The organism is Achromobacter sp. 2789STDY5608615 (genome assembly GCF_001298995.1).
Taxonomy (GTDB): domain Bacteria; phylum Pseudomonadota; class Gammaproteobacteria; order Burkholderiales; family Burkholderiaceae_B; genus Achromobacter; species Achromobacter insuavis.
In genome coordinates, this window is sequence record NZ_CYTY01000014.1 from 109320 (window position 1) to 162909 (window position 53590).

Here is a 53590-nt window from a genome sequence, read left to right on the forward strand (position 1 = left end):
GTGAAGCGGTCCAGGTCCCTGAAGACCATCGGGTGCAGCGGCTGCATCACGAACAGCGCGTTGACGCCGTGGTTGCGCAGCAGCCGCATCAGCGCTTCCAGCTCGCGCAGTTCGTCCTTGCCGGTCAGCGGTTGCGGCTGGAAGGCGGTCTTGCCGCCGGCCGCGACCGTCTGCAGGTACTTGTCGAAGAAATCGTCGCGCACCGCGTAGCGGTTGCGCGTCATCTGCGCCTGTTCGGCTTCCTGGGCCTCGCGCGCCAGGGCGTCCCAGTCCACCACCCGGGCCGCCGCCGTCGGACCGGCGGCTTCCTGCTCGGGCGCGGGGGCGGCGTGCGCGGGCGTCCACAGTCCGATCAGCCGCTGGCGGAAGACATAGGCCTGCTCGGCCGCCATCGACCATGCCACCCGGGCGTCGCCCTTGTCGCGCAGCCAGCGCGCCACCTGTTCGCGGCCCTCGGGCTGGCGCAGCAGGCGCGGCAGCAGGGGATTGGCATGCTCGCGGAATTCATCCGGGCCCAGCCCGCCGTCGCCGTCGAACCACCCCGGCGACACCATGATGACGACGCGCGAGGCGGACGAGAGGTCGTCGGCCAGCGCCGCCAGCACCAGCTGCATGCCCAGCGACTGGAAGCCCGAATGGCCGTAGGCCATGACCGGCATGCGCAGCTCGTCGGCCAGGAAGCGGTAGGGCACGAAGCGCAGGTCGGTGCTGGTCAGCTCGGACGAGCCCAGCACCACCAGCCGGTCGCCGGTGCGCAGCGCCTGGCTCAGCCGCGACAGGTTGCGGGTCTGGTCTTCGAGGGTGTTGCCGAGGTTGTGGATATAGACGCCCGTCGCCGCTTCGGCGCAGGGCCCGGTGCGCAGGGCCAGCCAGTGCCAGGCGCCCCAGCCCGCGGCCAGCGCGACGGACAAGGCCAGCGCCGCCGCCAGCGCATGCTGCCCAAGGGTGCGTGTGAACATGAGGAACCAGGAAGGCGCGGCGCGCGGATCGGGGTGAAAGAGAAGATTGTGAGCGGATGTTATCCAGCCCCCATGACCGAGACAAGCGCGCAAACCCGCGGGTGCCCGCGGATTCCCCTTTTTGCCACAGGGGGACCGGCACCCCCGGCCGGCTGCCCGGCGGAGAATGCGATAGCATCCTTGTCTGGCGGGGTCCTGGATTTCCAGGATTGACCGCGCCCCGGTCCGCCGGCGGCGTCCGTGCCCCGCGCCTTCCGCCCACTCCACGCCCGAGCGCCCATGACCGCCCCTACCCGTATCGCCCGCCGCCATCCCGACGAACTGATCATCGGCCTGGTGTCGATTTCCGACCGCGCGTCGGCCGGCGCCTACCAGGACGAGGGCCTGCCGTCCCTGCGCGCCTGGCTGGGCGGCGCGCTGGCCTCGCCGTGGCAGGCGGTGGACCGGCTGATCCCCGACGAAACCGCCCGCATCTCCGAGACGCTGATCGAGCTGGTCGACACCTGTGGCTGCGACCTGGTCCTGACCACCGGCGGCACCGGCCCGGCGCGCCGCGACGTCACGCCCGAGGCCACGCTGGCGGTCGGCACCAAGGAAATGCCGGGCTTCGGCGAGCAGATGCGCCAGATCAGCCTGCGCTTCGTGCCCACCGCTATCCTGTCGCGGCAGGTCGCCGTGATCCGCGAACGGCCCGCGCACGCTGCCCTGATCGTGAACCTGCCGGGCCAGCCCAAGGCGATCCGCGAGACCCTCGAAGGCCTGAAGGCCGATGACGGATCGACGCTGGTGCCGGGCATCTTCGCCGCCATTCCCTATTGCATCGACCTGATTGGCGGGCCCTATGCCGAGACCCGTCCCGAGGTCATCGCCGCGTTCCGCCCCAAATCGGCGCGCCGCCCGCAACCGTCGCCGGACGCTGCGGTATAGTTGGCCGCCTCTTCCCATTCATTGCCAGAGAGTCCTGATATGAAGGTCCGTACCGCCTTGTCCCTTACCGCCGTCGTGCTCGCCGTGTCGGCCTGCGCCAACGTCAAAGACGTCCGCGACCGCGATCCGGTGTTCTACGGCTCGACCCAGCGCACGGCCGACGAATACACCAACTGTGTCGCCGCGGCCTGGAAGGACCAGGGCGTGCGCTTCGAGCGCAAGGCAGTGCGCAACGGCTTCGAGCTGATCCAGTCGGACAGCCTGGGCGTCGAGGCGGTGCTGACCACCACCACCTGGAAGGGCAAGACCGAGGCCCGCCTGTCGACCCGCATCGCGCGTCGCGACCAGACCCTGATCGAACCGGCCAACCTGTGCCTGCAGCAGTGATGCCGCAACGCCGAGACATGCTGCGGCTGGGCCTGGCCGCGGCCGCGGTGTGCCTGGCCCTGCCGGTGCGCGCCAGGCAGGCGCCGGCCGCAGAGCAGGGCGGTTTCATCAGCCGCAAGCTCAATGCGCCGGTGCCTGGCGGCGTCGCCGTGCTGGCGCTGGGCGACGCGGCGACGGCGCCCGAGGTCACTTATCGCGATCGCCGCGTGCTGGTGGTGCGCGAAGACGGCAAGCAGTGGATCGCCGTCGTGGGCATCCCGCTGGCGGTCAAGCCGGGCCCGCAGGAAATTTCCGTGCGCGACGGCGCCGGCGCGCGCCAGCTGCCGTTCACCGTGCGCGCCAAGGAATACGTGGCGCAGCACATCACGCTGAAGAATCCGCGCCAGGTCAATCCCGATCCCGACGACATGAAGCGCATCGAGCGCGAGATGGCCGAGCAGAGCGCCGCCAACCGCGCCTACCGCGCCGGCGTCACGCCCAGCAACCTGCTGCTTGACCGCCCGGTCAGCGGCGGCCGCCTGTCCAGCCCGTTCGGCCTGCGTCGCTTCTTCAACGGCGAAGAGCGCAATCCGCATTCCGGCCTGGATTTCGCCGTGCCCGCCGGCACGCCGATCAAGGCGCCGGCCGCGGGCGTGGTGTCGCTGGTGGGGGATTATTTCTTCAACGGCAAGACCGTCTTCCTGGACCATGGCCAGGGCTTCGTGAGCATGTTCTGCCACATGTCGGCGATCGACGTGAAGGTGGGCGACGCCGTGGCGCGGGGCGGGGTGGTGGGCAAGGTCGGCGCGACCGGCCGGGCGACCGGCCCGCACCTGCACTGGAACGTCAGCCTGAACGATGCGCGGGTCGATCCCGCGATCTTCATCGGCGCCTTCAAGCCCTGACGCAGCGAGGCCCGCAGGCGCGGCAAGGCCGCGCCGGGCGTCGGCGCCGCTGTGAAACTCGATGGCTGGGGAAAAGGCCGGGCCGCCTTCAGGCGGTGGCCGCTTGCGGCGCGGGCGCGTCCTGCGGCTGCTGCAGGGAGATGCGATGCAGGACGTACTGGTGCATGCGCTCGGCGTACATCATCTGGTCCAGCATGCCGTGCAGCTGCACTTCCTGCTCGTCCAGGCAGTTGTCGTACTTGGTCTTGGCCTCGGCGTAGGTCAGGCCGGTATTGCGCAGGCTGTTGATGAACGCTTCACGCGATTGATGCAGCAGGCGCAGGCCTTCTTCCCCCTTGGCGAATCGTCTTCGCGTCAGGGAGAGCTGGTCGGCCGCTTCTTTCAATTCCTGTGTCAGATCCATCTTGCTGCTTCATGCGTGTTCCGCCGGGCCTGGCGCCGGGGGAGCGCCATTCTTTCACGAACCGGGGTCTTGCGCATTACTACGGCAGGGCGCGCGCGAGTTTAAGGCCATGGGGCAACCCGCGGCAGGGCGCCCGCCGTGGCGACGGCAGGCCGGCGAGGACGCCGGCCCCGCGGCTCAGCGGCGGTACTGCTGGGGACGGCTGGTCGGGGCGGGGCCGCGCTCGTCCTTGTGGCGGAAGTTGATGCGGCCCTTGGTCAGGTCGTACGGCGACATTTCCAGCGTGACGCGGTCACCGGCCAGGATGCGGATGCGGTGCTTGCGGATGCGGCCCGAGGCGTAGGCGCCGACTTCGATGCCGTTGTCCAGCGTGACGCGGTAGCGGCTATCGGGCAGCACTTCGTCAACGATGCCGTCCAGTTCGATGAGTTCTTCTTTAGCCATTCTCTACTCCTTGATCAATACGCGCCGCCATGCCGTCGGCATGGCGCGCCACCCGGGGATGGCGAGCGCGTCGGACTCTGTTAGCCAGGTCCAGCGGTTGAACGTAAAACGTCCGGGCAAGCGCGGGTATGGGCCACGGCATCCCAAGTGGATGTCTGAAATGACGGATACTCGCGCCGCGAGGGCAGTGTGCGCGTGATGCGCAGCTTGGTCGCGGGTCGGCGTTTGTGGCGCGTCGCCGGAAGAAGCGGGTTGGAGTGTCTGCTGCGATACCGGGCGACGCGGGTTGCGCCACGGGGCGAGGGCAGGTTTCACCCAAGAAAACCGGTTGCAGCGTCGCGGGAATGCCGGGCGAAAGTCCGTCCTGACCCGCCACTGCGGGTAGGTACTCAGACTGCCACCGTGGGTTGGCACTCAATGTTGTGAACGAAGCCCGGTTTTTGCGGAAAAATCACGGACTTATGTTACTGCAAAGCGCAATGATTAGCCAGTTTTTATCCGCCCTGAAGGCGTGATAGTTGCTATTGAACGACTGTGCGGCGGCGGATCCGGCCGCGGGAATAACGGGGAAGGAACGGTGGTCCCGCCCCGACAGGCGCGGGGCGGGAATGGCGTCCCTTATTGCGCCGGAATGCGCGCCTGGTAGTCCGTTTCCCAGCGCAGCAGCGCAGACCAGAACGGGCCCGGCTCGCGGCCCGCCAGGCGCGCGGACAGCACGCCCAGGTGCGCGTGCCAGCCGCCGGCCACGTCGATCATGTCGGCGCGCGAGGCCAGCTTGCGGTGGGTCAGCACCAGGCGGGTGCCATCGCCTTGCGGCGACAGCTCGAACGTCACTTCCGATGGCTGGCCCTGCGAGCCGCCCCAGGTGAACGCCAGCAGCCGCGGCGGCTCGCACCGGGTGATGACGCCGTGCGTGGTGACGCCGTTTTCATAGGGCTTGTAGGGCTCGGGCGTGGGCTCGGCCACGGAAGACAGGTCGGCGTGCACGAAGCGCAGCGTGACGCCGCCGCCTTCGCGCAGCTCCATGTCGCCGCTCGCCAGCCACAGTCCGCGCTTGTCGGATTCGGTCAGGAAGGCCCAGACCCGTTCCACGCTGGCGGGCAGGATACGGGTAAAGCAAAGGGACGCGGGGCTGGTGACGACACCGTAATCACTCATGTTGGCTCTCCGAGGGAGGCGGTCGGGGGGGCGCATGGGCGGCCAGCGCGGCTTCGAGCGCGTCCAGCCGACCCGACCAGAAATGTTCATAGAAGCGCAGCCATTGCATGGCTTCGGCCATCGGGGCCGGATTCAGGCTGCATACGTGGCTGCGGCCGTTGACGGTCCGCCGCAGCAGGCCGGCCCGTTCCAGCGCCTGCACGTGCTTGGAGGCGCCGGCGAAACTCATGCGCAGGGGCGCGGCCAGTTCACCGATGGTCCGGTCTCCGCCGGCCAGGCGCTGCAGCATGTCGCGGCGCGTGGGATCGGCCAGCGCGCGAAAGACGGCATCGAGGGACGGAGGAGGCAGTGATTCAACCATAGGGTTGAATATAGCCGTCCTCCCGATCAAAATTCAACTTCTTGGTTGAATTTTTATGTAACGGCGTGGGGCAGCGCCGTTTCCGCGTCCTCGTAGGCTTCGGGGTACTGCGGCAGGGTGTCGATGATGTCGAACCAGGGCGCCTTGCTGGCCACGTGACAGTGCGCGCCCGGCTTGATACCGGGGTCGTCGTCCAGCGCGCCCAGCGGCAGGCCGTAGATGTCGGGCGTCTGGTCGAAGCGGCTGAGCAGCGGCGTGCCGCAGGCTTCACAGAAGCCGCGGTAGTTGCCCGGCGACGAGCAATACCAGGTGACGTGGTTTTCCCCCTTGGTCCAGGCGAAATCCTTGGCCTGGACGGTGGCTCGGCTGCGGAAGGCGGCGCCGTGCGACTTGCGGCACATGGCGCAATGGCAGTTGAGGGCGTCGGTGAGCGGACCGGTGATCTGGTAGGCAACGCGGCCGCAGAGGCAGGAACCGTTGAGCATGATGACCGCCTGTCGGAAGGGGGATTCCTTGAATATACCCGCCGGCCGCGACAGTGGCGCGGCCATATATGACGGATGTCTTTCAGTCGGTTGCCATGACCCCTATTTTCAGCCAAATGATTCGATCGTCAGGTCATCGCGCTGTCATGCCGCGAAAACAGAATGCGCGAATGAACCAATCCAAGGGGTTTCAACGATGACATACGCCATCGAAGTACAGGGGCTCAGCAAGTCCTTCCATCCCGGCGCGCGGGCGCTGGACAACGTCGACCTGCGCGTGGCCGACGGCGAGATGGTGGCGCTGCTGGGCGCCTCGGGCTCGGGCAAGTCGACGCTGCTGCGCCATCTGGCGGGCTTCGTGGTCGGCGACGCCGGGCAGGGCAGCGTCACGGTCAATGGCCAGCTGATCCAGCGCCATGGCCGCCTGTCGCGCAAGGTGCGCGGCGCGCGCGCCAGCATCGGTTTCGTGTTCCAGCAGTTCAACCTGGTGGGCCGCCTGCCGGTGATCACCAACGTGCTGACCGGCCTGCTGCCGCGGGTGCCGATGTGGCGCAGCCTGACGCGCGTGTTCCTGCGCGATGAAGTCCGCCAGGGCCTCGACGCTCTTGCCCAGGTTGGTATAGACGACTATGCATTTCAGCGTGCCTCGACGCTGTCCGGCGGCCAGCAGCAGCGCGCCGCCATCGCCCGCACGCTGGTGCAGAACGCCCGCGTGATCCTGGCCGATGAGCCGATCGCCTCGCTCGATCCCGAGTCCTCGCGCCGCGTGATGGACACGCTGGCGCACATCAACCGCAGCCGCAAGGTGGCCGTGGTGGTCTCGCTGCACCAGGTCGACGTGGCCCTGCGCTACTGCCCGCGGGTGGTGGCGCTGCGCCACGGCAAGGTGGTCTACGACGGCCCCTCGGCCGACCTGACGCCGGCCATGCTGCGCGACCTGTACGGCTCGGAACTGAGCGAGCTGCTTCCCGAATATGCGCCGCAAGCTCAGCCCCTGCCGGGCCTGGCGCCGCTTTCCCAACAGGCCTACGCGGCCTGACCTTACCCGTTCCCTACCCGGAGCTTTCCATGCTACGCAGAACCTTTGTTGCCCTGATCGCCGCTGCCGCCTTGTCCACGCAAGTCCATGCGCAAGACGCCAAGACGCTGAACTTCGGCATCATCTCGACGGAATCGTCGACCAACCTGAAGTCGGTCTGGCAGCCCGTCATCGACGACCTGAGCCGCGCCATCGGCGTGCCGGTCAAGCCGTTCTTCGCTTCCGACTACGCCGGCATCATCGAAGGCATGCGCTTCAACAAGGTGCAGATGGCCTGGTACGGCAACAAGGCCGCCATCGAAGCGGTCGACCGCGCCAGCGGCGAAGTGTTCGCCTCGGTGATCGACAAGGACGGCAACCCGGGCTACTGGTCGCTGCTGATCGTCAACAAGGACAGCGACATCAAGACCCTGGACGATCTGCTCAAGCGCCGCGGCCAGCTGACCTACGGCGCCGGCGACCCCAACTCGACCTCGGGCACCGCCGTGCCGGGCTACTACCTGTGGGGCGCCAACAAGATCGAGCCGAAGACCTTCTTCAAGGCCGTGCGCGTCAGCAACCACGAAACCAATCTGCTGTCGGTCATCAACAAGCAGGTGGACGTGGCCGTCAACAACACCGAGGCGCTGGAGCGCTATCGCCTGAACACCGGCAAGGACGCCAACGACAGCGTGCGCATCCTGTGGAAGTCGCCGCTGATCCCGGCCGATCCGCTGGTCATGCGCACCGACCTGCCGGCCGACATGAAAGCCAAGATCCGAGACTTCTTCGTCAACTACGGCAAGGGCAAGGACGCCGCGCGCGAAATGGCCAACCTGAAGGCGCTGACCTACCAGGGCTTCCGCGCCTCGGACAACCAGCAGCTGGTGCCGATCCGCCAGATCGAACTGGCGCGCGAGAAGGCCAAGATCGAAGCCGACGCCACCATCGGCCAGGCCGAGAAGCAGAAGCAGCTGGCCGACCTGGACGCCAAGCTGGCCAGCCTGGGCCAGCCGACCGCCAAGCAGTAACGATGCCGCGCCGCGCCGGCGCCTGCCCCGCAAGCGCCGGCGCGCGTCCATCCGATTTTTCACCTCCGGAATCCTCATGACCCTGGCCGTGCCTTCTTCCCGTTCCCCCGCCGCCCCGCGCTCGTCGCTGCCGGTCCTGCTCGTATGGGCCTTCGTGCTGGCGCTGCTGGTGATGTCCTGGCGCGGCGCCGACATGCGGCCGCTGGACCTGTTGCGGGACTCGGGCAACATGGCCCAGTTCGCCGCCGACTTCTTCCCGCCCAATTTCCGCGACTGGCGCATGTACCTGGACGAGATGGTGGTGACGGTGCAGATCGCGGTGTGGGGCACGTTCCTGGCGATCGTGGTGGCGGTGCCGCTGGGGCTGCTGTGCTCGTCGAACATGGTGCCGGCCTGGGTCTACCAGCCGATGCGGCGCCTGATGGACGCCTGCCGCGCCATCAATGAAATGGTGTTCGCGATGCTGTTCATCGTGGCGGTGGGCCTGGGGCCCTTCGCCGGCGTGCTGGCGCTGTGGGTGCATACCACCGGCGTGCTGGCCAAGCTGTTCTCCGAGGCGGTCGAGGCCATCGACCCGCGCCCGGTGGAGGGCGTGCGCGCCACCGGCGCCAATGCGCTCGAAGAGATCGTCTATGGCGTGATCCCGCAGGTGCTGCCGCTGTGGATCTCGTATTCGCTGTACCGCTTCGAGTCGAACGTGCGCTCGGCCTCGGTGGTGGGCATCGTCGGCGCCGGCGGCATCGGCACCGTGCTGTGGGAGATCATCCGCAGCTTCCGCTACGCCGAGACCTGCGCGGTGATGATCATCATCGTCGGCTTCGTGGTCGTGATCGACATGGCCTCGGCCCGCATCCGCCGCGCGCTGATCTGAGCCAGGGGGCGCGTCGTGGCGCCCCCTTTGTTCAACCGGCCGGTGTCAGCGCCAGGAAGGCCGGCAGGGCCAGCAGGCCCGCCAGCCGGGCGGCGGCGAGGTCGGCCGGCGTCAGCGCCGCGCGCGGCATCAGGAAGTTGACGGTGCCCAGGCAGGCGCCGTCGAACACCACCGGCACGTTGATCACCGACCGCAGGCCGAGCGCCTGGATGGCGTCGTGGTCGTCGAAGAACTCGCGGATCGCGTCGACCCCCTCGCCGATGAAGACCTTGCGTTCGAGCAGGACGTGGCGGCCCCAGGCGGTGCCGCGCTTGTCCTTGCTGCCGCCGGGGGGATAGGCCGCGGGATTGGAGCTGTACAGCCGCACCACCCGCATTTGTTCGGCGTCGTGGCGGTTGATGGTGCACAGCGTGTGCCCCAGCGTGCCATGGGCATGGGCGTCGAGCGCGGCGAAGGCGGCCGGGGCCGAGGCCTCGGCATAGGCCTGCGCCAGGCGCTCTACGGCGGGAGTGTCGGACGTGAGGCTCATTCGGCGGTGATTCCCAGTTCCTTGATCAGCTTGCCGTATTTGTCGGCGTCGCGCGCCAGCACCTGGCCGAACTGCTCCGGCGTGGTGTCCAGCAGCAGCACGCCCATGTCGCCCATCTTCTTGATGACGTCGGGGCGCTTGAGGATCTTGTTGATTTCCTGGTTCAGGCGCGTCGTCAGCGCCGGCGGCATGCCGGCCGGGCCGAAGGCGCCGTACCAGACCGACAGTTCGTAGCCGGGCAGGGTCTCGGCCACGGTCGGCACGTCGGGCAGCAGCGGCGAGCGTTGTTCTTCGGTGACGGCCAGCAGCTTGAGCTTGCCGGTCTGCACGTGCGGCAGGGTCTGCGTGCCGGCGCTGAACAGCACCTGGGTGCGGCCGGCCACGGTGTCCAGCACCGCGGGCGCGCCGCCGCGGTAGGGGATGTGCATCATCTTCACGCCGGCGGCCTTCTCGAACAGCGCGGCGCTCAGGTGGTTGGTCGAGCCCTGGCCGGCCGAGGCGTAGGCCACCTTGTCGGGATTGGCCTTGACGTAGTCGATGAATTCCTTGACGTTGCTGGCCGGCACCGAGGGGTGCACCACCATCGTGTTGGTGACCAGCGCCAGTTCGGCGATGGGCGTGAAGTCCTTGGCGCCGTCGAACGGCATGCTGCTGTACAGCGCCTGGTTCATGGTGTGGGTGCTCATCGAGCCGACCAGCAGCGTGTAGCCGTCGGGCTTGGCGCGCGCGACGAAGGTGCTGCCGATGTTGCCCGAGGCGCCCGAGCGGTTCTCGACGATGACGGGTTGGCCGAGCGATTGCGTCAGTCCTTCGGACAGCACGCGCGCCAGGATGTCGGTGGAGCCGCCGGCGGCCCACGGCACGATCAGCGTGATCGGCTTTTCGGGCCAGGCGGCGTGCGCCAGCGCGGGCGCGGCGCAAGCCAGGGTCAGGGCGCAGGCGCGCAACAGTCGTCGGATGGTCTTCATGGTGTTTACCCCTTGCGATAAGGCCGGTCTCGTCGCCGGCTGGATGGAAAATCGGTTCATCGGCCGACCGCGTAGCCCTGCATGCCGCGCGGGTTGGCGGCGGCGCGCAGCAACAGGCCGCCGCCGGCCGCCGGTTCGCGGGTGCAGGCGCTGATGTGGCCTTCGGACCAGTCGGGGCCGACGCGCACGTCGTGGCCGGCCTCGCGCAGCGCCTGCCGCGTGGCCTCGGGCAGGCGGCCTTCGACGGTCAGGCGGTTCAGCGTCAGCGAACGCGGCCAGAACGAGCCCGGGAAATGGTCGATGTGCCAGGACGGCGCGTCGATCGCCTGCTGCAGGTTCAGGCCCATGGCGTGGCGCAGGAAGAAGGACACGGTCCACTGGTCCTGCTGGTCGCCGCCGGGCGTGCCGAAGGCCATGTAGGGCTGGCCGTCGCGCAGCGCCAGGCCGGGCGACAGCGTGGTGCCGGGCCGCTTGCCGGGTTGCAGCTGGCCGGGCACGCCGTCGTCCAGCCAGGTCATCTGCAGCCGCGTGGTCAGCGGAAAGCCCAGCGCCGGCACCACCGGGCTGGACGACAGCCAGCCGCCGGACGGCGTGGCCGCGACCATGTTGCCGTCGCGGTCGATGACGTCGATCTGGCAGGTGTCGCCGACGAAGATCTCGCGCGCGGCCCATTCGGCCACCGGCGGCAGCGCCGCGAAGGTCGGCTCGCCCACGCCGAAGCGGGTGTCGGACGCGGCCAGGGTGCGGGCGGCGACCTCCAGGTCGGGCAGGCGCGGCGCGCGGCCCGCGGGGGAGCCGGGTTGCAGCGTGGTGGCGGCGCGCGGGCCGATGGCGGCGGCGCGCGCGGGCGTAGTCGTCGCTCAGCAGCGCGGCCAGCGGCACGTCGACGAAATCGGGATCGCCGTACCAGGCGGCGCGGTCGGCGAAGGCCAGCTTGGCGGCCTCGGCGATGCGGTGCACGAATTGCGGCGAGGCCGGGTCCAGCCCGTCCATTTGCAGGTGGCGCAGCAGCGCCAGCTGCTGCAGGTGAACCGGGCCTTGCGACCAGACGCCGCACTTGGCAACCGTGTAGCGGCCGTATTGCAGCGTGACCGGATCGTCGTAGCGGGCGCGCCAGTCGGCCAGGTCGGCCTTGCGCAGCAGGCCGCGATTGCGCTGGCCGGTGGTGTCGCGCACCGCTTCATGGGTGTAGTAGGCGTCGATCTCGTCGGCGACGAAGCCGCGGTACCAGATGGCCAGCGCGGCGTCGATGCGGCCGGCGCGGTCGGTCGCCGCCGCGTGGGCTTCGTCCAGGATGCGGGTGTAGGTGGCGGCGATGGCCGGCGTGCGCAGCAGCGCGCCGGGCGCGGGCACCTTGCCGTCGGGCAGCCAGACGGCGGCCGAGCTGGTCCACTCGTCGCGGAACAGGGCCTGCACCGCGAGGATGGCCTGCGAGATGCGCGGCACCAGCGGAAAACCGTTGCGGGCGTAGTCGATGGCCGGGCGCAGCACGTCGGCCAGTTCCCAGGTGCCGTAGTCGCGCAGCAGGGTCAGCCAGGCGCCGAAGGCGCCGGGCACGGTGGCGGGCAGCAGCCCGATGCCGGGCACCAGGTCCACGCCCAGTCCGCGGAAATAGGCCGGCGTCGCCAGCGCCGGCGCCGGCCCCTGGCCGCACAGCGCGCGCATGCGGCCTTCCCGCTCGCTCCACAGCAGGATCGGCACTTCGCCGCCGGGGCCGTTCAGGTGCGGCTCGACGATCTGCAGCGTGAAGCCGCCGGCCACCGCGGCGTCGAAGGCGTTGCCGCCGCGCTCCAGCACGCCCATGGCGACCTGCGAGGCCAGCCAGTGGGTGGACGAGGCGACGCCGAAGGTGCCGCGGATTTCCGGGCGGGTGGTGAAGTCGGACATGGGCGGTCGGGCGGGGTGGGGATACGGCGCAGTATAGGGTCGTGAAATAACTGATGTGTCCGTTGTTGGCATAATTGAATAACCAATCAGTTATGAGTAGACCGCCGTGACCTGGGACGCCGCCCGACTCGCCAACCGCCTGCGCCACCGCCACCTGGCGCTGTTGGCCAATATCGCCAAGCACGGCACGCTGACCCGCGTGGCGGCCGCCACCGGCATCAGCCAGCCCGCCGCCACCAAGGCGCTGGCCGAGCTCGAGGACATCTTCGGCGCGCCGCTGTTCCTGCGCACCGGGCGCGGCATGCAGCCCACCCCGCTGGGCGAACTGGCGCTGGTGCGGGCCCGCCGCATGCAGGGCGACCTGGACCTGTGGGCGCGCGAGGTCGAGGCGCTGCACGACGGCCGCGCGGCGCATCTGCATGTGGGCGTGGTGCCGTACGTGTCGAGCGCGCTGCTGACCGCCGCCATCGGCCGGCTGCACCAGCGCCACGGCGTGACCCTGACGCTGCACCGCGCCACCACCGACCACCTGGTGCCGATGCTGCGGCGGCAGGAACTCGATTGCATCATCAGCCGGGCGACCTCGACCGTGGCGCAGGACGACCTGACCCATCGCGTGCTGTACCGCCAGCGGCCGCGCCTGATCGCGCACAGCCGATTGGCGCAGCGCCTGGCGCGGCGAGCGGCGGATTGGGCGGCGGTCGCGCAGATGGATTGGGTGCTGCCGGCGGTCAACACGCCGACGCGCCAGCTGATCGTCGAACACTTCATCCGCGCCGGCCTGCGTTCGCCGGCGCCGGTGTTGGAAGCCTATTCCACCGATGTGATCGAGGGCATGCTGAGCGCCAATCCCGCGCTGATGTCGGTGGTGCCCGAGGACATCGCGCGCGAACTGTGCCAGCGCGGCAAGCTGGGCATGGTGCCGTGGGACTTCGGCTGGGAGTTGCCGCCGATCAACCTGATCCGCCGCCGACGCGAGCAGGCGCTGGCGGCGGAGGAGTGGTTCTCGGCGATCCTGCTGGAGCTGTGCGCCGACCTGGGGCCGGACGCGCGGCCGCGGGAGTGAGGCGTCCGGCCGGCGCGGCCGTGGCGTCGCGGCGGCCGTTTCGCGGCGATGCCGGCGCGGGCTACGCGATCAGGCGGCCGCGGGCGATATCCAGCAGTTCGGCGGCGGCGGCTTCGGGCGCGCCGTTGTTGCCGACGCGCAGCAGGCGGCAACCCTCGGGGACCGGGAAATCCTGCGCGGCGCGCTGCAGGCGCTGGGCGATCTGTTCGGGCGTTTCGCGGCCGCGCGCCGCCAGCCGCCGCGCCAGTTGCGCGGGGTCGACCGTGATCTCGACCGCGGTCAGCGCCGGATAGCGCCGGTGGGCCTCGGCCAGGTGCGCGCGCGAACCGTTGATGATGACGGCCGCGCCGCAGTCCAGCCAGGTGTCGACCTCGATGCCGATGCCGTAATGCAGGCCATGGCTGGCCCAGCACAGCGCGAAGCAGCCGAGCGCGGCGCGGCGCGCGAATTCCTCGACGCTCAGGCGCAGCGCGTCTTCGGTGGCGCCGCTGTCGCGCGTGATGTAGCGGTGCGCCACCAGCACCGGTTCGTCGCCGCGCAGGCCGGCGCGCAGCAGCCGCAGCAAGGTGTCCTTGCCGCTGCCGGAGGCGCCCATCAGGTAGATCAGGCGCGCGCCGCTGGCGGGGTCGGGCGGGTTCATGCCGCGGCAGGTCCTTCCAGGTAGGCCGCGCCCGCCGCGTCGGCGTGGCTGCCGTCGAAGTGGTAGTGGCGCGCCGCGATGAAGTCGGCGCCCGCCCGCGGCTGCACATACACGCTCACGCCGGGAACCGCCATGGGCTGGCCGCGCAGCGGGTCGGCGAAGGCGGCGATGCCGGCCTGCGCCTGTTCCAGCGCATGGCCGTCGAGCTTGCCGGTCAGCGTGATGTGGAAGGTGAAAGTGTCGAACACGTACGGGTAGCCCCAGCGCGCCAGCATGGCCTGCTGCTCGGGCGAGAGCGCATGCGCCTGGCGCCGGGCCAGTTCGTCTTCGCTGGGCGCGGCGCGCAAGTCGTCCAGGCCGCGCACGGCGGCGGCGGCCAGGGCGTTGATGCGGGCACGGCCCTCGGCGTCCGAGGCGGCGATGCGCCAGGCCAGGAAGCCGCGCAGCGGCTCGCATTCGAGCTGGATGCCGAAGGCGTCATCGGCGGCGGCGAGCTGGCGCGCGGCGGCATCGACGTCCCGCGGCGTGGCGCCGGCGCGCAGCCGGAACGGCGGCTTCAGCGTGGCGTGCAGGCCGTAGTGGCGCGGCGCCTGGGTCCAGTCGCGCGCGGCCTCGGGTTGGCCGGGCAGCGGCGGCAGGGCCGCGCCGGTGTCGGCGCAGCGGCCCAGCCAGCGGCTGCCGAGTTCACGCCAGGGGCCGGTGGGGGCCAGGTATAGCGCATAGCGGTGGGCCAGCGGCATGGTCAGGCCGCCATGCGCTGGTTGCGGTCGTCGCCGAAAGCGCGGGTGGCGTAGCGCAGCTCGCCGCCGACGATGGCGGCGCAGACGTGCGGCAGGCCGGGCACCTGGTCGTCGACCACGATGGCGTCGGCGATCAGGCTGGGCGCCAGCGCGCCGCGATCCTGCAGGCCGGCGGCGCGGGCCGGGTTCAGCGACACCAGGTTCCAGGCCTGCTCCAGCGGCAGCACGCCGTCGTTCACCAGCCGCAGCGCCGCCGCCAGCGGGGCGGGGTAGTAATAGTCGGAAGTGAGGATGTCGCACAGGCCGGCGCGCACCATCTCGGTGGCGCTGGGGGCGTTGGTGTGGCTGCCGCCGCGCACCACGTTGGGCGCGCCGAACACCACCGAGTTGCCCAGGTCGCGGGCCACGCCGGCGGCATCGCGCGTCAGCGGGAATTCCGCCACACTGCAGCCCAGCTGGTGGTAGTAGCGGCGGGTGGCGGCGTCGGGGTCGTCGTGCGAGGCGACCTTCAGGCCGGCCGCCTGCGCGCAGGCGGTCAGTTCGCGCATGGCGTCGGCCACCGCGTCGGCCGCGCCCATGGCGCGGCGGATGCGTTCCTGGAAGGTATCCAGGTCGCATTCGGCGCGGTCTGCGTATTGCAGCAGCTTGCGGTCGTCGCCCAGGCGGCGCGCCATGCTGGGCAGGTGGTCGTTGAGCGCGACGAAGCGCACGCGGCCGTCGCGGATCCATTGCTGGGCGGTCTCGACGCCGCCGACGTGGTGGGTCTCGAAACGCAGGTGCACGTAGTGGCGCGCGCCCATGATGTGGCGCATGCGTTCGAGGGCGGCGAACATGCGCTCGGCATAGGCTTCGCCGCGCAGGCCGCCTTCCCATGACAGCGTGACGCCGTGGAATTCGGTGGTGATGCCGTTGGCCAGCAACTGGCGGTCGACGTCGAACAGCGCGCCGTCGTAGGGGAAGGTGACGCTGGGGCGCGGCATGATGGCGCGCTCGAAGGCGTCGCCATGCAGGTCGACGATGCCGGGCAGCACCAGCAGATTGCCGGCGTCGAACCAGGCCGCGCCGCGCGCGGGCGTGCCGCCGGCGTCGTCGATCAGTCCTCCATGGAATCGCAGGCTGGCGTGTTCGATGCCGCGAGGGGTCAGGATACGTTGGCCTGTGACACCGGCCAGGGGCGAGGGGGGCGTGTGCTTGGTTCATGACGGGAAAGTTAGCGGTGCTGCATTACAACCAGATGTCTAGATGAGTGAAATCGCAAGACGGCGCAAGCGGCCGCGCGCGGCCGCCGCGCGCCGGCCTCAACTGTCGTCGGCCACCATGAGCTGGACCAGGTCGCCGACGAAACGGGTGATGCTGTATTGCAACGGCGCGCCGGCCTGGTCCACGTTCAGGGCCTCGACCTGCAGGATCGGGCGCGTCTTGGGCTGGCCCAGGATGCGCGCCACCTCCGGCGACGGCAGCGTGGCGGTGATACGCGACCATTTGCGCGTGTAGTCGCCGATGTCGTAGTGGGCGTAGACCTTCGATACCGACCGCAGCGCGTTCATGCGCTCGATGAAGTCGGGGAAGCGCTTTTCGTCGAAGTAGTGTTCGGACGCGCTGATGGGGCGGTTCTCGGCCTTGCCCACCATCTGCACGCGCAGCAGCGGGGCGTTGCGCGCCAGGCCCAGGTGCTTGGCGATGTCGGCCGCGCGCAGCGTCTGGCTGCCCAGGGCTTCGAGATGGCCCAGCATGCCCTGGCTGCGCAGGTTCTCGGAAAAGCGCGTGCGCTTGCCGATGGCGTAGTCGATGGCGTGTTCCTGCACGAAGGTGCCGCGGCCCTGTTCGATGCGCACCAGTCCGCTCTGTTCCAGTTCGCCCATGGCGCGCCGGATGGTGTGGCGGTTGACGGAGAACTTGGCGGCCAGCTCCGGTTCGGAGGGCAGTTGTTCGCCCGCCATGTACAACTTGTTGCGGATGTCGTCCGCCAGCGACTCGCCGATCTGTCGCCACACGGCGATACCGGAACCTCTTTCGACCATAGGATGTGCTCGTGCTGTCATATCAGCTTCATCAAGAATGGCTGTGATTGTGCACCAAGCGGCGGGCGCGGGATAGGCAATGCGTCCCCGCCGCAACTGTCATCAAAAATTCACGCCAGGCTGTTGAACTTCCACTTGAACGCGATCATACTCCATCCAGTCGTCTAGACGTTTAGAGGAAACAATGGACCATCCACAAACCGCGCAGGGTGAAACCCAGGCGCAACGGGCCGCCTGGATGCGGGTGTTGGCACTGGCCGATCCGGCCATGCTGGAAGGGGCGTTCGGCGCGCTTGGCGGCGTGCCGCCGCATCAGATGCTGCGCCCGGCGCAGACCGGCATGGCCATGGCGTGGGCCCGCAGCGGCGGCACCGGCGCGCGCTTCAACCTGGGCGAAATGACGGTGACGCGCTGCGCCGTCAGCCTGGAGAACGGCGTGGTCGGCATCGCCTACGTGCAGGGCCGGTCGCTGCGCCATGCCGAGCAGGCCGCGGTGGCCGACGCGCTGCTGCAACTGCCCGATTGGCACGACACGGTGCAGGCGCAGCTGATCCAGCCGCTGGCGCGCGAACGCGCCGAGCGCATCGAGCGCCAGGCGCGCGTCGCCGCGCAGACCAAGGTCGAATTCTTCACGATGGTGCGAGGCGAGGACTGACATGCATCAAGAACTTCTTGGCGCCGCGGCCGCGAGCCGCAAGCTGCTGCCGGGTTTCGCGGACCCGGTGAACGACGCGCAGGCCACCTTCCGCACCGCGCTCGACGCCATGGCGCATCCGGGCCGCGTGTACGAAGTGGCCGCCGCCAGCGGCGTGCCGGCCGGCCTGTCGCCGGCGCTGACCGCGCTGCTGCTGACGCTGGTGGACGTGGACACGCCGCTGTGGCTGCCGCAGGGCCTGGACGCCAGCGTGCTGGATTTCCTGCGTTTCCATTGCGCCTGCCCGATGGTGCCGTCGGCCTCGCTGGCGCGCTTCGCGGCGGTGCCGGCGGGCGGCGGCGTGCCCGCGCTGGCGTCGTGCCATCCCGGCGACCCGGCCTATCCGGACCTGTCCACCACGCTGCTGATCGAGGTCGCGTCGCTGGACGCCGGCGCCGCAGTCACGCTGACCGGCCCCGGCATCCAGAGCCGCCAGGCGCTGCGCGCCGCCGGCCTGCCGGACGGCTTCTGGCGCGACTGGCGCATCAACCATCAACGTTTTCCGCTGGGCGTCGACGTGTTCCTGACGCACGGGCGGCAACTGTGCGCGCTGCCCCGCAGCACGCGCGTGGAGAGCTGACATGTATGTAGCCGTCAAAGGGGGCGAACGCGCCATCCTCAATTCCTACCGCATGCTGGACGACTACCGGCGCGGCGACCGGGCCCTGCCCGAACTGAGCCTGGACCAGATCCGCGAACAGATGCCGCTGGCGGTGTCGCGCGTGATGGCGGAAGGCTCGCTCTACGATCCGCAACTGGCGGCGCTGGCGCTGAAACAGGCCGCCGGCGACGTGATCGAGGCGGTGTTCCTGCTGCGCGCCTATCGCACCACGCTGTCGCGCTATGGCTACACCCAGCCGATCGACACCGGCGAGATGCGCCTGCAGCGCCGCATCTCGTCCACCTTCAAGGACGTGCCGGGCGGCCAGATCCTCGGGCCGACCTATGACTACACCCAGCGCCTGCTGGACTTCTCGCTGGAAGCCGAGCGCGAGGCCGACGCCCTGCCGGCGGGCAACGAGCCGCTGGACAGCGCCATGCCGCGCGTCACCGACCTGCTGGCGCACGACGACCTGATCGACGCCGAGGCGGTGCCCGAGGGCGATCCCGAGCCGTTCGATCTGACGCGCCAGCCGCTGGACTTCCCGGCCTCGCGCGCCGCCCGCCTGCAGAACCTGGCGCGCGCCGACGAGGGCTTCCTCTTGTCGATGGGCTATTCCACGCAGCGCGGCTACGGCAACACGCACCCGTTCGCCGCCGAGATCCGTTACGGCTTCGTGGAAGTCGAGATGCACATCGAGGAACTGGGTTTCGCCGTCACGGTGGGCGAGATCGAGATCACCGAGTGCCAGATGGTGAGCCAGTTCTCGGGCAACGCCGAGGAAGGCCCCAAGTTCACCCGCGGCTATGGCCTGACGTTCGGCTATGGCGAGCGCAAGGCCATGTCGATGGCGCTGGCGGACCGCGCCATGAAGGCGCAGGAACTCGGCGAACGCGCCGATTCGCCGGCCAACGATCATGAGTTCGTGCTGTACCACAGCGACAACGTCGAGGCCTCCGGTTTCGTGCAGCACTTGAAGCTGCCGCACTACGTGGACTTCCAGGCCAACCTGGAACTGCTGCGCCGCATGCGCGCCGAACGCGCCGCGCCGGCCCCCGAGAACACCCGCCAGCTGGACGAGGCCATTTCCTCATGACGACTTCCCACACCCCCGGCGCCGCGGTCGAACGCGACGACCACTACAACTTCGCCTACCTCGACGAGTCCACCAAGCGCATGCTGCGCCGCGCGCTGCTCAAGGCGGTGGCGATTCCCGGCTACCAGGTGCCGTTCGGCAGCCGCGAGATGCCGCTGCCCTATGGCTGGGGCACGGGCGGCATCCAGGTGACGGCGTCGATCATCGGCCCGGGCGACGTGCTCAAGGTGATCGACCAGGGCTCGGACGACACCACCAACGCCATCAACATCCGCCGCTTCTTCGGCCGGGTGACCGGCGTGGCCACGACCGAATCGACCCGCGACGCCAGCATCGTGCAGACGCGCCACCGCATTCCGGAAACGCCGCTGCAGGCCGACCAGATCATGGTGTTCCAGGTGCCGATTCCCGAGCCGCTGCGCTGGCTCGAGCCGAGCGAGACCGAGACCCGCACCATGCACGCGCTGGCCGAATATGGCGGCATGCACGTCAAGCTGTACGAGGACATCGCCCAGCACGGCCACATCGCGACCACCTACGACTATCCCGTGATCGTCAACGACCGCTACATGATGCGGCCGTCGCCGATCCCGAAGTTCGACAACCCCAAGCTCGACAACAGCCCGGCGCTGATGCTGTTCGGCGCCGGCCGCGAGAAGCGGGTCTATGCGGTGCCGCCGTACACCCGGGTCAAGAGCCTGGACTTCGAGGACCATCCCTTCACCGTGGAGAAGTGGTCGGAGTGCTGCGACCTGTGCGGCTCGCGCGACAGCTTCCTCGACGAGATCATCCTGGACGACGCCGGCACCCGCCGCTTCGTCTGCTCCGATACCGAATACTGCAACGACCGCCAGGCCGCGCAAGCCGAAAAGGAAGCCACCGCATGAACGCCCAACCCTTGCTTTCCGTGCGCGACATGACGCGCACCTGGGACGGCGTGCACGGTTGCCGCAACGTCAGTTTCGACCTGTTCCCCGGCGAAGTGCTGTGTGTGGTGGGCGAATCCGGTTCCGGCAAGAGCACGCTGCTGTCGGCCGTGTCGTACCAGACCGCGCCTGACGCCGGCAGCGTCTGGTACGACACCCGCGACCAGGGTTTCACCGACCTGGCCGCGCTGTCCGGCGCGCGCCTGCGGCTGCTGGCCCGCACCGACTGGGGCTTCGTGCGCCAGAACGCCCGCGACGGCCTGCGCATGCAGGTCAGCGCCGGCGCCAACATCGCCGAGCGCCTGATGGCGGTGGGCGACCGCCACTATGGCGAGTTGCGCCAGGCCGCGGGCAGCTGGCTGCAGAAGATGGAGATCGACGTCGGCCGCCTGGATGACGCGCCGGCCTCGTTCTCCGGCGGCATGCAGCAGCGCCTGCAGATCGCCCGCAACCTGGTGACCCATCCGCGCCTGGTGTTCATGGACGAGCCGACCGCGTCGCTGGACGTGTCGGTGCAGGCCCGCCTGCTGGACCTGCTGCGCCAGCTGGTGACCGACCTGGGCCTGGCTGCCATCGTCGTCACCCACGATCTGGCGGTGGCGCGCCTGCTGGCGCACCGCACCCTGGTGATGCGCGGCGGCGAGGTGGTCGAAAGCGGCCTGACCGACCAGATCCTCGACGATCCGCAGCATCCCTACACCCAGTTGCTGGTGTCTTCCATTTTGCAGAGCTGACCATGACTGTCGCGAAACCCATGATCGAGGTGCGGGGCCTCGGAAAGATGTTCACCCTGCACAACCAGGGCGGCATCCGCCTGCCGGTGCTGGAGGCGGTCGATTTCGACGCCGCGGCCGGCGACTGCCTGGTGCTGGCCGGCCCGTCGGGCACCGGCAAGAGCACCTTGCTGCGCTGCCTGTACGGCAACTACCTGGCCACCGAAGGCAGCATCCGCGTGCGCGCCGGCGATGACTGGGTGGAGCTGGTCGGCGCGCCCGAGCAGCGCATCCTGGCGCTGCGGCGCGACGTCATCGGCTACGTCAGCCAGTTCCTGCGGGTGATCCCGCGCGTGTCGGCGCTGGACGTGGTGGCCGAGCCGCTGCGCATGGCCGGCATCGAGCCGGACGAGGCCCGCGAGCGAGCCGGCGCCATGCTGCGGCGCCTGAACGTGCCGTCGCGCCTGTGGGGACTGGCGCCCGCCACCTTCTCGGGCGGCGAACAGCAGCGCGTCAACATCGCCCGCGGCTTCATCGCCCAACACCCCATTCTGCTGCTGGACGAGCCGACCGCGTCGCTGGACCCGGACAACCGCGCGGTGGTGATGGCGCTGATCCATGAGGCGCGCGCCGCCGGCCGTTGCCTCCTGGGCATTTTCCACGACGCCGAAGTGCGCGACGCCGTGGCGTCCCGAATCCTGGCCTTGCGCCCCGCGCAGGCCGCCGTCGAACTGGAGTGAGCATGACCAGCACCTACCTGACCCACGCCCGCGTCGTGCTGCCGGACCGCGTGCTGGAAGACAGCGCCGTCCTGATCGAGGACGGCGTCATCGCCGCCATCGCGCCCGACGGCGCCCGCGCCGCCCACGAGATCGACCTGCGCGGCCTGACGCTGGTGCCGGGCCTGATCGACCTGCACTGCGACGCCATCGAAAAGGAAGCCGAGCCGCGCTCGAAGGTGCTGTTCCCGCTGGACTTCGCGGTGGCGCAGGTGGACCGCCGCAACGCCGCGGCCGGCATCACCACGCCCTACCACGCGCTGTCGTTCGCCAACAGCGACCTGGGCGTGCGCAACAACGAGACCGCCGCCCAGGTGGTGCGCGGCGTGCGCGCCTTCCGCCAGCACAGCCTGGTCGACAACCGCGTGCACTGCCGCTACGAAGTCACCGACGCGACCTCGGTGCCGGTGCTGCAGCAGTTGATGGACGAGGGCGCGGTGGACCTGCTGTCGGTGATGGACCACTCGCCCGGCCAGGGCCAGTTCAAGACGCTGGAGTCGTACCTGCAATACATGATCGGCAACCACGCCATGAGCCGCGAGCAGGCCGAAGAGGCCGCCCATGCCAAGACCCGCGCCAAGGACGGCGCGGTGCAGCGGGTCGAGACGCTGCTGGCGCATGCGCGCGGCCTGGGCATCCCGACCGCCAGCCATGACGACGATTCGATCCACCGCATCGCCACCATGCGCAACCTGGGCGTGGCGATGAGCGAATTCCCGATCACGCTGGACACCGCCCGCGCCGCCGTCTCCTGCGGCCTGCCCACCATCCTGGGCGCGCCCAACGTGCTGCGCGGCAAGAGCCAGAGCGGCTCGATGCGCGCCATCGACGCGATCCGCGCCGGCGTGGCGAGCTGCCTGTGCTCGGACTACCAACCTTCGACCCTGATCGCCGCGGCCTTCGCGGTGGCGGCGCAGACCGAGCTGACGCTGCCGCAGGCGCTGGCGCTGGTCACCGCCAATCCGGCCGATGCCTGCGGCCTGTCGGATCGCGGCCGCATCGCGGTGGGACAGCGCGCCGATCTGGTGGCGGTGGCGCAGGTCGGCGCGTTGCCGCTCATCAGCTACACCTGGAGCGCCGGCCGGCTGGTGTTCTCGACCCACTATCCGTCCGCTCGCCTGCCCGCGCCTGCCGCCGAAGCGCGCGGCCTGGTGGCGGCTTGATCCGGCGGGAGCAAAGCATGGGGGCGATCGTGACCGCCGTGGCCGCCAGCGCGGCGCACGGCTTTTCCAAGCAGGTGCAGCCGGCCATCGTGCTGCGGCAGGGCGAGGGCGTGGAAGGCGACGCCCATGCCGGCGTGACGGTCAGGCATCGTTCGCGCGTCAAGGTCGATCCGACCCAGCCCAACCTGCGCCAGGTGCACCTGATCCACGGCGAACTGCACGACGAACTGCAGGCGGCCGGTTTCAATGTGGCCGAAGGGACGATGGGCGAGAACATCACCACCCGCGGCATCGATCTGCTGGGCCTGCCGCGCGGCGCGTGCCTGCACATCGGGCCGCAGGCGGTGGTGCAGATCACCGGCCTGCGCAACCCTTGTTCGCAACTGGACCACTACCAGAAGGGGCTGACCGCCGCCGTGCTCGGGCGCGACGCCGCCGGCGGCCTGATCCGCAAGGCCGGGGTCATGGGCATCGTGCTGGCCGGCGGCGCGGTGCGGGCCGGGGATGCCATCCGGGTGGCGTTGCCGGCGCCGCCGCATCTGCCCCTGGAACGGGTCTGACCGCGCCTGGCGACAAACCTTGTCGCCGGACAAGCAGCGGACACGCGCATCTGGTTAAATGGGCAATGACGAGGTGGCCGCGGCTTGCGCGGCCCGTCTCCCTTATTTTCCGGAGCGCACGATGGCACGATTCAATTTCACCCAGGACCCCGAAGAACCCGATCTCTGGGCCGCGGAAAACGTGCCCGTGGGCGAAGGCCGCCCGCCGATCCACGTCATGATCCAGACCGACGGCGAAGAGCCGGACGGCGCGGCCTCCAAGGTGGTCAAGGCCATCATCGGCAATCTCGACGAGCAGATCCTGGCCGCGGCCGATTTCCTGCTCGACAACTACTCCTACGAGCACTGCAAGAAGCTCGGCATCGAGGACGACCAGCTGCTGCGCGAGGAAACCGCCGAGGCCATGGCCGAGAAGGCCGTGCTGCGCGCGCTGTGGCTGTTCGACGAGGACGGCGACGGCTACGAGCTGTGGTTCACGCTGCCGTGGGATCCCGTCCATACCTACGACGTCGAATTCGAGGACGGCGCCCCGGTGTCGTGCTCGGTCAACGACTAAGCCTGCCTGCCGCGCGCCGCCTCCCGGGGCGGCCGCGCGTTCAGCGAGCCAGCTCGAAGCGGGTCGCGCGGGCCTCGCCCAGCGACTCGTCATAGCGATAGCGCAGTTTCAGCGCCTTGCCCTTGCGCACGGCGGCCATGTCGGCGCCGTCCAGCGCCACGTCGATCTGGCGGTCGACGAATTCGGTGCAGTCGGTATCGGCGCGCGCGCCCTCGGGGATATCGGCCGCCTTCACATTCAGCCGGAACAACAGATGCGAGACCTCGGTGCCGTCGGTACGGTACTGGCGCATCTGCACGGGCGGGTTGGCGACGGTGCCGGACAGGTCGCAGGCAATGCGGGTCCAGGCATGGGCGGAGGGCAGGGCGGCCATCAGGACGGCCGCCGCGAGCGCGTGGCGCGGGCGTAGCGATTTCATGGCATATGCAATGAGCGCCGCCGCCTTGGCGCGGCGCCCTTAAGGGGTGCCTGGGGGCTTCCATGTTGCGCCGGGCGTGTGCGCCGGTCAAGGCCGGCCGCCGCATGAAAAAAGGCCCCGCATCACCTGTGGGGCCTTTGCCGGAAAACGGGGAAACGCCGCGCCGCGTTCAGGCGTCGCGCGTCGCCGTTTGCGTGGCCGGCGCGGACTCGGCCTTGGGCGCCAGGTCCTCTTCGTTGCCTTCCATCTTGGCGATGACGGCGGTGGCCAGGCTGTTGCCGACCACGTTGGTGGCGGTGCGGCCCATGTCGAAGAACTGGTCGATGCCCATGATCAGCAGCAGGCCGGCTTCGGGCAGGTGGAACATCGGCAGCGTCGCCGCCACCACCACCAGCGAGGCGCGCGCCACGCCGGCCATGCCCTTGCTGGTCACCATCAGCACCAGCAGCAGCGTCAGCTGCTGCGAGAAGCTCATCTCGATGTTGTAGGCCTGCGCGATGAACAGCACCGCGAACGACTGGTACATCATCGAGCCGTCCAGGTTGAACGAGTAGCCCAGCGGCAGCACGAAGCCCGAGATGCGCTTGGACACGCCGAAACGCTCCAGCGCCTCGATGGTCTTGGGGTAGGCCGATTCGCTGCTGGCGGTCGAGAAGGCCAGCAGGGTCGGTTCCTTGATCAGGCCGCCCAGGCGGAAGGTGGACTTGCCCAGGAACAGGTAGCCCACCGCGAACAGGATGGTCCACAGCAGCGCCAGGCCCAGGTAGAACTCGCCGATCAGCTTGCCGTAGCTGACCAGCACGCCCAGGCCCTCGGTGGTGATGGCGGCGGCCATGGCGGCGAACACGCCCAGCGGCGCGAAGCGCATCACGTAGTCGGTGACGCGGAACATGATCTTGGCCAGCTCGTCGATCATGTTGTAGATGGTGTTGTGGCCCTTGCCGCGGATGAACGACAGCGCCGCGCCGAAGAACAGCGAGAACACCAGGATCTGCAGGATCTCGTTGTTGGCCATGGCTTCGGCGATGCTCTTGGGGAACACGTGCGCGATGAAGGCCTTGAGGGTGAAGTCGCCGGTCTTCAGGCCGGCGGTGGCGGCCGCGTCGGGCAGCGCCAGGTTCAGGTGCGCGCCGGGCTGGAAGATGTTGACCAGCGCCAGGCCCAGCAGCAGCGAGATGGCCGAGGCGGCGATGAACCAGAACATAGCGCGCAGGCCGATGCGGCCGACGGCGCTGGCGTCGCTCATGCTGGCCAGGCCGGACACCAGGGTGGCGAATACCAGGGGCGCGATGATCATCTTGATCATGCGCAGGAAGATGTCGGTGATCAGGCTGAAGTACGAGGCGATGTCCTTGGCCTCTTGCGCGTTCTGCGCGTACTTGTTGCAGAAATAACCCACCACGACGCCCAGCACCATGGCGATGCCGATGTAACGCGTCAGCTTCTTAGTATTCATCTTCAAAAACGGAAAACAGGGACCCGATCGGTCGGCCGGATAGGCCTTACCCGCCGGCATGGGGCGGGGCGAAGCGGTCCAATGACGGATATGCCGGAGGGGACCCGGAGCGGCGCGGGTTAACCCTTGGGGCGCGATGTTAACGCCGCGAACCTGACAGTTAGTTGTCAGGTTGGGGACGGGTCATACCTGACTGCCACGGTTGCCGGGGCATGACAAAATGGTCCGGCCTGGCCGGCTGCGCGCCGGCGGGCCACACAAAAAGGGCCGCACAGGCCCGCCCCCTATAGGAGACAGAGCTATGCCGAAACGCGAATTGTCCGTGCTGGTGTCGGGGTATACGTTCCTGGAGGGCCTGCGCTGGCACGAAGGGCGCCTGTGGGCCTCCGATTTCTATACGGGCAAGGTGATCGCCGTCGACCTGCTGGGGCGGGCCGAGGTGATCTGCCGAGTGCTGGAGCAGCCCTCCGGCCTGGGCTGGCTGCCCGACGGGCGGCTGCTGATCTCTTCCATGAAAGACCGCAAGCTGCTGCGGCGCGAGGCGGACGGCCGGCTGGTGCCGCACGCGGACCTGTCGGCGCTGACCGGCGGCCCGATCAACGACCTGGTGGTCGATGCCCAGGGCCGCGCCTACGTCGGCAACTTCGGTTTCGACCTGATGGCCGGCCAACCCTTCGCCACCACCACCCTGGTGAGGGTGGACCCGGACGGGGTGGCCCAGGTGGTGGCGGACGGGCTCTGGTTTCCCAATGGATCGTTCATCACCCCTGATGGCAAAACCCTGATCGTCAACGAGACCTTCGGCAACCGCATCTCGGAATTCGACATCCTGCCCGACGGCGCCCTGGGGCCGCGGCGCGACTGGGCCCACTTCGGCGCCTTGCCGGACTCCGACGACCTGTCGGTGCTGATCGCGGCGTCGGCCATCGGCCCGGACGGCGGCGCGCTGGACGCCGAGGGCGCGCTGTGGGTGGCCGACGCCATCGGCAAGCGCATCGTGCGGATGGCTCGCGGCGGCCGGATCCTGGAACAGATCGATACCGGCGAGCTGGGCATCTTCGCCGCGGCCCTGGGCGGGCCGGACGGTAGAACGCTGTTCATGGCGGCGGCGCCTGACTTCATCGAGGCCAACCGCCGCGCCAAGCCGGAAGGGCGGATCCTGGTGACCGAGGTGGACGTGCCGCACGCGGGACGGCCGTAGCGCGCCCCTCCAGTCGCTTCAGGAGCGGTTGGGGCGGCCGCTGAGGGCGCGCGCGGCCGAGACCGCCAGCGAACTGAAGCGCTGGGAAAAGGACTCCAGCGTCCATTCCGCCAACAGGCCGGAAATGTGGATGGCGGCCAGCGGGCGGCCGCTGTGGTCGACTACGGCGCTGGCCAGCACTATCTCGCCCACCATGCTCTCTTCCATGCAGAGGGCGTACCCCTGTGCCCGCGCCTCGCGCACGCGCTCTCGGATCCGCTCGGGATCGGTAATGGTCTTGGGGGTCAGCGGCCGCAGGTCGCTGCGCGCCAGTATGTCGTCGACCTCGGCGTCGGTCAGGTGCGACATGATTGCCCGGCCGCCGGAGGACGAGAAGGTGGGCATGCGCCGGCCCACCAAGGTGGCGTAGAAGGTCTGGCGCTTGGTCTGGCGGCGCAGCGCGTAAACGATGGTCAGGTCATCGAACAGGCTCAGGTCGACCCGCTCGCCGCACTCCTGCTGCAGTTGTTCCAGGATGGGCGTGGCGCGCTCCAGCAGCGGATGGCCGCGCAGGAAGTCGAAAGTCCGGTCCAGGATCTTTTTGCCCAGCACGTAGCCGCGCTGGTTGCTACCGCGTTCGAGGTAGCCCAGCGCCACCAGCGTATGCAACATGCGCTGGGTCGAGCTGCGGTCCAGTCCCGACAATTCCGTCAGCTCGTTCAGGCTGAGCGGACCGGGGTGGCTGGAAAAAGCCTCGAGGATGCCAAAGCCTTTCGCCAGGGATTGGTTGAACCGGGTCTCGGTTGTGGCCATGTCGATCTACTCCATTCTCTTTGTTTTGATGGCGTTGCAACGGCGCGTTGCCGTTGGGGCGCCGGATACGCACTGTAGCGGCAACCGCCCGCGACCAGGCTAGGGAAATCACCCATGTTTTCGTATTGCCCGCCGCTTGTACGAACTCTATCATGTCAAATATAGATATCTAAGTATCAAATATTGATACTTATGGTGTTTGATATTTCATAGCCAACAAGGGGAGTGCAATGACCGCCGTCGCAGCAGCCAGCCTGAGTCAGGACCAGATCGCCGGAGCCGTGGGCAGGCTTCGCCAGTACATGACCGACACGCTGACGGGATTCGTGCAGTGCCGCAGCCTGCCCGGCGAGGAAATGTCGGCCGCCCGCTTCCTGGAAGACGCGCTGGCGCAGCTGGGGCTGGCATCCGAGCGCATCGCGTTGCGGACCGAGGAATTGAAGAACCTGCCGCTGTACTCGCCGGCCTGCTGCCCCGACGGCGGCCGCTACAACGTGCTGGCGCGCCATGAGCCGCGCGCCGCGGGCGGACGCGCCGTGCTCTTTAACGGCCACCTGGACGTCGTGCCGACCGGTCCGCATGAACTGTGGGACCCGGCGCCGTTCGACGGCGAATTACGTGACGGCTGGCTGTACGGCCGAGGCGCGGGCGACATGAAGGCCGGCATCATCTGCGCGCTGGCGGCGTTCAAGGCCCTGCAGGACCTGGGTGTGCAACCCGCCGGCGCCGTAGGCTTCAACGGCGTGCTTGAAGAGGAGAACACCGGCAACGGCACCCTGGCCACGGTTTCAGCGCTGCAGAGCGCGATCGCCGCAGCCAAGCTCAGCGCCTTCGACGCGGTCGTTATTCCCGAGCCCACGCATGAGCGCATGATGAGCGCCCAGCTCGGCGTGTTCTGGATGTACGTGGACATCGTGGGCCGGCCCGCACATGCCGCCTACATGACCACGGGTGTCAACCCGGTCGAGACTGGCTTGCGGATTGTCGACGCGATGAAACGGCTCGAACACGAATGGAACCTGCCGGAAAATCGGCATCCGGCCTATCGCGAACATGCGCACCCCATCAACTTCAATCTCGGCCAGATCCATGCCGGCGACTGGAATTCGTCGGTGCCCAGCGTGTGCACGCTGGGCATGCGCATTGCCTGCTACCCCGATATGTCGATCGAGGCCGCCAAGCAGCGGGTGCTGGCGTGCATCCGCGAGGTCGAGGCCGGACTGGCCGACAGCGACGTGCGCATCGACATCCGCTACGAAGGTTTCCACGCGCCAGGTTGCGAGTACGACCTGGAGGTGCCCGCGATGCAATTGCTGGCCGACGCCCACCGCCGCGTGACCGGCGAACTGCCCCAGCCCACGGCGCTGACCGCGACCACCGACGGTCGCCATTTCCGCCTGATGATGGACGTGCCGGTCACCTGCTACGGCCCCCAGGTGAAAAACGTGCACGGTTTCAACGAATGCGTGTCGGTGGACAGCATGGTGCGCGTCGCCACCTCGCTGGCGCTCTTCATCAACGACTGGTGCGGCGTCGAGCCGCGGCAAGCCTGAACCCATCTGCGTTCCCGCTTCTTTCTACGGATTCCTGCCATGACTTTTTTCTTCGCCCGACGCGTCCTGGCGCGCTGCGCCCTGGCCGCCGCCAGCCTGCTGCCCTTTGCCGCCTCTCCGTCGCATGCCGCCGAAACCCCGCAATATGGCGGGGGGTTGACGGCCATCCTGAGCCCCGAGCCGCCGACCCTGAACGTGGCGGTGCAGCAGGTTGCCAGCACGCAGTTGGTGGCCGGCAAGATCTTCGAGAGCCTGTTGACGTATTCCTTCGACCTCAAGCCCCAGCCCGGCCTGGCGCGGTCGTGGGAGGTGTCGCCGGATCGCCTGACCTACACCTTCCATCTGCAGCCGCAGGTGCAATGGCACGACGGCAAGCCGTTCTCGTCCGATGACGTGGTGTTCACCTACACCAAAGTGCTGGCCAACACGCCGCGCACGCGCACCTTGATGGCCAATGTGCAGGAGATCTCGGCCCCGGACGCCGACACCGTGGTGTTCAAGCTGAAGCAGCCGTACTCGGCCTTCCTGTACGCGTTCGACATCGGCGGCGGGGCGATCCTGCCCAAGCACCTGTACGACGTCGATACGCCGATCGGGCAGAACCCGAACAACAATGCGCCGATCGGCACCGGACCGTTCAAGTTCAAGCGTTGGGAGCGCGGGTCGTATATCGAGCTGGTCAAGAACGAACACTACTGGAAGGCGGGGCGTCCCTATCTGGACGGCATCACCTATCGCGTGATTCCCGATTCCGCCTCGCGCCGCGTGGCGCTGGAGCAGGGCACCGTGATGCAGGCCTGGCTGCAGGACATCGAGCCGGTGGACCTGGCGCGGGTGGTCAAGCTGCCCAACATCACCCAGACCCACAAGGGTTATGAATATTGGTCGACCATGCAATGGATCGAGTTGAATGGCGGCCGTGCGCCCTTTTCGGACAAGCGCTTCCGCCAGGCGCTGATGTACGGCATCAATCGCCAGTTCATCGCTGACAAGATCATGTTCGGCACGGGCACGGTCGCCACCGGCCCCATCCACCACAACACGCGGTTCTATGACGCCAACGTCAAGTCCTATCCCTACGATCCGAAGCAGGCCATCGCCTTGCTCGACGAGATGGGCCTGAAGCCGGACGCCAAGGGTGTGCGCGCCACGATCGGCCTGATTCCACTGCCTTACGGCGAGATGCAGCGCCGCGTGGCCGAGTACATCAAGCAGAACCTGGCCAAGATCGGCGTGGCCGTGACGCTGGAGAACACCGACGTCGGCGGCTGGACCAGCCGCGTGGGCAACTGGGATTTCGATATGGGCGCGAACGGCGTGTTCCAGTATGGGGATCCGGCCATCGGCGTGTCCCGCACCTACCTGGGCAGCAACATCAAGAAGGGGCTGATGTTCACCAACACGTCGCAGTACAACAATCCGAAGGTCGATGCGCTGTTCAACGCCGCCGCCACCGCCGCCACCGACGAAGAACGCCAGAAACTCTATAGCGAGGTGCAGCGCATCCTGGTGGACGACGTGCCGGTGCTGTGGCTGGCCGACACCAACTACTCGACCCTGCTGAACAAGCGCGTGCATGACGCCGTGACCACCGCGCTCGGCGTGGTGGACACGCAGAGCGACGCCTGGCTGTCCAAAGAATGAAGAAGATCGCCAAGTTCCTGGCGAACCGGGTGGTCAAGAGCGTCCTGGTTCTGCTGATGATCGCGCTCTTCAACTTCTTCCTGGTGCGGGCCGCGCCAGGCGATCCGGCCGTGATCCTGGCGGGCCAGTCGGGAGCGGTGGACGCCGAGTTCATCGCCAAGCTGCGCCAGGAATTCGGCCTGGACAAGCCGATCCCGGTGCAGCTGGGCCACTATCTGAAGAATGTCGCCACGTTCGACTTGGGGTATTCCTATCGCCAGCAGGCGCCGGTGGCGAGCCTGATCCTGCAGCACCTGCCCGCGACCTTGCTGTTGACCCTGTCGGCTTTCGCCTTCGCGCTGCTGGCGGGCGTCAGCCTGGGCACCCAGGCCGCGCTGCGGGTGGGGAAGTGGGGCGATACCGTCATCACGACCCTGTCGATGCTGGCCTACGCGACGCCACTGTTCTGGGTCGGGTTGATGCTGGTGCTGCTGTTTTCGGTGAACCTGGAATGGCTGCCCGCGTTCGGCTATGAAAGCGTCGGCGCCAACCTGACCGGCCTGGCCCGCGTGGCCGACGTGGCCAGGCACTTGTTGCTGCCGGCGTTGACCCTGGGCATGTTCTACATGGCCGTCTATGCCCGGCTGACGCGCGCCTCCATCCTGGAAATCAGCCAGCTGGATTTCGTCAAGACGGCTCGCGCCAAGGGCTTGTCCGAACGCACGGTGATCGTGCGCCACGTGCTGCGCAATGCGCTGCTGCCCGTCATCACTTATGCCGGCATCCAGGCCGGGGGGGGGCTGATTGGCGGGTCGCTGCTGGTGGAGACGGTCTTCGCCTGGCCCGGCATCGGCCGGCTGGCGTTCGACGCCTTGATCCAGCGTGACTACAGCGTGCTGCTCGGCGTGTTCTTCATGGCCTCCCTGATCGTGGTCGTGGTCAACCTCGTCACCGACATCCTGTACACGGTGGCGGACCCCAGGATCGAACTCAAATGAAAGCCTTCATGCAATCGTTCTGCCGCAACAAGGGCGGTGTCATGGGTCTGATTGTGCTGGCGATGGTCACGCTGGTGGCGATCTCCGCCAGCTGGATCTTCCCGGACAGTCCGTGGGACATCATCAACGGGCCTTTCATGCCGCCGTTGTCCGACGGCGCCTTGCTGGGCACCGACACGCTGGGCCGCGACATCGCCACCGGCATCGCCTATGGCTCGCGCATCACGCTGGTGCTGGCCGCGGTGTCCACGGCGGTCTCCATCCTGGTGGGTATCACGGTCGGCGCGCTGGCCGGTTTCTATGGCGGTCGGGTGGACCAGGCCATCGTCGGTTTCATCGAACTGTTCCAGACCATTCCCAGTTTCTTCCTGGCAGTGGTGCTGGTGGCCATCCTGACACCCAACATGGCCACGGTGATCTTCGCCATCGCGGTGGTCTCGTGGCCGCCGCTGGCGCGCCTGGTGCGGGCGGAGTTCATGAGCCTGAAGAATCGCGAATTCGTGCAGGCGGCGATGCTGTCGGGTCAGTCCAACCTGCGCATCATCCTGACGCAGATCCTGCCCAACAGCCTTTCGCCCGTGATCGTGTCGGGGTCATTGATGATTGCCAGCTCGATCCTGCTGGAATCGGCCCTGAGCTTTCTGGGCCTGGGCGACCCCAATGCGATGACCTGGGGCTACATCATCGGCGCCTCGCGCAGCGTGCTGCGCGACGCCTGGTGGATGAGCGTGTTCCCGGGCGTGGCGATCCTGTTGACCGTGCTGTCGCTCAACCTGATCGGCGAAGCGCTGAACGACGCGCTCAATCCCAAACTGGCCCGCAGGAGGACGACGTGATGAGCGCGCTGCTTGAAATCCGTGATCTCAGCGTGACGGCCGCCCACGGCGGACCGACGGTGGTGCAGGGCGTGTCCTACACCGTGAACCGCAATGAGATCCTGTGCGTGGTGGGTGAGTCGGGATCGGGCAAGTCGGTTACGGCGCACGCCATCATGGGCCTGTTGCCGGCGGACCAGTTGAGCGTCACGCAGGGCCAGATCCTGTACGGCGGGCGCGATCTGGTCGGCCTGTCGGCCACGGACTGGTATGGACTGCGCGGCCGTTGCTTCGGCATGGTGTTCCAGGAGCCCATGACGGCGCTCAATCCCATCATGCGGGTGGGCCGCCAGGTCGACGAGGTGCTGGAGCGGCATACCAACCTGAACGCCGCCGCCCGCCGACAGCGGGTGCTCGAACTGTTCGGCCAGGTGCTGCTGCCCGATCCGCAGGCCATGTATGACGCCTTTCCGTTCCAGTTGTCCGGCGGCCAGCGCCAGCGTGTCGTGATCGCGATGGCGCTGGCGCTCGAGCCGGACGTGCTTATCGCCGACGAACCGACCACCGCGCTGGACGTCACCACGCAAGCGCAGATCCTGGCGCTTATCAAGGACATCCAGCACCGCATGGGCATCGGTGTCATCTTCATTACCCACGACTTCGGCGTGGTGGCGGACATCGCCCACCGCATCGTTGTGATGCGCAAGGGCGAAGTGGTGGAATCGGGGGCGGCCGACGACATCCTGAACCGGCCGCAGCATCCCTACACCCGCCAATTGATCGCGGCGGTGCCGCACAAACCCGAAGGCAAGGACGAGGCGGCGCCCGCGTTGCCGCTGATGTCCGTGGCCAACCTGTGCAAGACCTTCGTCACCGGCGGGCGGCGGGTCGACGCGCTGCGCGACATCTCGCTGGACATCCGCCAGGGCGAGACGCTGGGGCTGGTGGGAGAGTCCGGTTCCGGCAAATCGACGCTGGGACGTACTTTGATCGGCCTGATCGCGCCTGACAGCGGCAGCGTGCGGATGGACGGCCGAGAACTGGTCGGTATGGCGCCCCGCGATTTCCGTCCCTACCGGCGCCAGATCCAGATGGTGTTCCAGGACCCGTATGCGTCGCTCAATCCGCGTCACCGCGTCATTGAGGCCGTGGCGCAAGGACCGATCGCGTTCGGCGAGAGCCGCAAGACCGCGCTGCGCGAGGCGCGCGAGCTGTTGGAACTGGTTGGGCTGGGCGGAGACGCCGGCGAGCGCTATCCGCATCAGTTCTCGGGCGGCCAGCGCCAGCGGGTCGGCATCGCCCGGGCGCTGGCGCTCAAGCCGCGGCTTTTGGTGGCCGACGAGGCCGTCTCGGCGCTGGATGTGTCGATCCAGGCGCAGGTGCTCGAATTGCTCAAGACCGTCAGCGGCCAGTTCGACCTGTCGGTGCTGTTCATCACGCATGACCTGCGCGTTGCGGCCCAGATTTGCGACCGCATCGCGGTGATGCGCCAGGGCCAGCTGGTGGAACTGGACCGAGCCGCCACGATTTTCTATCACCCCCAACATGAATACACGCGTCGCCTGATTGAATCGGTGCCGGGCAAGGCCTGGAACAAGCCCGACCTGGCGGCGCTGTCGGAGTCTTCAACCAGGAGCAAGCAGTATGCGTGACACCGAGTATCAGGCGCTGGACGGGCTGGCGCTGGCCGATTTGCTGGCGCGGCGCGAGGTCGGCGCGGAGGACCTCATGGCCTGCGCGATCAGGCTGGCGCGCGAACGCGCGCCGGCGCTCAACGCGCTGTGCTATGAGCGCTATGAAGAGTCCCTGGCGGTGGCGCGCGCCTGGCGCCAGGCCGGCACGTTCCGCGCCATTCCCTTTTTGCTGAAGGATTCTGGGCTGGCGCACACGCGCTTTCCGTCCAGCCTGGGTTCGCGCCTGCTGAACGACACCGCCTATCCCCGCAACGCCACACTGGCCGACCGTTTCGAGGCGGCCGGCCTGATTGCCTTCGCGCGCACCACGGTGCCGGAATTCTGCATGGCGCCCACCACCGAGGCGCGGCGCAACGGCGGTCCTACCCGCAACCCCTGGGACTTGAGCCGTTCGTCCGGTGGCTCCAGCGGCGGAGCGGCGGCGGCGGTCGCCGCGGGCATCGTCCCGCTGGCCCACGGCAGCGATGGCGGCGGATCGATCCGCATCCCGGCCGCGGCTTGCGGCGTCTATGGCCTGAAAGTGTCGCGCGGACGCGTGCCCATGGGGCCATTTCGCGGCGAGGGCTGGGGCGGCCTGGCGACCGATGGCGTGCTGTCTCGTTCGGTGCGGGACACGGCCGCAGCGCTGGACGCCATCGCGGCGCCCGAGCCGGGCGCTCCCTACGCGGCGCCGGCCGCGCCCGCCTCCTATCTGAAACTGCTGGCCGAGCCGTCGCGCAAGCGGCGCATCGTCGTCTGGCGCAGCGCCTGGCATGGCGTGCCGGTGGCGCCCGAATGCATCGCGGCGGTCGAGCGGGCGGCCGAACTGTGCCGGGCGCTGGGGCACGAGGTGGTCGATGGCGCGCCGCCCGATATTGATTACGAGGCCTTCGTGCTGGCGCATGCCAATGTGCTGGCGGGCAATATCGTGGTGTCGGTGGACACTCGCTTGGGCCTCACCGGCCAGCCGTTGCGCGACGATGATCTGGAGCCGGTGTTGCGCCAGGGCTACGACTACGGCAAGGGGCTGTCCGCGGCGCACTACATCGCCAGCGTCAACCGCTTTCATGCCATCGGCCGCATCCTGGACAGCTATATGGAAGGCTACGACGCCATCCTGTCACCGTCCCTGACCCAGCTGCCGCTGAAACTGGGCGAGCTTTCCACCGCCGGGGGCACATTCCTGGATTTTCGCCGCAAGGTGGCCTCTTACGGCACGTTCGCGGCGGCGTTCAACGCGTCCGGGCAGCCGGCGGCCAGCCTGCCGCTGGTCTGGACCGACGCTGGCCTGCCGGTCGGGGTGCAGGTGGTCGGCCGCTATGGCCGCGAGGATGTCGTGCTGGCGTTGTCGGCTGAACTGGAGGCGGCCCAGCCGTGGGCCGGACGGATCGCCGTCCCCCGGACGGCCTAGGGGCGGTTGGCAAGATGGGGGAGGTCGCTCCGTCCGCCCCCCGTTTCGGGGGGAGGCGGGAGCCCCCTCTACGGGCGAGGGCTGGCGCGTTCGGCGCCGGTGGCATCGGCTGAAGGGATAGGATACCGGCGGTTTCAAGACCTTTCTTCGAATCCCCCGTAAAATCCCACCATCCCGCTCGATTTCAACCATCTTTCAATCGACAGTACCTAAGGAGGACCACACATGGCCCTAGTCTCCATGCGCCAGTTGCTCGACCACGCCGCCGAGCACGGCTACGGCATTCCGGCATTCAACGTCAATAACCTGGAACAGGTCCAGGCCATCATGGAAGCCGCGGCGGAGACCGACAGCCCGGTGATCATGCAAGCCTCGGCCGGCGCCCGCAAGTACGCCGGCGAAGGCTTCCTGAAGCACCTGATCCAGGCCGCCGTGGAGTCCTACCCGCACATTCCCGTGGTCATGCACCAGGACCACGGCCAGTCGCCCAAGGTCTGCCAGGGCGCCATCGACCTGGGCTTCTCCAGCGTCATGATGGACGGCTCGCTGAAGGAAGACGGCAAGACCATCGCCGACTACGACTACAACGTCGACGTCACCAAGAAGGTGGTGGACGTGGCCCACAAGCTGGGCGTGACGGTCGAGGGCGAACTGGGCTGCCTGGGCTCGCTCGAAACCATGGAAGGCGACAAGGAAGACGGCCACGGCGCCGACGGCAAGCTGACCATGGACCAGCTGCTGACCGATCCGGAGCAGGCCGCCGACTTCGTGCGCCGCACCCAGCTGGACGCCCTGGCCATCGCCATCGGCACCAGCCACGGCGCCTACAAGTTCACGCGCAAGCCCACCGGCGACATCCTGTCGATCGCCCGCATCAAGGAAATCCACGCCCGCCTGCCCAACACCCACCTGGTGATGCACGGCAGCTCCAGCGTGCCGCAGGAACTGCTGGCCGAGATCCGTGAATTCGGCGGCAACATGAAGGAAACCTACGGCGTGCCGGTCGAGGAAATCCAGGAAGCCATCAAGTACGGCGTGCGCAAGATCAATATCGACACCGATATCCGTCTGGCCATGACCGGCGCCATCCGCCGCTTCTTCGCCGAGAACCCCGAGAAGTTCGACCCGCGCGAATACCTGAAGCCGGCCCGCGCCGCCGCCAAGGCGATCTGTGTGGCTCGCTACACGGAATTCGGCACCGCCGGCAACGCCAGCAAGATCAAGGCCCTGCCGCTGACCGAAATCGCCGCCCAGTACGCCGCCGGCAAGCTGGCCCAGGTGGTTCAGTAAGTGGCCGGCCGCCTCCCCCGGGAGGCGGGCAGCAAAAAAGGCGGACCCTCGCGGGCCCGCCTTTTTTTTCGTGCGCGTCGCGCCCGGCTCAGGCGGGCGGGGCGTTGCGGGGGAAGTTCGGCACGGTCTTGTCGACGTGGTGCCAGGACGGCGCCGAGTCGGTCCACAGGCTGACGCGGGTGTGGAAGGCCTCGGGGTCGTCGAGCGAGCCGGCCCGCACCACCTCGTAGGCCATGCCTTCCGAGCCGCCGAACAGCGGCGTGCCACAGTCCGCACAGAAGCTGCGCATGACGGTGTGGCCGGAATCGCCCTGGTAGCGATGCTCGCGCGCCTTGCCGCGCAGCAGGGTGATCGAGCCGGCCGGCAGGATCAGCGCGTGGGCCGGCGCGCCGCCGCTGGAATACTGGCAATCGCGGCAATGACAGGTGGCCGCCATGATGGGTTCATCGGTCACCGCGTAGCGCACCGCGCCGCATTGGCAGCCACCGGTCAGGTGGACCTGCGCGTCGGCGTGGGGCGGGCGTTTCTGGGTTGCATCCTGCATACGACTGTGTCTCCTCCAGGTGAAAAGGGGGCGCCGTGACGCGATCCGCGGTCGGCGCATATATTGGAACGCGGCCAGACTAACCCGCCGTCCGCCGCCCGGCAAGACGGGGCTATTTGCAGTAACCTATGCGCTTTGCGCGACCCCCATTTTTGCCATAGGCCATTTTTCCGTGACTTCTGCTTTGCATCAATCCAGCATCAAGTCCTTGCCGCTGCTGGGCCGCGGTAAGGTCCGCGACATGTACGCGGTGGGCGACGACAAGTTGCTGATCGTCGCGTCGGACCGCATTTCGGCGTTCGACGTCATCCTCGACGATCCCATCCCCGGCAAGGGGCAGGTGCTGACCGAACTGACCGAGTTCTGGCTGCAGAAGCTGGCCCACATCCTGCCGAACCACTCCACCGGCATCAAGCCGGAAGACGTGGTGGCGCCCGATGAAGTCGACCAGGTGCGCGGCCGCGCCGTGGTGGTCAAGCGCCTCAAGCCGATCCTGGTGGAAGCGGTGGCCCGCGGCTACCTGATCGGTTCCGGCTGGAAGGACTACCAGGCCACCGGCGCCGTGTGCGGCATCAAGCTGCCCGCCGGCCTGCAGCAGGCCAGCCAGTTGCCCGAGCCGATCTTCACGCCGGCCGCCAAGGCCGAGTTCGGCATGCACGACGAAAACGTCGACTTCGCCCACGTGGTCAAGGAAGTCGGCCAGGAAATGGCCGAGCGCATCCGCGACGTCACGCTCAAGCTGTACGCCGAGGCCGCCAGGTTCGCCGCCACCAAGGGCATCATCATCGCCGACACCAAGTTCGAGTTCGGCCTGGACGACGACGGCACGCTGTACCTGATGGACGAAGTGCTGACGCCGGATTCGTCGCGCTTCTGGCCGGCCGACGGCTACCGCGTCGGCATCAGCCCGCCCTCGTTCGACAAGCAGTTCGTGCGCGACTGGCTCGAGACCCAGACCTGGGACAAGACCCCGCCCGCCCCGCGCCTGCCGCAGGACGTGCTGGAAAAGACCGCCGCGAAGTACCGCGAAGCGCTGGATCGCCTGATCGCCTGATCCGCGCCCGCCTCGAAAAAGCCGCCCGTCCGCCGGGCGGTTTTTTTTGTCCACGAGGCGCCGCCGATCAGGGAAATCCCTGCTTTTCGGTAAGAATTATTGCTTATTGTTACGTTATACTCGCCGGCAACCTGCACCCGGAAGCCGGCGCGCCCGCGCGGCTTCCCCTCTGCCAACTTGCCGGACGACGCGGCCCGCAGCCGCCGCCAGGGCGCCATGCCCGCCGGATGTAGAAAGGAGCTGCGCATGATCATGATGTTGCCTTTCCTGACCGGCCTGATCGCCGTGTGGTTCGGCCTGCTGGGCAAGCGCCGACCCTGCGTCGCCTTCTGGCTGATCACCCTGGGGGTGTTCGCCGCGTGGTGCCAGTTCCACATGACCAGTCCGCTGGCGCTGTCGCTCTAGGTCCGCCGCCATGATCTTTTCCCGCAATCCGGCGCGCGGTTCGCGCCTGCTCAACGGCCTGGCCCTGCTGGCCGTGACGGCCATTCTGGTCATGGCCTTCGCCTGGCAATTCGCCTATGACGAAGTGCCGTGCCCGCTGTGCCTGCTGCAACGGGTGGCCTTCATGCTGGCCGGGGTGGGGCTGCTGCTGAACCTGCGGCTGGGGCCGTCGCCCATGCACTACGCCATGACCATCGCCGCCGCGCTGGGCGGCATGGTGGCGTCGGGCCGGCAGATCCTGCTGCACATCGCCCCCGGCGATCCCGGCTACGGCACGCCGTTCCTCGGCCTGCACTTCTATACCTGGGCCTTCATCGCCTTCTGCGGCCTGATCGTGTTCTGCGTGATCATGCTGTCGGCCGACCGCAAGTGGGGCGACAACATGCTCAAGCGGCCGGTGCCGGCGCTGGGCATGCTGGTCATGGCCCTGTTTTTCATCACGGTCCTGGCCAACCTGGGCAGCACCACGCTGCAATGCGGTTTCGGGCCCTGCCCGGACAATCCCACGGGCTATCTCTGGCTGGGATCCGGCGCCACGCCATAGGCTGCCGCCGGCGCCGGGTAAAATACCGGGTTTCGCGGCCTGGCCGCAGCCTTTCAACGACTCGACACCGGTTATGACAGCCAAGACTTCCGCAGCGGCAGACGCCACCCCCGTGGTGGGCGTGATTATGGGTTCTTCCAGCGATTGGGAGGTCATGAAGCACGCGGTCACCATGCTGGAAGACTTCGGCGTGCCGCACGAGGCGCGCGTGATCTCCGCGCACCGCATGCCGCAGGACATGGCCGAATACGGCGCCGCTGCGTTTGATCGCGGCCTGCGCGGCATCATCGCCGGCGCCGGCGGCGCGGCCCACCTGCCGGGCATGATGGCGGCCCTGACCGAAGTGCCGGTGTTCGGCGTGCCGGTGCCGTCCAAGTACCTGCGCGGCGAGGATTCGCTGCTGTCCATCGTGCAGATGCCCAAGGGCGTGCCGGTCGCCACCTTCGCCATCGGCGAGGCCGGCGCCGCCAACGCCGCGCTGCACCTGATCGCCACGCTGGCGGGCACCGATGCCGGCCTGCACAAGAAGCTGGTGGCATTCCGCGCGCGCCAGACGCAGGCCGCGCGCGACATGAAGGTTCCGCCCGAGGCTTGATCCGTATGACGCAATCGACTGCTTTCACCATTGCCCCCGGCGGCTGGCTCGGCCTGCTGGGCGGCGGCCAGCTGGGCCGCATGTTCTGCCACGCGGCGCAAAGCCTGGGCTACAAGGTCGCGGTGCTGGACCCGGCCGCCGAATGCCCGGCGGGCATGGTGGCGGACCTGCACATCCAGGCCGCCTATGACGACGAAGACGGCCTCGCGCGCCTGGCGCAGACCTGTCAGGCCGTCACCACCGAATTCGAGAACGTGCCGGCAGACAGCCTGCGCGCGCTGGCGGCGCGCTGCCGCGTCAGCCCGGCCGCCGACGCGGTCGCCATCGTGCAGGACCGCATCGCCGAGAAGGCCTTCATCGCCAGCCAGGGCATCCCGGTCGCGCCGCACGCCGCCATCCGCAGCGAAGCCGACCTGCGCGCCGCGCCCGACAGCCTGTTCCCCGGCATCCTCAAGGTCGCGCGCCTGGGTTACGACGGCAAGGGCCAGGCCCGCATCGACACGCGCGAGGCCGCGCTGGCCGCGTTCGCCGAGTTCGGCGGCGTGGCCTGCGTGCTGGAAGCGCTGATGCCGCTGGACTACGAAATTTCGGTCGTGATCGCGCGCGGTTTCGACGGCGCCAGCGTGGTGTTCCCAGTGGCGCGCAACGTCCACCGCGACGGCATCTTGGCCGTGTCGACGGCGGCGCCGGTCAAGCTCGACGCCGCCCATGCCGAACGCCAGGCGCAGGCCACCGCGGCCGCGCAGGCCATCGCGCAGGGCCTGGGCTACCACGGCGTGCTGTGCGTGGAATTCTTCGTGCTCAAGGACGGCAGCCTGATCGTCAACGAGATCGCGCCGCGTCCGCACAACAGCGGCCACTACACCATGGACGCCTGCCTCACCAGCCAGTTCGAGCAGCAGGCGCGCGCCATGGCCGGCCTGCCGCTGGGCGGCACCGACCTGCTGGCGCCGGCCGTGATGCTGAACATCCTGGGCGACATCTGGTATCCGTCGGCCACCGGCGACGCGCAGCGCGAGCCCGACTGGGCCGCCGCGCTGGCGGTGCCCACGGCCAAGCTGCACCTGTATGGCAAGCGCGAGGCGCGCCGCGGCCGCAAGATGGGCCACGTCACCATCGTCGCGCCGACGCTGCAACAGGCCCAGGCCGACGCGGCGCGCGTGGCCGCCGCGCTGGGCATGCAGGCGCCCGAGTAACGCCATGTCTGCTTCGTTCGACTCCGCCAGCGCCGCGGACATCGCCGACGCCGCCCGGCGCCTGCTGGCCGGCGAGCTGGCCGCGTTCCCGACCGAGACCGTCTACGGCCTGGGCGCGGACGCCGAGAACCCGCGGGCGGTGGGCAAGATCTACGCCGCCAAGGGCCGGCCGTCGAACCATCCGGTGATCGTGCACATCGCGCCGCAGGGCGACCTGTCGTACTGGGCGGCCGACGTGCCGCCCGAGGCGCGCCTGCTGATCGACGCCTTCTGGCCCGGTCCGCTGACGCTGATCCTCAAGCGCGCGCCGCACATCGCCGACACCGTCAGCGGCGGCCAGGACAGCATCGGCATCCGCTGCCCCTCGCATCCGGTGGCGCAGGCGCTGCTGGCGGCGTTCGCGGCCGGCAAGCCGAACGGGCAGGGCGGCGTGGCCGCGCCGTCGGCCAACAAGTTCGGCCAGGTCTCGCCGACCCGCGCCGACCACGTCCGCAGCGAATTCCCCGACGAGGTCGCGGCCGGCATGCCGGTGCTGGAGGGCGGCGCCTCCGAGGTCGGCATCGAATCCACCATCCTGGACCTGTCGCGGCTGGACCGCGGCGCCGGCCCGGTGCTGCTGCGCCCCGGCCATATCAGCGCCGCGCAGATCGAGGCGGTGCTGGGCGTGCAAGTGTTCGCGCCCGACGCCGCCGCGCCGCGCGCCTCGGGCACGCTCAAGGCGCACTATGCGCCGCGCACCGCGCTGGAGCTGGCGTCCGATGCGCGCCTGCAAGCCGCGCTGCAAGGCCGCGGCCTGCCCCCGGGCAAGGTCGTGGTGGTGGCGTACACGCCGCCGCCGGCGGCCGTCGATGCGCGCATCCAGTGGCAACAGGTGCCGGCCGATCCGGCGCGTTACGCCCAGGCGCTGTACGCCTTGCTGCGTGATCTGGACGGCCAGGGCTTCGCGCGCATCATCGTGCAGGCGCCGCCGGCCGATGACGCGTGGCACGCGGTCAACGACCGCATCGGCCGCGCCGCCGCCGCGTTCACGCTCGACACCACCGACCTGTAAGGCGGGGGCGGCCGTTCAGGCCGCCAGGAATTCCCCGATCCTGGCCACCGCCTGGCGCATCGGCGCCAGGAATTCCCCCGTCAATCGTTCCAGCGGTACCCGCGCCGCCTTGACGCTGACGTTGACGGCGCCGCAGGCCTTGCCGCTGGCCGAGCGCACCGGCACCGAGATGGCGCGCACATTCAATTCCAGCTCCTGGTCGACCACCGCGTAGTCCTGCTCGCGGATGCGCGCCAGCTCGGCCCGCAGCCGCGCTTCGGTGGTCAGCGTGAATTCGGTGTACGGCTGCAAGTCGATGGCGGCGAAGTAGCGCGCCAGGGCCGGCTCGGACAACTGCGCCAGCAGCACCCGGCCGATCGAGGTGCAATAGGCCGGCAGCCTGCTGCCCAGTCCCATCGAGGTGGCCAGCAGGCGGTTCACTTCCGAGCGCGCCAGGTACAGCATCTCGTGCCCTTCCATGATGGCCAGCGCGCAGGTCTCGTTGACGGTGGCGCTCAGTTCCTCCAGCACCGGCTGCGCCAGCGACACGAATGGCGTGGACGAGAAGTACGCGTAGCCCAGCCCCAGGATGCGCGGCGTCAGGATGTACTGGCGGCCGTGCTGTTCGGCGATGCCCAGCAGGATCAGCGTGTGCAGGCAGCGCTGCACCACCGCGCGCGGCAGGCCGGCGCGGCGCGCCAGCTCGGCCGCGGTCTGCGGATGGCGGCGGGTGCCGAAGGCGCGGATCACGTGCAGGCCGCGCGCCAGCGTCAGCATGTAGTCCGGATCGCCGCGCAACTGGTCGGGATGGTCTTCGGGGGCGAGGGGCGCGGCGTAGCCGGGCGGGGGAAGGTTGGGCAGCATCAGCCTGCGCGCAGCGGGGCGCCGGTGCGCGCCTGCGGCGCGGTCAGTGTCATGCCGTCGATCATATCGCGGACCCGCAGACCGTCGGGCGTGACGTCGATCACGGCCAGGTCGGTGTAGATGCGGTCGACCACGCCGGCGCCGGTCAGCGGATAGGTGCAGCGTTCGACGATCTTGGGCGAGCCGTCCTTGCTGTTGTGTTCCATCAGGATGTAGACGCGGCGCGCGCCCACCGCCAGGTCCATGGCGCCGCCCACGGCGGGCGCCTCGCCCGGCCTGGCGAGCGACCAGTTGGCCAGGTCGCCGTTGGCCGCGACCTGCATGCCGCCCATGACGCAGATGTCCAGGTGGCCGCCGCGCATCATGGCGAAGGAGTCGGCGTGATGGAAATAGGCGCCGCCGTCCAGCAGCGTCACCGGTTGCTTGCCGGCGTTGATCAGGTCCAGGTCGATCCGGTCTTCGGCGGGCGGCGGGCCCATGCCGAGGATGCCGTTTTCGCTGTGCAGCACGATCTCGCGGCCGGCCGGCAGTTGCGCGGCCACCAGCACCGGCATGCCGATGCCCAGGTTGACGTAGCTGCCGTCGGGAATGTCCTGCGCCAGGCGTCGCGCCATGGCTTCGCGGTTCAGGGGAGTGGGCATGAGGATTCCTTCAGCTGGAGAACGCGGCGTGGGCCACCCGGGTGACGCGCTGCACGAAGATGCCGGGCGTGACGACGGCCTCGGGCGACAGCTCGCCCAGCGCCACGCTGGCGCGCACCTGCACGATGGCGGTCTTGGCGGCCATGCACATGATGGGGCCGAAGTTGCGCGCGCTCTTGCGGTAGGTGAGGTTGCCCCAGCGGTCCGCCAGGTCGGCCTTGACCAGCGCGAAGTCGCCGTGCAACGGGGTTTCGAAGACATGGCCGCGGCCGTCGATGATGCGGGTCTCCTTGCCGGTGGCCAGTTCGGTGCCGTAGGCCGTGGGGGTGAAGAAGCCGCCCAGGCCGGCGCCGGCGGCGCGCAGCCGTTCGGCGATGGTGCCCTGCGGCACGCATTCCAGTTCGATGGCGCCGCGCCGGTACAGGTCGTCGAAGACCCACGAATGCGATGCCTTGGGAAACGAGCAGATCACCTTGCGCACGCGGCCGGCCTTGATCAGCGCGGCCAGGCCGGTCTCGTGGTTGCCGGCGTTGTTGCTGACCACGGTGAGTTCGCGCGCGCCCTGCTCGATCAGGGCGTGCAGCAGTTCGGTGGGCATGCCGGCGCCGCCGAAGCCGCTGACCAGCACGGTGGCGCCGTCATGGATGTCGGCCACGGCGGCCGCGGGAGTGTCGAGGAACTTGTCGATCATCGTCTTGGTTTCCAGTGGGGCGCCGGGCGGGCGCCCCGTGTTGCTCAATCCACCGAGATGCGGGCCTGCCTGATGATCTCGGCGTAGCGCGCCGAGTCCTGCCGCATCAGCTCGGCGAACTCGGCGGTCGGGCCGCTGGCCGGCAGGAAGCCGGCATCCAGGAATTTCTGGCGCACGTCCGGCTCCCGCACGATCTCGCTGATCTCGCGCGCCATGCGTTCGATGATCGGCTTGGGCGTGTTGGCCGGCGCCATCAGGCCGGCCCACGAGCCGGTGACGAAGCCCGGCATGCCGGCTTCCTCCATGGTGGGTATCGACGGCTCGGTCGGCCAGCGCTGCCGGCCGGTGAAGCCCAGCGCCTTCAGGCGGTTCTGCTTGACGTACTGCATCGGCACCAGGATCGGGTCGAACACCATCGACACGCGGCCGCCCAGCAGGTCGGTCAGGATCGGCGCGCTGCCCTTGTAGGCCACGTGCGTCATGGTGATCTTGTTGCGCAGCGCGAAATCGGCGCCGGTCAGGTGGGCGCTGGAGCCGTTGCCGCTGGACGCGTAGGTGAGCTTGTCCGGATGCTTGCGGGCGTATTCCACCAGCTCGGCCACGCTGTTGACGGGCAGGTCCTGCGACACGAACAGGAACAGTGGCAGGTCGGCCATCTGCGCCACCGGCGTCAGGTCCTCGGGCTTGTAGGCCAGCTTGTAGAGATGGAAGTTGATGATGTAGGCGGGCAGGATCGACAGGAAGGTGTAGCCGTCGGGATCGGCCTTGGCGGCCACCGACGCGCCCACGCTGCTGTTGGCGCCGGGGCGGTTCTCGACAATGATGGTCTGCTTCAGGCGCGGGCCGAGCTTTTCCATCACGATGCGGGTGACGATGTCGGTGGAGCCGCCGGGCGTGTAGGGCACGATGACCTTGATCGGCTTGCTGGGCCAGTCGTCCGCGTGGACGGGGCCGGCCGCCAGGCCGATGGCGGCCACGGCGGTGCAGAGCAGGGTCTTGAGGGCGTTGCGGCGATGTCTTGCCGCGCGGTGGCTGGGCTGCGGTTTCCTTGCAAGTGCCATGGATTTGTCTCCTCCATGAATCGGCCGAATGCCGACGCGCGCCCCGGGTTTTTTGTAGTGGCGCGGCCGGTTTTCCTGAGGGATGGTGATCGCGTTTCCTGGCGGTCAGGACGCGAAAAAAGTATGGCACGCAGGGTCCGGCCAACCGCCGCGCGGACCCCGCGATAAAGTTCGATCACCGGACTTCGCGTGCATCTCCCAAACGGTTTGCTACTCGGGTTTCCACTAGGCCGGTGTGCGTTGTTCACGCCGTGGACATCGCGTAATCTGGCGGCCGGCCCGCAAAGCATGGGCTCGGTTTCAGCCGCAGCGGGCCTACAGGCCGGCGCGGGCATCTAATTCAGGAGAAGCAATAATGAAGCGGTTGATTTCGTTTGCTGCCGGCGCGCTCGCCCTGGCATGTGCATCCCAGGCAGCGGTGGCCGGCCCCACGCTGGATGCGGTCAAGAAGAAGGGTTACGTGCAGTGCGGCCTGACCGACGGCGTTTCGGGCTTCTCGGCCACCAACAGCAAGGGCGAATGGGAAGGCATGGACGTGGACATCTGCCGCGCCGTCGCCGCCGCCGTGTTCGGCGACCCGACCAAATTCAAGGGCACCGCGCTGTCGACCCAGCAACGCTTCACCGCGCTGCAATCGGGCGAAGTCGACGTGCTGCTGCGCACCGTCACGCTGACGCAGACCCGCGACACCTCGCTGGGCCTGTCGGCCGTGGCCGCCAGCTTCTATGACGGCCAGGGCATCCTGGTGAACAAGAAGCTGGGCGTGAAAAGCGCCAAGGAACTGAACGGCGCCACCGTCTGCGTGCAGCCGGGCACCACCACCGAACTGAACCTGGCCGACTGGTTCCGCGCCAACAACATCGAATTCAAGCCGGTCGTGATCGACAAGGTCACCGAAGTCGTGCGCGCCTTCGAGTCGGGCCGTTGCGATGCCTTCACCGACGACGCCTCGCAGCTGGCCGCCGTGCGCGCCACGCAGGTCGCCAAGCCGGACGACTACGAGATCCTGCCGGAACGCTTCTCCAAGGAGCCGCTCGGCCCCATGGTGCGCCAGGGCGACGAGAACTGGCTGGGCATCGTCCGCTGGACGCTGTTCGCGCTGCTGGAGGCCGAGGAATACGGCATCACGCAGAAGAACGTGGACGAGATGCTCAAGAGCAACAACCCCAACGTGGCGCGCATCCTGGGCGTGACGCCGGGCGCCGGCAAGAACATGGGCCTGGACGAGAAGTGGGCCTACAACGCCATCAAGGCCGTGGGCAACTACAGCGAAGTGTTCGAGCGCAACGTCGGCAAGGACAGCAAGCTGGGCCTGCAACGCGGCACCAACGCGCTGTGGAGCAAGGGCGGCGCGATGTACCCGTGGCCGATCCGCTGAACGCGGTGAGGTGACCCTGGACGGCCCGCCTCGCGCGGGCCGTTTTGTTTGATGGGCGGCCTCGGGGATAGATGACAGGATCGTCATGCGATATGGCTGCACCGTTATGCGGTACGCTATGCGCTTTTCCACCGGACGCATCCCGCGCCATGACGCAGACCCGACCCGAGGATTCCCCCTTGTTCATCGCCGCGCTGGCGCGCGGCGTTTCCGTGCTGCGGGCCTTCAGCGAAGGGCGGCCGGCGATGACGCTGCCGGAGCTGGCCGAGGCCACCGGCCTGAGCAAGAGTTCGGTGCAGCGCTTCACGCATACGCTGTGGACGCTGGGCTACCTGCGCAAGGACCCGGCCAGCAAGAAGTTCTCGCTGGGCCCGTGGTCGCTGGAGCTGGGCATGAAGTACGTGCAGACCAGCGCGCTGGTGCTGGGCGGCAATCCGTTCCTGCACGCGCTCAACCGCAACTGCCAGGAAACCTGCAGCCTGGCCGAGCCCGACGGGCTGGACATGGTCTACGTGGCGCGCTTCGCCACTCACAAGGAAATGTTCGTCAACATGCCGGTCGGCATGCGGCTGCCGCTGTATTGCACGGCGGCGGGGCGCGCGGTGCTGGCGCGGCTCGATCCGCAGGTGGCGCGCGGGCTGCTGGAACGCTGTGAGCGCAAGGCGTATACCGCGGCCACGATCACCGACCTGGACGCGCTGCTGGCCGAACTGGAATTCGCGCGCCGCCATGGCTACGCGCGTTCCAACGGCGAGTTCTATCCGGGCGACATCACCGTCAGCGCGGCGGTGCTGGATGCGGGCGGCACGCCGCAGGGCGCCGTCAATGTCTCGGTGCCGTCGAGCCGCTGGTCGTTCGAGCAGGCGCAGGCCGTGTTCGGGCCGCAGGTGGTGGAGACGGCGCACGCCATCAGCGCGTCGCGCACGCTGGGGCGCTCGCATCCGTTCTACGAACTCGAACCGCCGGGGGGCGCCTTGCGCGCCGCGCCGCTGGACGACGACGAGGCCTGATCGCGGTGGCGTTCCGTCACGGGCGCGGCCTTGGGGCATTGTCCCCGCGGGCGCGAACCGAGGGGGCTGATTCGAAGCGCTGATTCAGGGCGTTGGCGATGCACCAGCCGGGTGCGCCGTTGCGCCAATTCCATACTGTTTTGATCGGATATTAATTTTCCAATCAGGGGGAACACCCTAATTGGCGAGGCATTGGCGCGCGCGTTAATCTATTTTTGACACGATCGTATCGTATAGCGATTTGATCGAATCTAAAATTTCGGTCCGCCACTCGTTTGCGGGCCGTCGCCAAGGAGCCGCGCTGTGCCGTCGTCCGCCGAAGTCCGCTTTCATCCCGTGTCGGGATTCATGGGCCTGCCGCCGGCCCGCGCCGCCGGAACCGGCGCCGCGCGCGCCTGCGTCGTGGGCATCCCGTTCGACTGCGGCACGCATCCGTTCCGGGTCGGTTCGCGCCAGGGGCCGGACGCGATCCGCGAACAGTCGCGGCTGTTGCGGCCGGTGGACATCTTCCGCCGCCATGGCATCGACAATCCGCCCGAGTTCCTGCGCGTGATCGACGTCGGCAACGTGGCCTGCCATCCCGGCGATCCGGACGCGTCGTACCCGCTGATCGAGGCCGGCATCGGCGCCATCCTCGACGCCGGCGCGATCCCGATCTCGATGGGCGGCGACGGCGCCGTGACGCTGCCGCAACTGCGCGCCGTGGCGCAACGCCACCCGGACTTCGTGGTGCTGCATTTCGACTCGCACACCGACACCTATCCGATCCCTGGCTACAACACCGCCACCACCTTCACCCGCGCCGCCGAGGAAGGCCTGCTGGACGTGCGGCGCAGCTTCCACGTGGGCACACGCGGCAGTTCGTTCATGCCGGGCGTCATCGAGTTCGGCCGCGAGGTCGGCTACACCATCATGCCCTTCGACGAGTTCGACGAGGACCAGAAGGGCGCGCTCGACGCCATCAAGCAACAGATCGGCGAGAGGCCGGTGTACCTGTGCTTCGACATGGACATCTTCGACCCGTCCTGCGCGCCCGGCGTCTGCACGCCGGAGTGGGGCGGCCTGTCGCCCAAGGAAGGGCTGGCCCTGCTGCGCCAGCTGGCCGGACTCAACTTCGTGGCCTTCGACGTCAATACCGTTTCGCCGCCGCAGGACGTGCAGGGCGCCACGGCGTTCCTGGCCGCCACCGTCATGCAGGAATTCTGCGCGTTGGCGGCGGTGGCGGTACGGCAGTACCCGCAAGGACGTCCGGACTGAACCGGCGCATTGCGGCATCCATTTCATACAAGGGGAATTGCATGAAACTCAAATCCATCCTGCTCGGCCTGGCTTCGGCCGCGTTGCTGGCCCAGGCCGGCGCCAGCATGGCGCGCACGCTCGACGAGGTGCGCGCCGACAAGACCTTGAACGTGGTCACCACCGCGTCGGCGCCGCCGCACGGCTTCAAGAACCCGCAGTCGAACCGGCTCGAAGGCATCATGGTGGACGTGGCCGCCGCGGTCGCCAAGCACCTGGGCGCGAGCGACAAGCTGGCCGACGTGCCGTTCTCGGGCCTGATTCCGACGCTGACCTCGGGCCGCGCCGATCTGATGTCGGCGCCGCTGTTCATCACCGAGGAGCGGGCCCGCGCCATCGACTTTTCGGCGCCCGTGTACGAATGGGGCGAGGGCATCGTGGTCAGCGACAAGGCCACCCGCCGCTACGCCAAGTTCGAGGACATGCAGGGCCAGAAGGTCGGCGTGCTGGTGGACTCGGTGCAGTTCAACATGATCAAGGACATGCCCGGCACCAAGGTCTCGACCTACCAGGACTATTCCACGCTGCTGGCCGACGTGCGCGCCGGCCGCGTCGACCTGGGCATCGTCGATCCGCCCAGCATCATCTACCAGATCAAGACCAAGAACATCCCGGGCGTGAAGCTGGACACCGGCTACCAGCCGCAGCGCAAGTGGCAGGTGGGCATGGCGGTGCAGAAGGGCAACACGGCGCTGCTGGAGGCCGTCAACGCCGCGCTGGCCGAGATGAAGCGCAACGGCGAACTCGCCGCCATCGGGCAGAAGTGGGGCGTGTCCGACCTGCTCAGCAAGTAGGGCCGCCGCCGCACGGATCAGCAGCACGAGTTAAGGAGCAAGAATTGGATTTCGCTACGTTGCGCATGTACCTGAGTCCCCTGGCCGAGGGCACGCTCTGGACCCTGGCGCTGTTCTTCTGTTCGGCTTTCCTGGCGGTGGCGCTGGGCCTGGTGGTGTGCCTGTGCCGCCTGTCGCGGCGGCCGGCGCTGAGCCGCGCCGCGCGCGTCTACATCGACATCATCCGTGGCACGCCGCTGCTGCTGCAGCTGTTCTACATCTACTACGGCCTGCCGGAGCTAGGCGTGGTGATCAACGGCTTCGTGGCCGGCGTGCTGGGGCTGACGCTGAATTTCGGCGCCTACCTGGCCGAGCTGTTCCGCAGCGGCATCCAGTCGGTGGATGCCGGCCAGTACGAGGCGGCGCGCGCGCTGGGGTTGCGGCGCACGCAGCGGCTGCAGCGCATCGTGCTGCCGCAGGCGCTGCGCACCATCTTCCCGGCGCTGGGCAACTACGCGCTGGTGCTGGTCAAGGAGACCTCGCTGGTGGCGGTGATCAGTGTCTACGAACTGATGCGCGCCGGCGAAATGCTGGCGGGCGCGACCTTCCAGGCGCTGACGGTCTACACCATGGTGGGCGTCATCTATTTTGCGCTGTGCAGCGTGCTGGCCTATCTGTTCCGGCGCTCGGAAAAGCGCCTGACCGTGCCGGGCTACTGGAGCGGCGCCGGCGACAACCATGACATTTCCAAGGCCTGACGCGATGGACGGATTGAACTACGCGGCGCCGATCATCACGATGCGGGGCGTATCCAAATGGTATGGCGATTTCAAGGTGCTGGACGGGCTGGACCTGGAGGTCCGCCCCGGTGAAAAGCTGATCCTGTGCGGCCCGTCCGGCTCGGGCAAGTCCACCACCATCCGCCTGCTGAATCGGCTGGAAGAGCACCAGCAGGGCACCATCGTGGTCGACGGCATCGAGCTGAACGACGACGTCGGCAACATCGAGCGCATCCGCGCCGAGGTGGGCATGGTGTTCCAGCACTTCAACCTGTTCCCGCACCTGACGGTGCTGGAAAACTGCACGCTGGCGCCGATGCTGGTCAAGGGCGTGGCGCCGGCGGAGGCGGAAAGCCGCGCCATGCAGTACCTGGAGCGCGTCAAGATCCCGCAGCACGCCGCCAAGTATCCGGGCCAGTTGTCCGGCGGCCAGAAGCAGCGCGTGGCAATCGCCCGCGCGTTGTGCATGCAGCCCAAGATCATGCTGTTCGATGAGCCGACCTCGGCGCTCGATCCGGAGATGGTCAAGGAGGTGCTGGACACCATGGTGGCGCTGGCGCGCGAGGGCATGACCATGGTCTGCGTGACCCACGAGATGGGCTTCGCGCGGGAGGTGGGCGACCGGGTGGTGTTCATGGACCAGGGCGCGATCGTCGAGACCGACACGCCGGACAATTTCTTCCGGGCGCCGCGTTCGGAGCGGGCGCAGGCATTTCTGGGACAGATCCTGGCGTAGGCGCGGCCTTCTCCTGGCGGCACCGCCTTGGGAGCGGCCTGAATTCCGGTTGCCGGAACCTGGGGAATGGTTCCATGCCGACCCGCGCAAATGGCTCTACCCGGTTTGCGCTACGCTACCTATCATGCCTATCGGGCCGGCAAGCAGCCGCCGGCCCGAGCCAACACCTACAACCAGGGAAACACGATGAACGGCGCTGATAGTCTTTGCGATACCCTTCTGGCCAATGATGTGGACGTCTGCTTTGCCAACCCGGGCACGTCCGAGATGCACTTCGTCGCGGCGCTGGATCGCAAACCGAAGATGCGCTGCGTGCTGGGCCTGTTCGAAGGCGTGGTGACGGGCGCCGCCGATGGCTACGCGCGCATGGCCGACAAGCCGGCGGCGACGTTGCTGCACCTGGGGCCGGGCCTGGGCAACGGCCTGGCCAACCTGCACAACGCCAAGCGCGCGCGCACGCCGATGGTCAACATCGTCGGCGACCACGCCACCTACCACGTGCAGTACGACGCCCCGCTCACCAGCGACGTCGAAGGCGTGGCGCGGCCCATGTCGCACTGGGTCAAGCGCGGCATGTCGGCCGAATCGATGTCGGCTGACGCCGCCGAGGCCATCACCGTGGCGCGCCGCCATCCGGGCAACATCGCCACCCTGATCCTGCCGGCCAACTCCGCCTGGACCGAACTGCCGGCGGACACCGCGGTGGTCAAGGTGGTCGACGAAGCCGTGCCGCACACCACGGTCGAGGCGGTGCGCGCCGCCGCCAAGGCGATCCGTTCCGGCGAAACCACCACGCTGCTGTTGGGCAGCACCGCGCTGCGCGAACGCGCCCTCAAGGCCGCCGGCCGCATCGCCCGCGCCACCGGCGTGCGGCTGCTGTCCGAAACCTCCAACCGCCGCATCGAGCGCGGCGGCGACCGCACGCCGGTGGACAGGCTGCCGTACCCGATCGACCTGGCCGTGGCCAAGCTCAAGGACGTGCGCCACCTGGTGCTGGTCGGCGCCAAGGCGCCGGTGGGCTTTTTCGCCTATCCCGGCAAGCCCAGCCTGCTGGCGCCCGAGGATTGCGAGAAGATCGTGCTGGCCACCGTCGAGCAGGACCTGGCGCACGCGCTGGAGTGGCTGGCCGACGAACTCGGCATCGCCGCCGACGCGCCGCGCCTGGCGGCGCCCGCGCCGGCCTACGAGGTGCCGGCCAGCGGCAAGCTGACCGGCGCCGCCGTCAACATCCTGGTGGCGCACCACCTGCCCGAGAACGCCATCGTCTGCGACGAGTCGATCACCCAGGGCCGCGAATTCCCGATCTACAGCGCCAGCAGCGCGCCGCACGACTGGCTGATGCTGACCGGCGGCGCCATCGGCATCGGCCTGCCGATGGCGGCCGGCGCGGCGGTGGCCTGCCCGGACCGCAAGGTCATCACCCTGCAGGCGGACGGCAGCGGCATGTACACCTTGCAGGCGCTGTGGACGCAGGCGCGCGAGAACCTGGACTGCCTGACGGTGATCCTGGCCAACCGTTCCTATGCCACGCTGCACGGCGAAATGAAGAACGTGGGCGTGCAGGAGCCGGGCCGCAACGCGCGCCGCATGCTCGACCTGGAAGAGCCGTATCTGGACTGGACGCACCTGGCGCGCGGCATGGGCGTGGAGGCGGTCAGCGTCGATACCGTGGAAGGCTTCGCCCGCGCCTTGCAGGACGGCCTGAAGCGCCGCGGTCCGTTCCTGATCGAAGCGCTGATCTGACGCGCCCGCCCCGCGCCGCGAGCAGGCGGCGCGGGGCAATCAGACGCCCAGGTAGCGCGTCAGCTGTTCGGGCGCGGCGGCCAGCGCCGCGCTGTCGCCGTCCTGCACGATCAA

Annotated in this window: 58 protein-coding genes and 1 pseudogene (1 of these 59 running past the window's edge); 37 read left to right on the plus strand and 22 right to left on the minus strand. The window is 68.5% G+C overall.

Annotated elements, in window-relative coordinates:
• Positions 1–959: D-alanyl-lipoteichoic acid biosynthesis protein DltD (locus tag AOZ49_RS14485; RefSeq protein WP_054476053.1), on the minus strand; the 959-nt coding region annotated here is incomplete at its 3' end.
• A 279-nt stretch (positions 960–1238) separates the two neighbouring features.
• On the opposite strand from AOZ49_RS14485, the gene mog reads away from it, so the two are divergent.
• The 3 genes from mog to AOZ49_RS14500 are packed head-to-tail and all read left to right on the plus strand — an operon-like array spanning position 1239 to position 3157.
• Entirely contained in the window at positions 1239–1886 is a 648-nt protein-coding gene (gene mog, locus AOZ49_RS14490; RefSeq protein ID WP_054428522.1) for a molybdopterin adenylyltransferase, read from the plus strand.
• A 39-nt stretch (positions 1887–1925) separates the two neighbouring features.
• Positions 1926–2273 (plus strand): hypothetical protein, encoded by a 348-nt coding sequence (locus AOZ49_RS14495; protein ID WP_054428521.1) that lies wholly within the window; start codon positions 1926–1928, stop codon positions 2271–2273.
• Entirely contained in the window at positions 2273–3157 is an 885-nt protein-coding gene (locus AOZ49_RS14500; RefSeq protein WP_197286730.1) for a peptidoglycan DD-metalloendopeptidase family protein, read from the plus strand. Before AOZ49_RS14495 ends, AOZ49_RS14500 begins: the two co-directional genes overlap by 1 nt.
• Positions 3158–3245: 88 nt before the next feature.
• On the opposite strand, the gene AOZ49_RS14505 is transcribed toward AOZ49_RS14500, so the two are convergent.
• The 5 genes from AOZ49_RS14505 to AOZ49_RS14525 all read right to left on the minus strand — a co-directional run bounded on the left by AOZ49_RS14505 (position 3246) and on the right by AOZ49_RS14525 (position 6008).
• The gene (locus AOZ49_RS14505; RefSeq protein ID WP_054460441.1) at positions 3246–3560 is read right to left on the minus strand and encodes a hypothetical protein; all 315 of its coding nucleotides are present in this window, start codon (positions 3558–3560) and stop codon (positions 3246–3248) included.
• Positions 3561–3737: 177 nt separating this feature from the next.
• On the minus strand, positions 3738–4004 hold the full coding sequence (gene infA / locus AOZ49_RS14510) for a translation initiation factor IF-1 (RefSeq protein ID WP_006390837.1): 267 nt from the start codon (positions 4002–4004) through the stop codon (positions 3738–3740).
• A gap of 618 nt (positions 4005–4622) precedes the next feature.
• Entirely contained in the window at positions 4623–5162 is a 540-nt protein-coding gene (locus AOZ49_RS14515) for an SRPBCC family protein (RefSeq protein WP_054476055.1), read from the minus strand.
• Complete coding sequence (locus AOZ49_RS14520; protein ID WP_054476056.1) at positions 5155–5523, minus strand: ArsR/SmtB family transcription factor; 369 nt, start codon at positions 5521–5523, stop codon at positions 5155–5157. Before AOZ49_RS14520 ends, AOZ49_RS14515 begins: the two co-directional genes overlap by 8 nt.
• A gap of 53 nt (positions 5524–5576) precedes the next feature.
• The gene (locus tag AOZ49_RS14525; protein ID WP_054476138.1) at positions 5577–6008 is read right to left on the minus strand and encodes a GFA family protein; all 432 of its coding nucleotides are present in this window, start codon (positions 6006–6008) and stop codon (positions 5577–5579) included.
• 196 nt (positions 6009–6204) lie between these two features.
• On the opposite strand from AOZ49_RS14525, the gene phnC reads away from it, so the two are divergent.
• The 3 genes from phnC (at position 6205) to phnE (ending at position 8928) form a co-directional block, all read left to right on the plus strand.
• A complete protein-coding gene (gene phnC / locus AOZ49_RS14530) occupies positions 6205–7047 on the plus strand; it encodes a phosphonate ABC transporter ATP-binding protein (protein ID WP_054476058.1) in 843 nt (280 codons plus the stop codon).
• 29 nt (positions 7048–7076) lie between these two features.
• Entirely contained in the window at positions 7077–8057 is a 981-nt protein-coding gene (phnD, locus tag AOZ49_RS14535) for a phosphonate ABC transporter substrate-binding protein (RefSeq protein ID WP_054476061.1), read from the plus strand.
• A 76-nt stretch (positions 8058–8133) separates the two neighbouring features.
• Complete coding sequence (gene phnE, locus AOZ49_RS14540; protein ID WP_054428514.1) at positions 8134–8928, plus strand: phosphonate ABC transporter, permease protein PhnE; 795 nt, start codon at positions 8134–8136, stop codon at positions 8926–8928.
• A gap of 31 nt (positions 8929–8959) precedes the next feature.
• Here the strand turns inward: phnE and AOZ49_RS14545 are convergent, their stop codons facing one another.
• The 3 genes and pseudogenes from AOZ49_RS14545 to AOZ49_RS14555 all read right to left on the minus strand — a co-directional run bounded on the left by AOZ49_RS14545 (position 8960) and on the right by AOZ49_RS14555 (position 12312).
• On the minus strand, positions 8960–9457 hold the full coding sequence (locus AOZ49_RS14545) for a GAF domain-containing protein (RefSeq protein ID WP_054428513.1): 498 nt from the start codon (positions 9455–9457) through the stop codon (positions 8960–8962).
• Complete coding sequence (locus AOZ49_RS14550) at positions 9454–10425, minus strand: Bug family tripartite tricarboxylate transporter substrate binding protein (protein ID WP_054476063.1); 972 nt, start codon at positions 10423–10425, stop codon at positions 9454–9456. Before AOZ49_RS14550 ends, AOZ49_RS14545 begins: the two co-directional genes overlap by 4 nt.
• Before the next feature lie 56 nt (positions 10426–10481).
• Positions 10482–12312, minus strand: a pseudogene (locus tag AOZ49_RS14555) (gamma-glutamyltransferase family protein).
• Positions 12313–12418: 106 nt separating this feature from the next.
• Here AOZ49_RS14555 and AOZ49_RS14560 point away from each other — a divergent pair.
• Positions 12419–13378: a LysR family transcriptional regulator gene (locus AOZ49_RS14560; protein ID WP_054428510.1), complete on the plus strand. Its 960-nt coding sequence runs from the start codon at positions 12419–12421 to the stop codon at positions 13376–13378.
• Between the two features lie 61 nt (positions 13379–13439).
• Here the strand turns inward: AOZ49_RS14560 and phnN are convergent, their stop codons facing one another.
• The 4 genes from phnN to phnF all read right to left on the minus strand — a co-directional run bounded on the left by phnN (position 13440) and on the right by phnF (position 16779).
• Positions 13440–14018, minus strand: coding sequence for a phosphonate metabolism protein/1,5-bisphosphokinase (PRPP-forming) PhnN (gene phnN, locus AOZ49_RS14565; protein ID WP_054476065.1), 579 nt, complete (start codon positions 14016–14018; stop codon positions 13440–13442).
• Complete coding sequence (locus tag AOZ49_RS14570; RefSeq protein WP_054476067.1) at positions 14015–14758, minus strand: DUF1045 domain-containing protein; 744 nt, start codon at positions 14756–14758, stop codon at positions 14015–14017. Before AOZ49_RS14570 ends, phnN begins: the two co-directional genes overlap by 4 nt.
• Positions 14759–14760: 2 nt before the next feature.
• Positions 14761–15930, minus strand: coding sequence for an alpha-D-ribose 1-methylphosphonate 5-triphosphate diphosphatase (locus tag AOZ49_RS14575; protein ID WP_054476069.1), 1170 nt, complete (start codon positions 15928–15930; stop codon positions 14761–14763).
• Positions 15931–16056: 126 nt separating this feature from the next.
• Entirely contained in the window at positions 16057–16779 is a 723-nt protein-coding gene (gene phnF / locus AOZ49_RS14580; RefSeq protein WP_006390823.1) for a phosphonate metabolism transcriptional regulator PhnF, read from the minus strand.
• 184 nt (positions 16780–16963) lie between these two features.
• Between phnF and phnG the strand changes: the two genes are divergently transcribed.
• The 9 genes from phnG (at position 16964) to AOZ49_RS14625 (ending at position 23867) form a co-directional block, all read left to right on the plus strand.
• Positions 16964–17434, plus strand: coding sequence for a phosphonate C-P lyase system protein PhnG (gene phnG / locus AOZ49_RS14585; RefSeq protein ID WP_054476070.1), 471 nt, complete (start codon positions 16964–16966; stop codon positions 17432–17434).
• A gap of 1 nt (position 17435) precedes the next feature.
• Complete coding sequence (gene phnH / locus AOZ49_RS14590; protein ID WP_054428505.1) at positions 17436–18053, plus strand: phosphonate C-P lyase system protein PhnH; 618 nt, start codon at positions 17436–17438, stop codon at positions 18051–18053.
• Between the two features lies 1 nt (position 18054).
• Positions 18055–19170 carry a carbon-phosphorus lyase complex subunit gene (locus tag AOZ49_RS14595; RefSeq protein ID WP_054476072.1) on the plus strand — a complete coding sequence of 372 codons (1116 nt, stop codon included), beginning with the start codon at positions 18055–18057 and terminating at the stop codon, positions 19168–19170.
• Complete coding sequence (locus AOZ49_RS14600; protein ID WP_054428503.1) at positions 19167–20057, plus strand: alpha-D-ribose 1-methylphosphonate 5-phosphate C-P-lyase PhnJ; 891 nt, start codon at positions 19167–19169, stop codon at positions 20055–20057. Before AOZ49_RS14595 ends, AOZ49_RS14600 begins: the two co-directional genes overlap by 4 nt.
• Complete coding sequence (gene phnK, locus AOZ49_RS14605; RefSeq protein ID WP_054428502.1) at positions 20054–20830, plus strand: phosphonate C-P lyase system protein PhnK; 777 nt, start codon at positions 20054–20056, stop codon at positions 20828–20830. Before AOZ49_RS14600 ends, phnK begins: the two co-directional genes overlap by 4 nt.
• A 2-nt stretch (positions 20831–20832) precedes the next feature.
• A complete protein-coding gene (phnL, locus tag AOZ49_RS14610) occupies positions 20833–21549 on the plus strand; it encodes a phosphonate C-P lyase system protein PhnL (RefSeq protein ID WP_054476074.1) in 717 nt (238 codons plus the stop codon).
• Between the two features lie 2 nt (positions 21550–21551).
• Positions 21552–22751, plus strand: a complete 1200-nt coding sequence (locus AOZ49_RS14615) for an alpha-D-ribose 1-methylphosphonate 5-triphosphate diphosphatase (RefSeq protein ID WP_054476076.1) — start codon at positions 21552–21554, stop codon at positions 22749–22751.
• A gap of 17 nt (positions 22752–22768) precedes the next feature.
• Positions 22769–23311 (plus strand): MOSC domain-containing protein, encoded by a 543-nt coding sequence (locus AOZ49_RS14620; RefSeq protein WP_054476078.1) that lies wholly within the window; start codon positions 22769–22771, stop codon positions 23309–23311.
• 121 nt (positions 23312–23432) lie between these two features.
• Positions 23433–23867, plus strand: a complete 435-nt coding sequence (locus tag AOZ49_RS14625; protein WP_054428498.1) for a hypothetical protein — start codon at positions 23433–23435, stop codon at positions 23865–23867.
• A 40-nt stretch (positions 23868–23907) separates the two neighbouring features.
• On the opposite strand, the gene AOZ49_RS14630 is transcribed toward AOZ49_RS14625, so the two are convergent.
• A complete protein-coding gene (locus AOZ49_RS14630; RefSeq protein WP_054428497.1) occupies positions 23908–24285 on the minus strand; it encodes a hypothetical protein in 378 nt (125 codons plus the stop codon).
• Positions 24286–24454: 169 nt separating this feature from the next.
• On the minus strand, positions 24455–25741 hold the full coding sequence (locus tag AOZ49_RS14635; protein ID WP_054476139.1) for a dicarboxylate/amino acid:cation symporter: 1287 nt from the start codon (positions 25739–25741) through the stop codon (positions 24455–24457).
• A gap of 301 nt (positions 25742–26042) precedes the next feature.
• On the opposite strand from AOZ49_RS14635, the gene AOZ49_RS14640 reads away from it, so the two are divergent.
• Entirely contained in the window at positions 26043–26942 is a 900-nt protein-coding gene (locus AOZ49_RS14640; RefSeq protein WP_054428496.1) for an SMP-30/gluconolactonase/LRE family protein, read from the plus strand.
• 18 nt (positions 26943–26960) lie between these two features.
• On the opposite strand, the gene AOZ49_RS14645 is transcribed toward AOZ49_RS14640, so the two are convergent.
• Positions 26961–27734: an IclR family transcriptional regulator gene (locus tag AOZ49_RS14645; protein ID WP_054476080.1), complete on the minus strand. Its 774-nt coding sequence runs from the start codon at positions 27732–27734 to the stop codon at positions 26961–26963.
• A 230-nt stretch (positions 27735–27964) separates the two neighbouring features.
• On the opposite strand from AOZ49_RS14645, the gene AOZ49_RS14650 reads away from it, so the two are divergent.
• From AOZ49_RS14650 to fba, 7 genes are all read left to right on the plus strand, one after another.
• Positions 27965–29287, plus strand: coding sequence for an ArgE/DapE family deacylase (locus tag AOZ49_RS14650; RefSeq protein ID WP_054476082.1), 1323 nt, complete (start codon positions 27965–27967; stop codon positions 29285–29287).
• A gap of 39 nt (positions 29288–29326) precedes the next feature.
• Positions 29327–30931: an ABC transporter substrate-binding protein gene (locus AOZ49_RS14655; RefSeq protein ID WP_054476084.1), complete on the plus strand. Its 1605-nt coding sequence runs from the start codon at positions 29327–29329 to the stop codon at positions 30929–30931.
• Positions 30928–31908, plus strand: coding sequence for an ABC transporter permease (locus AOZ49_RS14660; RefSeq protein WP_156355660.1), 981 nt, complete (start codon positions 30928–30930; stop codon positions 31906–31908). The genes AOZ49_RS14655 and AOZ49_RS14660 overlap by 4 nt, the downstream gene beginning before the upstream one ends.
• A complete protein-coding gene (locus AOZ49_RS14665) occupies positions 31905–32744 on the plus strand; it encodes an ABC transporter permease (RefSeq protein ID WP_054428492.1) in 840 nt (279 codons plus the stop codon). Before AOZ49_RS14660 ends, AOZ49_RS14665 begins: the two co-directional genes overlap by 4 nt.
• Positions 32744–34375: an ABC transporter ATP-binding protein gene (locus AOZ49_RS14670; protein WP_054476086.1), complete on the plus strand. Its 1632-nt coding sequence runs from the start codon at positions 32744–32746 to the stop codon at positions 34373–34375. Before AOZ49_RS14665 ends, AOZ49_RS14670 begins: the two co-directional genes overlap by 1 nt.
• Complete coding sequence (locus AOZ49_RS14675) at positions 34368–35807, plus strand: amidase (RefSeq protein WP_054476088.1); 1440 nt, start codon at positions 34368–34370, stop codon at positions 35805–35807. The genes AOZ49_RS14670 and AOZ49_RS14675 overlap by 8 nt, the downstream gene beginning before the upstream one ends.
• A gap of 225 nt (positions 35808–36032) precedes the next feature.
• Positions 36033–37097: a class II fructose-bisphosphate aldolase gene (gene fba / locus AOZ49_RS14680; protein ID WP_006390811.1), complete on the plus strand. Its 1065-nt coding sequence runs from the start codon at positions 36033–36035 to the stop codon at positions 37095–37097.
• Between the two features lie 88 nt (positions 37098–37185).
• Here the strand turns inward: fba and AOZ49_RS14685 are convergent, their stop codons facing one another.
• Positions 37186–37641 carry a GFA family protein gene (locus tag AOZ49_RS14685; protein ID WP_054476090.1) on the minus strand — a complete coding sequence of 152 codons (456 nt, stop codon included), beginning with the start codon at positions 37639–37641 and terminating at the stop codon, positions 37186–37188.
• Between the two features lie 172 nt (positions 37642–37813).
• On the opposite strand from AOZ49_RS14685, the gene AOZ49_RS14690 reads away from it, so the two are divergent.
• The 6 genes from AOZ49_RS14690 to AOZ49_RS14710 all read left to right on the plus strand — a co-directional run bounded on the left by AOZ49_RS14690 (position 37814) and on the right by AOZ49_RS14710 (position 42525).
• The gene (locus AOZ49_RS14690; RefSeq protein WP_054428488.1) at positions 37814–38695 is read left to right on the plus strand and encodes a phosphoribosylaminoimidazolesuccinocarboxamide synthase; all 882 of its coding nucleotides are present in this window, start codon (positions 37814–37816) and stop codon (positions 38693–38695) included.
• Positions 38696–38941: 246 nt separating this feature from the next.
• Complete coding sequence (locus tag AOZ49_RS32975) at positions 38942–39100, plus strand: DUF5993 family protein (protein ID WP_197286495.1); 159 nt, start codon at positions 38942–38944, stop codon at positions 39098–39100.
• Between the two features lie 10 nt (positions 39101–39110).
• Entirely contained in the window at positions 39111–39683 is a 573-nt protein-coding gene (locus AOZ49_RS14695) for a disulfide bond formation protein B (RefSeq protein WP_054476092.1), read from the plus strand.
• Positions 39684–39756: 73 nt separating this feature from the next.
• A complete protein-coding gene (purE, locus tag AOZ49_RS14700) occupies positions 39757–40278 on the plus strand; it encodes a 5-(carboxyamino)imidazole ribonucleotide mutase (RefSeq protein WP_054428486.1) in 522 nt (173 codons plus the stop codon).
• Between the two features lie 5 nt (positions 40279–40283).
• On the plus strand, positions 40284–41474 hold the full coding sequence (locus tag AOZ49_RS14705; protein WP_054428485.1) for a 5-(carboxyamino)imidazole ribonucleotide synthase: 1191 nt from the start codon (positions 40284–40286) through the stop codon (positions 41472–41474).
• Positions 41475–41478: 4 nt separating this feature from the next.
• On the plus strand, positions 41479–42525 hold the full coding sequence (locus tag AOZ49_RS14710; protein ID WP_054476095.1) for an L-threonylcarbamoyladenylate synthase: 1047 nt from the start codon (positions 41479–41481) through the stop codon (positions 42523–42525).
• Positions 42526–42540: 15 nt separating this feature from the next.
• Here AOZ49_RS14710 and AOZ49_RS14715 read toward each other — a convergent pair whose 3' ends face one another.
• From AOZ49_RS14715 to AOZ49_RS14730, 4 genes are read right to left on the minus strand one after another with little or no spacing between them, the layout of a single operon-like run.
• Positions 42541–43368, minus strand: coding sequence for an IclR family transcriptional regulator domain-containing protein (locus AOZ49_RS14715; RefSeq protein WP_054428483.1), 828 nt, complete (start codon positions 43366–43368; stop codon positions 42541–42543).
• Positions 43368–44009 carry a 3-oxoacid CoA-transferase subunit B gene (locus tag AOZ49_RS14720; protein WP_054476098.1) on the minus strand — a complete coding sequence of 214 codons (642 nt, stop codon included), beginning with the start codon at positions 44007–44009 and terminating at the stop codon, positions 43368–43370. Before AOZ49_RS14720 ends, AOZ49_RS14715 begins: the two co-directional genes overlap by 1 nt.
• 10 nt (positions 44010–44019) lie before the next feature.
• Complete coding sequence (locus tag AOZ49_RS14725) at positions 44020–44700, minus strand: 3-oxoacid CoA-transferase subunit A (RefSeq protein WP_054476100.1); 681 nt, start codon at positions 44698–44700, stop codon at positions 44020–44022.
• A 44-nt stretch (positions 44701–44744) separates the two neighbouring features.
• Positions 44745–45761 (minus strand): Bug family tripartite tricarboxylate transporter substrate binding protein, encoded by a 1017-nt coding sequence (locus AOZ49_RS14730; RefSeq protein ID WP_054476102.1) that lies wholly within the window; start codon positions 45759–45761, stop codon positions 44745–44747.
• Between the two features lie 355 nt (positions 45762–46116).
• Here AOZ49_RS14730 and AOZ49_RS14735 point away from each other — a divergent pair, with 355 nt between their 5' ends.
• The 7 genes from AOZ49_RS14735 to AOZ49_RS14765 all read left to right on the plus strand — a co-directional run bounded on the left by AOZ49_RS14735 (position 46117) and on the right by AOZ49_RS14765 (position 53476).
• Entirely contained in the window at positions 46117–47139 is a 1023-nt protein-coding gene (locus tag AOZ49_RS14735) for an amino acid ABC transporter substrate-binding protein (protein WP_054428479.1), read from the plus strand.
• Positions 47140–47288: 149 nt separating this feature from the next.
• Positions 47289–48149, plus strand: a complete 861-nt coding sequence (locus tag AOZ49_RS14740) for an IclR family transcriptional regulator (protein ID WP_054476104.1) — start codon at positions 47289–47291, stop codon at positions 48147–48149.
• A gap of 348 nt (positions 48150–48497) precedes the next feature.
• Positions 48498–49406, plus strand: a complete 909-nt coding sequence (locus tag AOZ49_RS14745; protein WP_054429206.1) for an arginase family protein — start codon at positions 48498–48500, stop codon at positions 49404–49406.
• A 41-nt stretch (positions 49407–49447) separates the two neighbouring features.
• A complete protein-coding gene (locus tag AOZ49_RS14750) occupies positions 49448–50239 on the plus strand; it encodes an ABC transporter substrate-binding protein (protein WP_054428477.1) in 792 nt (263 codons plus the stop codon).
• A gap of 44 nt (positions 50240–50283) precedes the next feature.
• Complete coding sequence (locus AOZ49_RS14755) at positions 50284–50976, plus strand: amino acid ABC transporter permease (RefSeq protein WP_006390795.1); 693 nt, start codon at positions 50284–50286, stop codon at positions 50974–50976.
• Positions 50977–50980: 4 nt separating this feature from the next.
• Positions 50981–51733, plus strand: a complete 753-nt coding sequence (locus tag AOZ49_RS14760) for an amino acid ABC transporter ATP-binding protein (protein ID WP_054476105.1) — start codon at positions 50981–50983, stop codon at positions 51731–51733.
• A 186-nt stretch (positions 51734–51919) separates the two neighbouring features.
• Complete coding sequence (locus AOZ49_RS14765; protein ID WP_054429205.1) at positions 51920–53476, plus strand: acetolactate synthase large subunit; 1557 nt, start codon at positions 51920–51922, stop codon at positions 53474–53476.
• 39 nt (positions 53477–53515) lie between these two features.
• Here AOZ49_RS14765 and AOZ49_RS14770 read toward each other — a convergent pair whose 3' ends face one another.
• On the minus strand, positions 53516–53590 hold the 3' end of the coding sequence (locus AOZ49_RS14770) for an ABC transporter ATP-binding protein (RefSeq protein WP_054476107.1). The gene runs 636 nt beyond the window's last position; only the last 75 of its 711 coding nucleotides appear in the window; its start codon lies off the right edge, out of view — the gene reads right to left on this strand; it ends in the stop codon at positions 53516–53518.

Bases quoted from the DNA above. Each gene is read 5' to 3' on its own strand.
- AOZ49_RS14705 (WP_054428485.1), top strand. From the start codon at position 40,284: ATGACGCAATCGACTGCTTTCACCATTGCCCCCGGCGGCTGGCTCGGC.
- AOZ49_RS14505 (WP_054460441.1), bottom strand. From the start codon at position 3,560: ATGGATCTGACACAGGAATTGAAAGAAGCGGCCGACCAGCTCTCCCTG.
- AOZ49_RS14660 (WP_156355660.1), top strand. From the start codon at position 30,928: ATGAAGAAGATCGCCAAGTTCCTGGCGAACCGGGTGGTCAAGAGCGTC.
- AOZ49_RS14635 (WP_054476139.1), bottom strand. From the start codon at position 25,741: ATGAATACTAAGAAGCTGACGCGTTACATCGGCATCGCCATGGTGCTG.
- AOZ49_RS14520 (WP_054476056.1), bottom strand. From the start codon at position 5,523: ATGGTTGAATCACTGCCTCCTCCGTCCCTCGATGCCGTCTTTCGCGCG.
- AOZ49_RS14640 (WP_054428496.1), top strand. From the start codon at position 26,043: ATGCCGAAACGCGAATTGTCCGTGCTGGTGTCGGGGTATACGTTCCTG.
- phnN (WP_054476065.1), bottom strand. From the start codon at position 14,018: ATGAACCCGCCCGACCCCGCCAGCGGCGCGCGCCTGATCTACCTGATG.
- AOZ49_RS14655 (WP_054476084.1), top strand. From the start codon at position 29,327: ATGACTTTTTTCTTCGCCCGACGCGTCCTGGCGCGCTGCGCCCTGGCC.
- AOZ49_RS14760 (WP_054476105.1), top strand. From the start codon at position 50,981: ATGGACGGATTGAACTACGCGGCGCCGATCATCACGATGCGGGGCGTA.
- AOZ49_RS14695 (WP_054476092.1), top strand. From the start codon at position 39,111: ATGATCTTTTCCCGCAATCCGGCGCGCGGTTCGCGCCTGCTCAACGGC.
- purE (WP_054428486.1), top strand. From the start codon at position 39,757: ATGACAGCCAAGACTTCCGCAGCGGCAGACGCCACCCCCGTGGTGGGC.
- AOZ49_RS14735 (WP_054428479.1), top strand. From the start codon at position 46,117: ATGAAGCGGTTGATTTCGTTTGCTGCCGGCGCGCTCGCCCTGGCATGT.
- phnD (WP_054476061.1), top strand. From the start codon at position 7,077: ATGCTACGCAGAACCTTTGTTGCCCTGATCGCCGCTGCCGCCTTGTCC.
- phnC (WP_054476058.1), top strand. From the start codon at position 6,205: ATGACATACGCCATCGAAGTACAGGGGCTCAGCAAGTCCTTCCATCCC.
- AOZ49_RS14525 (WP_054476138.1), bottom strand. From the start codon at position 6,008: ATGCTCAACGGTTCCTGCCTCTGCGGCCGCGTTGCCTACCAGATCACC.
- AOZ49_RS14495 (WP_054428521.1), top strand. From the start codon at position 1,926: ATGAAGGTCCGTACCGCCTTGTCCCTTACCGCCGTCGTGCTCGCCGTG.
- AOZ49_RS14725 (WP_054476100.1), bottom strand. From the start codon at position 44,700: ATGATCGACAAGTTCCTCGACACTCCCGCGGCCGCCGTGGCCGACATC.
- infA (WP_006390837.1), bottom strand. From the start codon at position 4,004: ATGGCTAAAGAAGAACTCATCGAACTGGACGGCATCGTTGACGAAGTG.
- AOZ49_RS14710 (WP_054476095.1), top strand. From the start codon at position 41,479: ATGTCTGCTTCGTTCGACTCCGCCAGCGCCGCGGACATCGCCGACGCC.
- AOZ49_RS14545 (WP_054428513.1), bottom strand. From the start codon at position 9,457: ATGAGCCTCACGTCCGACACTCCCGCCGTAGAGCGCCTGGCGCAGGCC.
- AOZ49_RS14720 (WP_054476098.1), bottom strand. From the start codon at position 44,009: ATGCCCACTCCCCTGAACCGCGAAGCCATGGCGCGACGCCTGGCGCAG.
- phnK (WP_054428502.1), top strand. From the start codon at position 20,054: ATGAACGCCCAACCCTTGCTTTCCGTGCGCGACATGACGCGCACCTGG.
- AOZ49_RS14615 (WP_054476076.1), top strand. From the start codon at position 21,552: ATGACCAGCACCTACCTGACCCACGCCCGCGTCGTGCTGCCGGACCGC.
- AOZ49_RS14730 (WP_054476102.1), bottom strand. From the start codon at position 45,761: ATGGCACTTGCAAGGAAACCGCAGCCCAGCCACCGCGCGGCAAGACAT.
- AOZ49_RS14745 (WP_054429206.1), top strand. From the start codon at position 48,498: ATGGGCCTGCCGCCGGCCCGCGCCGCCGGAACCGGCGCCGCGCGCGCC.
- phnH (WP_054428505.1), top strand. From the start codon at position 17,436: ATGCATCAAGAACTTCTTGGCGCCGCGGCCGCGAGCCGCAAGCTGCTG.
- AOZ49_RS14685 (WP_054476090.1), bottom strand. From the start codon at position 37,641: ATGCAGGATGCAACCCAGAAACGCCCGCCCCACGCCGACGCGCAGGTC.
- phnL (WP_054476074.1), top strand. From the start codon at position 20,833: ATGACTGTCGCGAAACCCATGATCGAGGTGCGGGGCCTCGGAAAGATG.
- AOZ49_RS14500 (WP_197286730.1), top strand. From the start codon at position 2,273: ATGCCGCAACGCCGAGACATGCTGCGGCTGGGCCTGGCCGCGGCCGCG.
- AOZ49_RS14625 (WP_054428498.1), top strand. From the start codon at position 23,433: ATGGCACGATTCAATTTCACCCAGGACCCCGAAGAACCCGATCTCTGG.
- AOZ49_RS32975 (WP_197286495.1), top strand. From the start codon at position 38,942: ATGATCATGATGTTGCCTTTCCTGACCGGCCTGATCGCCGTGTGGTTC.
- phnE (WP_054428514.1), top strand. From the start codon at position 8,134: ATGACCCTGGCCGTGCCTTCTTCCCGTTCCCCCGCCGCCCCGCGCTCG.
- AOZ49_RS14600 (WP_054428503.1), top strand. From the start codon at position 19,167: ATGACGACTTCCCACACCCCCGGCGCCGCGGTCGAACGCGACGACCAC.
- AOZ49_RS14515 (WP_054476055.1), bottom strand. From the start codon at position 5,162: ATGAGTGATTACGGTGTCGTCACCAGCCCCGCGTCCCTTTGCTTTACC.
- AOZ49_RS14750 (WP_054428477.1), top strand. From the start codon at position 49,448: ATGAAACTCAAATCCATCCTGCTCGGCCTGGCTTCGGCCGCGTTGCTG.
- AOZ49_RS14550 (WP_054476063.1), bottom strand. From the start codon at position 10,425: ATGAAGACCATCCGACGACTGTTGCGCGCCTGCGCCCTGACCCTGGCT.
- AOZ49_RS14665 (WP_054428492.1), top strand. From the start codon at position 31,905: ATGAAAGCCTTCATGCAATCGTTCTGCCGCAACAAGGGCGGTGTCATG.
- fba (WP_006390811.1), top strand. From the start codon at position 36,033: ATGGCCCTAGTCTCCATGCGCCAGTTGCTCGACCACGCCGCCGAGCAC.
- phnG (WP_054476070.1), top strand. From the start codon at position 16,964: ATGGACCATCCACAAACCGCGCAGGGTGAAACCCAGGCGCAACGGGCC.
- AOZ49_RS14570 (WP_054476067.1), bottom strand. From the start codon at position 14,758: ATGCCGCTGGCCCACCGCTATGCGCTATACCTGGCCCCCACCGGCCCC.
- AOZ49_RS14595 (WP_054476072.1), top strand. From the start codon at position 18,055: ATGTATGTAGCCGTCAAAGGGGGCGAACGCGCCATCCTCAATTCCTAC.
- AOZ49_RS14765 (WP_054429205.1), top strand. From the start codon at position 51,920: ATGAACGGCGCTGATAGTCTTTGCGATACCCTTCTGGCCAATGATGTG.
- AOZ49_RS14740 (WP_054476104.1), top strand. From the start codon at position 47,289: ATGACGCAGACCCGACCCGAGGATTCCCCCTTGTTCATCGCCGCGCTG.
- AOZ49_RS14630 (WP_054428497.1), bottom strand. From the start codon at position 24,285: ATGAAATCGCTACGCCCGCGCCACGCGCTCGCGGCGGCCGTCCTGATG.
- AOZ49_RS14715 (WP_054428483.1), bottom strand. From the start codon at position 43,368: ATGCTGCCCAACCTTCCCCCGCCCGGCTACGCCGCGCCCCTCGCCCCC.
- phnF (WP_006390823.1), bottom strand. From the start codon at position 16,779: ATGGTCGAAAGAGGTTCCGGTATCGCCGTGTGGCGACAGATCGGCGAG.
- AOZ49_RS14650 (WP_054476082.1), top strand. From the start codon at position 27,965: ATGACCGCCGTCGCAGCAGCCAGCCTGAGTCAGGACCAGATCGCCGGA.
- AOZ49_RS14645 (WP_054476080.1), bottom strand. From the start codon at position 27,734: ATGGCCACAACCGAGACCCGGTTCAACCAATCCCTGGCGAAAGGCTTT.
- AOZ49_RS14675 (WP_054476088.1), top strand. From the start codon at position 34,368: ATGCGTGACACCGAGTATCAGGCGCTGGACGGGCTGGCGCTGGCCGAT.
- AOZ49_RS14620 (WP_054476078.1), top strand. From the start codon at position 22,769: ATGGGGGCGATCGTGACCGCCGTGGCCGCCAGCGCGGCGCACGGCTTT.
- AOZ49_RS14670 (WP_054476086.1), top strand. From the start codon at position 32,744: ATGAGCGCGCTGCTTGAAATCCGTGATCTCAGCGTGACGGCCGCCCAC.
- mog (WP_054428522.1), top strand. From the start codon at position 1,239: ATGACCGCCCCTACCCGTATCGCCCGCCGCCATCCCGACGAACTGATC.